The 57,671-nt window shown below is 30.0% G+C and carries 50 protein-coding genes and 1 riboswitch (2 of these 51 running past the window's edge); of the genes, 46 read left to right on the top strand and 4 right to left on the bottom strand.

Going from position 1 to position 57,671, the window contains the following annotated elements; translation table 4 throughout:
* Nucleotides 1-1,250 carry the 5' portion of an ABC-F family ATP-binding cassette domain-containing protein gene (locus tag AACL07_RS03800; protein ID WP_338983485.1) on the bottom strand. 283 nt of this gene lie to the left of the window's left edge, so the window shows 1,250 of its 1,533 coding nt (coding positions 1-1,250); the start codon lies at nucleotides 1,248-1,250; its stop codon lies off the left edge, out of view.
* A gap of 92 nt (nucleotides 1,251-1,342) precedes the next feature.
* Between AACL07_RS03800 and AACL07_RS03795 the strand changes: the two genes are divergently transcribed.
* From AACL07_RS03795 to mnmG, 8 genes are read left to right on the top strand one after another with little or no spacing between them, the layout of a single operon-like run.
* Entirely contained in the window at nucleotides 1,343-2,374 is a 1,032-nt protein-coding gene (locus tag AACL07_RS03795) for a ribose-phosphate diphosphokinase (protein WP_422397432.1), read from the top strand.
* A gap of 2 nt (nucleotides 2,375-2,376) precedes the next feature.
* Nucleotides 2,377-2,940 (top strand): aminoacyl-tRNA hydrolase, encoded by a 564-nt coding sequence (gene pth, locus AACL07_RS03790; protein WP_338983481.1) that lies wholly within the window; start codon nucleotides 2,377-2,379, stop codon nucleotides 2,938-2,940.
* 17 nt (nucleotides 2,941-2,957) lie between these two features.
* Nucleotides 2,958-3,479, top strand: coding sequence for a phosphoribosyltransferase (locus tag AACL07_RS03785; RefSeq protein WP_338983479.1), 522 nt, complete (start codon nucleotides 2,958-2,960; stop codon nucleotides 3,477-3,479).
* A complete protein-coding gene (metG, locus tag AACL07_RS03780; RefSeq protein WP_338983477.1) occupies nucleotides 3,479-4,999 on the top strand; it encodes a methionine--tRNA ligase in 1,521 nt (506 codons plus the stop codon). The genes AACL07_RS03785 and metG overlap by 1 nt, the downstream gene beginning before the upstream one ends.
* A gap of 42 nt (nucleotides 5,000-5,041) precedes the next feature.
* Nucleotides 5,042-5,518: a hypothetical protein gene (locus AACL07_RS03775; protein ID WP_338983475.1), complete on the top strand. Its 477-nt coding sequence runs from the start codon at nucleotides 5,042-5,044 to the stop codon at nucleotides 5,516-5,518.
* Nucleotides 5,519-5,570: 52 nt separating this feature from the next.
* Nucleotides 5,571-6,047 (top strand): hypothetical protein, encoded by a 477-nt coding sequence (locus AACL07_RS03770; protein WP_338983473.1) that lies wholly within the window; start codon nucleotides 5,571-5,573, stop codon nucleotides 6,045-6,047.
* Nucleotides 6,048-6,104: 57 nt separating this feature from the next.
* Nucleotides 6,105-6,590, top strand: coding sequence for a hypothetical protein (locus AACL07_RS03765; protein ID WP_338983471.1), 486 nt, complete (start codon nucleotides 6,105-6,107; stop codon nucleotides 6,588-6,590).
* A 43-nt stretch (nucleotides 6,591-6,633) separates the two neighbouring features.
* On the top strand, nucleotides 6,634-8,532 hold the full coding sequence (gene mnmG / locus AACL07_RS03760) for a tRNA uridine-5-carboxymethylaminomethyl(34) synthesis enzyme MnmG (RefSeq protein ID WP_338983469.1): 1,899 nt from the start codon (nucleotides 6,634-6,636) through the stop codon (nucleotides 8,530-8,532).
* Between the two features lie 7 nt (nucleotides 8,533-8,539).
* Here mnmG and AACL07_RS03755 read toward each other — a convergent pair whose 3' ends face one another.
* A complete protein-coding gene (locus tag AACL07_RS03755; RefSeq protein ID WP_338983467.1) occupies nucleotides 8,540-8,845 on the bottom strand; it encodes a helix-turn-helix domain-containing protein in 306 nt (101 codons plus the stop codon).
* 124 nt (nucleotides 8,846-8,969) lie between these two features.
* Between AACL07_RS03755 and AACL07_RS03750 the strand changes: the two genes are divergently transcribed.
* The 5 genes from AACL07_RS03750 to AACL07_RS03730 all read left to right on the top strand — a co-directional run bounded on the left by AACL07_RS03750 (nucleotide 8,970) and on the right by AACL07_RS03730 (nucleotide 15,451).
* Complete coding sequence (locus AACL07_RS03750) at nucleotides 8,970-9,578, top strand: FMN-dependent NADH-azoreductase (RefSeq protein ID WP_338983465.1); 609 nt, start codon at nucleotides 8,970-8,972, stop codon at nucleotides 9,576-9,578.
* Between the two features lie 170 nt (nucleotides 9,579-9,748).
* Complete coding sequence (locus tag AACL07_RS03745) at nucleotides 9,749-11,215, top strand: hypothetical protein (RefSeq protein WP_338983463.1); 1,467 nt, start codon at nucleotides 9,749-9,751, stop codon at nucleotides 11,213-11,215.
* The gene (locus AACL07_RS03740; RefSeq protein WP_338983461.1) at nucleotides 11,205-12,776 is read left to right on the top strand and encodes an ABC transporter ATP-binding protein; all 1,572 of its coding nucleotides are present in this window, start codon (nucleotides 11,205-11,207) and stop codon (nucleotides 12,774-12,776) included. The genes AACL07_RS03745 and AACL07_RS03740 overlap by 11 nt, the downstream gene beginning before the upstream one ends.
* Nucleotides 12,769-14,544: an ABC transporter permease subunit gene (locus tag AACL07_RS03735; protein ID WP_338983459.1), complete on the top strand. Its 1,776-nt coding sequence runs from the start codon at nucleotides 12,769-12,771 to the stop codon at nucleotides 14,542-14,544. Before AACL07_RS03740 ends, AACL07_RS03735 begins: the two co-directional genes overlap by 8 nt.
* Entirely contained in the window at nucleotides 14,537-15,451 is a 915-nt protein-coding gene (locus AACL07_RS03730; protein WP_338983457.1) for an ABC transporter permease, read from the top strand. The genes AACL07_RS03735 and AACL07_RS03730 overlap by 8 nt, the downstream gene beginning before the upstream one ends.
* Nucleotides 15,452-15,505: 54 nt before the next feature.
* Here AACL07_RS03730 and AACL07_RS03725 read toward each other — a convergent pair whose 3' ends face one another.
* On the bottom strand, nucleotides 15,506-16,054 hold the full coding sequence (locus AACL07_RS03725) for a flavoprotein (protein ID WP_338983455.1): 549 nt from the start codon (nucleotides 16,052-16,054) through the stop codon (nucleotides 15,506-15,508).
* A 68-nt stretch (nucleotides 16,055-16,122) separates the two neighbouring features.
* Here AACL07_RS03725 and rsmG point away from each other — a divergent pair, with 68 nt between their 5' ends.
* From rsmG to AACL07_RS03665, 12 genes are all read left to right on the top strand, one after another.
* Complete coding sequence (gene rsmG, locus AACL07_RS03720) at nucleotides 16,123-16,839, top strand: 16S rRNA (guanine(527)-N(7))-methyltransferase RsmG (protein WP_338983454.1); 717 nt, start codon at nucleotides 16,123-16,125, stop codon at nucleotides 16,837-16,839.
* 41 nt (nucleotides 16,840-16,880) lie between these two features.
* Nucleotides 16,881-17,651, top strand: a complete 771-nt coding sequence (locus AACL07_RS03715; protein WP_338983453.1) for an AAA family ATPase — start codon at nucleotides 16,881-16,883, stop codon at nucleotides 17,649-17,651.
* On the top strand, nucleotides 17,641-18,525 hold the full coding sequence (locus AACL07_RS03710; protein WP_338983451.1) for a ParB/RepB/Spo0J family partition protein: 885 nt from the start codon (nucleotides 17,641-17,643) through the stop codon (nucleotides 18,523-18,525). The genes AACL07_RS03715 and AACL07_RS03710 overlap by 11 nt, the downstream gene beginning before the upstream one ends.
* A 46-nt stretch (nucleotides 18,526-18,571) precedes the next feature.
* The gene (gene ychF / locus AACL07_RS03705) at nucleotides 18,572-19,669 is read left to right on the top strand and encodes a redox-regulated ATPase YchF (RefSeq protein WP_338983450.1); all 1,098 of its coding nucleotides are present in this window, start codon (nucleotides 18,572-18,574) and stop codon (nucleotides 19,667-19,669) included.
* A 102-nt stretch (nucleotides 19,670-19,771) separates the two neighbouring features.
* Nucleotides 19,772-21,202 carry a glutamate--tRNA ligase gene (gene gltX / locus AACL07_RS03700; protein WP_338983448.1) on the top strand — a complete coding sequence of 477 codons (1,431 nt, stop codon included), beginning with the start codon at nucleotides 19,772-19,774 and terminating at the stop codon, nucleotides 21,200-21,202.
* A 1-nt stretch (nucleotide 21,203) separates the two neighbouring features.
* Entirely contained in the window at nucleotides 21,204-22,400 is a 1,197-nt protein-coding gene (locus tag AACL07_RS03695; protein WP_338983446.1) for an HD domain-containing protein, read from the top strand.
* Nucleotides 22,401-22,427: 27 nt separating this feature from the next.
* Entirely contained in the window at nucleotides 22,428-22,802 is a 375-nt protein-coding gene (gene rpoE / locus AACL07_RS03690; protein WP_338983444.1) for a DNA-directed RNA polymerase subunit delta, read from the top strand.
* A gap of 188 nt (nucleotides 22,803-22,990) precedes the next feature.
* Nucleotides 22,991-24,397, top strand: a complete 1,407-nt coding sequence (locus AACL07_RS03685; RefSeq protein ID WP_338983442.1) for an NCS2 family permease — start codon at nucleotides 22,991-22,993, stop codon at nucleotides 24,395-24,397.
* A 141-nt stretch (nucleotides 24,398-24,538) separates the two neighbouring features.
* Nucleotides 24,539-25,429 (top strand): class II fructose-1,6-bisphosphate aldolase, encoded by an 891-nt coding sequence (gene fba / locus AACL07_RS03680; protein ID WP_338983440.1) that lies wholly within the window; start codon nucleotides 24,539-24,541, stop codon nucleotides 25,427-25,429.
* 19 nt (nucleotides 25,430-25,448) lie between these two features.
* Nucleotides 25,449-25,619, top strand: coding sequence for a hypothetical protein (locus tag AACL07_RS03675; protein WP_338983438.1), 171 nt, complete (start codon nucleotides 25,449-25,451; stop codon nucleotides 25,617-25,619).
* 86 nt (nucleotides 25,620-25,705) lie between these two features.
* On the top strand, nucleotides 25,706-26,398 hold the full coding sequence (locus AACL07_RS03670; RefSeq protein ID WP_338983436.1) for a hypothetical protein: 693 nt from the start codon (nucleotides 25,706-25,708) through the stop codon (nucleotides 26,396-26,398).
* 99 nt (nucleotides 26,399-26,497) lie between these two features.
* Nucleotides 26,498-30,706 (top strand): ABC transporter permease, encoded by a 4,209-nt coding sequence (locus tag AACL07_RS03665; RefSeq protein ID WP_338983434.1) that lies wholly within the window; start codon nucleotides 26,498-26,500, stop codon nucleotides 30,704-30,706.
* Between the two features lie 27 nt (nucleotides 30,707-30,733).
* Here AACL07_RS03665 and rpmE read toward each other — a convergent pair whose 3' ends face one another.
* Complete coding sequence (rpmE, locus tag AACL07_RS03890) at nucleotides 30,734-31,180, bottom strand: 50S ribosomal protein L31 (protein WP_422397418.1); 447 nt, start codon at nucleotides 31,178-31,180, stop codon at nucleotides 30,734-30,736.
* A 106-nt stretch (nucleotides 31,181-31,286) separates the two neighbouring features.
* Here rpmE and AACL07_RS03655 point away from each other — a divergent pair, with 106 nt between their 5' ends.
* From AACL07_RS03655 to AACL07_RS03555, 21 genes are all read left to right on the top strand, one after another.
* Entirely contained in the window at nucleotides 31,287-33,122 is a 1,836-nt protein-coding gene (locus AACL07_RS03655; RefSeq protein ID WP_338983432.1) for a hypothetical protein, read from the top strand.
* A gap of 10 nt (nucleotides 33,123-33,132) precedes the next feature.
* Nucleotides 33,133-34,071: a bifunctional oligoribonuclease/PAP phosphatase NrnA gene (locus AACL07_RS03650; protein ID WP_338983430.1), complete on the top strand. Its 939-nt coding sequence runs from the start codon at nucleotides 33,133-33,135 to the stop codon at nucleotides 34,069-34,071.
* Nucleotides 34,072-34,075: 4 nt separating this feature from the next.
* Nucleotides 34,076-34,711 carry a thymidine kinase gene (locus AACL07_RS03645; RefSeq protein ID WP_338983428.1) on the top strand — a complete coding sequence of 212 codons (636 nt, stop codon included), beginning with the start codon at nucleotides 34,076-34,078 and terminating at the stop codon, nucleotides 34,709-34,711.
* Nucleotides 34,712-34,723: 12 nt separating this feature from the next.
* Nucleotides 34,724-35,803 carry a peptide chain release factor 1 gene (gene prfA / locus AACL07_RS03640; protein WP_422397417.1) on the top strand — a complete coding sequence of 360 codons (1,080 nt, stop codon included), beginning with the start codon at nucleotides 34,724-34,726 and terminating at the stop codon, nucleotides 35,801-35,803.
* Complete coding sequence (locus AACL07_RS03635; RefSeq protein WP_338983426.1) at nucleotides 35,803-36,558, top strand: HemK/PrmC family methyltransferase; 756 nt, start codon at nucleotides 35,803-35,805, stop codon at nucleotides 36,556-36,558. Before prfA ends, AACL07_RS03635 begins: the two co-directional genes overlap by 1 nt.
* A gap of 30 nt (nucleotides 36,559-36,588) precedes the next feature.
* Nucleotides 36,589-38,034: a hypothetical protein gene (locus tag AACL07_RS03630; RefSeq protein WP_338983424.1), complete on the top strand. Its 1,446-nt coding sequence runs from the start codon at nucleotides 36,589-36,591 to the stop codon at nucleotides 38,032-38,034.
* Nucleotides 38,034-38,528, top strand: a complete 495-nt coding sequence (locus AACL07_RS03625) for an L-threonylcarbamoyladenylate synthase (protein ID WP_338983422.1) — start codon at nucleotides 38,034-38,036, stop codon at nucleotides 38,526-38,528. The genes AACL07_RS03630 and AACL07_RS03625 overlap by 1 nt, the downstream gene beginning before the upstream one ends.
* Nucleotides 38,529-38,562: 34 nt before the next feature.
* Nucleotides 38,563-40,032: a hypothetical protein gene (locus tag AACL07_RS03620; protein WP_338983420.1), complete on the top strand. Its 1,470-nt coding sequence runs from the start codon at nucleotides 38,563-38,565 to the stop codon at nucleotides 40,030-40,032.
* A 10-nt stretch (nucleotides 40,033-40,042) separates the two neighbouring features.
* Nucleotides 40,043-40,234, top strand: a complete 192-nt coding sequence (locus AACL07_RS03615) for a hypothetical protein (protein WP_338983418.1) — start codon at nucleotides 40,043-40,045, stop codon at nucleotides 40,232-40,234.
* Nucleotides 40,235-40,310: 76 nt separating this feature from the next.
* The gene (locus tag AACL07_RS03610; RefSeq protein ID WP_338983416.1) at nucleotides 40,311-41,123 is read left to right on the top strand and encodes an HAD family hydrolase; all 813 of its coding nucleotides are present in this window, start codon (nucleotides 40,311-40,313) and stop codon (nucleotides 41,121-41,123) included.
* 85 nt (nucleotides 41,124-41,208) lie between these two features.
* Nucleotides 41,209-42,774, top strand: coding sequence for a Vmc-like lipoprotein signal peptide domain-containing protein (locus AACL07_RS03605; RefSeq protein ID WP_338983414.1), 1,566 nt, complete (start codon nucleotides 41,209-41,211; stop codon nucleotides 42,772-42,774).
* A gap of 8 nt (nucleotides 42,775-42,782) precedes the next feature.
* Entirely contained in the window at nucleotides 42,783-43,565 is a 783-nt protein-coding gene (gene phnC, locus AACL07_RS03600; protein ID WP_338983412.1) for a phosphonate ABC transporter ATP-binding protein, read from the top strand.
* The gene (locus AACL07_RS03595; protein ID WP_338983410.1) at nucleotides 43,565-45,994 is read left to right on the top strand and encodes a PhnE/PtxC family ABC transporter permease; all 2,430 of its coding nucleotides are present in this window, start codon (nucleotides 43,565-43,567) and stop codon (nucleotides 45,992-45,994) included. The genes phnC and AACL07_RS03595 overlap by 1 nt, the downstream gene beginning before the upstream one ends.
* An 86-nt stretch (nucleotides 45,995-46,080) precedes the next feature.
* Nucleotides 46,081-46,785, top strand: coding sequence for a lipoprotein (locus AACL07_RS03590; RefSeq protein ID WP_338983408.1), 705 nt, complete (start codon nucleotides 46,081-46,083; stop codon nucleotides 46,783-46,785).
* Nucleotides 46,786-46,867: 82 nt separating this feature from the next.
* Complete coding sequence (locus AACL07_RS03585; RefSeq protein ID WP_338983406.1) at nucleotides 46,868-47,803, top strand: hypothetical protein; 936 nt, start codon at nucleotides 46,868-46,870, stop codon at nucleotides 47,801-47,803.
* A 56-nt stretch (nucleotides 47,804-47,859) separates the two neighbouring features.
* Entirely contained in the window at nucleotides 47,860-49,161 is a 1,302-nt protein-coding gene (gene trmFO, locus AACL07_RS03580) for a methylenetetrahydrofolate--tRNA-(uracil(54)-C(5))-methyltransferase (FADH(2)-oxidizing) TrmFO (RefSeq protein WP_422397431.1), read from the top strand.
* A gap of 48 nt (nucleotides 49,162-49,209) precedes the next feature.
* Nucleotides 49,210-49,307: riboswitch (purine riboswitch) on the top strand.
* Nucleotides 49,308-49,392: 85 nt separating this feature from the next.
* On the top strand, nucleotides 49,393-50,817 hold the full coding sequence (locus AACL07_RS03575) for an NCS2 family permease (RefSeq protein ID WP_338983403.1): 1,425 nt from the start codon (nucleotides 49,393-49,395) through the stop codon (nucleotides 50,815-50,817).
* Nucleotides 50,818-51,011: 194 nt separating this feature from the next.
* The gene (locus tag AACL07_RS03570) at nucleotides 51,012-51,389 is read left to right on the top strand and encodes a hypothetical protein (RefSeq protein WP_338983401.1); all 378 of its coding nucleotides are present in this window, start codon (nucleotides 51,012-51,014) and stop codon (nucleotides 51,387-51,389) included.
* Nucleotides 51,390-51,639: 250 nt separating this feature from the next.
* Entirely contained in the window at nucleotides 51,640-54,816 is a 3,177-nt protein-coding gene (locus tag AACL07_RS03565; RefSeq protein ID WP_338983399.1) for an ATP-binding cassette domain-containing protein, read from the top strand.
* Nucleotides 54,817-54,833: 17 nt separating this feature from the next.
* Nucleotides 54,834-56,081: a lipoprotein gene (locus AACL07_RS03560; protein ID WP_338983397.1), complete on the top strand. Its 1,248-nt coding sequence runs from the start codon at nucleotides 54,834-54,836 to the stop codon at nucleotides 56,079-56,081.
* A gap of 95 nt (nucleotides 56,082-56,176) precedes the next feature.
* Nucleotides 56,177-57,671, top strand: the 5' portion of a protein-coding gene (locus AACL07_RS03555) for a hypothetical protein (RefSeq protein WP_338983396.1). 1,268 nt of this gene lie beyond the right edge of the window; only the first 1,495 of its 2,763 coding nucleotides appear in the window; the start codon lies at nucleotides 56,177-56,179; its stop codon lies off the right edge, out of view.

Raw genomic sequence — 57,671 nt, 5'->3', positions numbered from 1 at the left:
CTAGCTTCTTGTTCTGTAATGTTTGGAAACTTTCTTAATAAGTATTGAATAGGAGTAACATCATCAAACTTTTCAATTTGTTTAAAGTATTGGAAAGTTAAATGTGGTGCGTATTTTACTTCACCATCAAATGGTTTGATCTCACCAGATATTGTATTTAGTAAAGTTGTTTTACCAACACCGTTTTTACCTGAAACAATATGTTTTTCACCTTCGCGAATAACAAAGTTCAAGTCTTTAATTAATGCACGATCATAACCTAATGCTAAGTTTTTAAAGTCTAAGATAATACTTGAACCAGGTTTTTTATATGCAAACTTAAAGTTTGGTTTAACCAAATCTTGACGTTTTCCCATAACATCCATTTTCTCTAATTGCTTAACACGTGATTGTGCTGACTTAGCAGTTGAGGCACGAGCGGCATTTTTAGCTACATATGTTTTTAATTTATCAATTTGTTTTTGTTGTGAAGAGAAGGCGTTATCATATTGAACACGTCTCATTTCTGATTCTTCCATATATTTATCATAGTTACCAACGTATCTATTAACTTGTAGGTTTTCAATTGCATAAATAATTCCACATGTTTTGTTGATGAAATCAACGTCGTGAGAAATTAATACAAATGGTTTTTCAAACGCTGCAAGATATTTAGCCAATCATTCAACTTGAGTAATATCTAAGAAGTTAGTAGGTTCATCTAACATAAAGAAATCAAAGTCACTTACAAGTAATTTTGCTAGCATTATTTTAGCCTTTTGACCACCAGACATTGATTCTAGTTTTAAAGGTAATTTATCAATACCGATACCAAGTCCATTTATCAAGTTACCAATTTTTTTCTCAACCTGATCAAAACCTTTAATATCCAATTCGTTTTGAATGTCTAACGCTTTAACTAAATCGTCTTCTTTATATTCAATTGCCATACCTTCATAAATTTTGTTCATTTTATCTTCTAAAAAATATAGTTCTTTGAAGGCTTCTTTTAGATATGAATCAACTGTTATGTTTGGTTCAACTTCTAAATGTTGATCTAGATATCCAATCTTTACACGTGGATGTAATTCAACACCACCTTTATCTGGTGTAATTTTTCCAATAATAATATTGAACAAAGTTGTCTTACCAGAACCGTTTGCTCCAATAAGTGCAATGTGTTCTTTTCTATTAAATCTAAATGTTACATTATCGTATAACTTCTTACCACCATTGGCATGAGTCATATCCTTTACATAAATTAATCCCATTGTGCACTCCCTTCGTCATTTAATATTAAGTATATAATAATTACCAATTTTTAGATAATATAATTATATATAGGAATACAATTATGGCAAAAATAAATAAAGACGAAATAATGATTTTTGGGTTAACCTCAAATCAACCACTAACAGAAAGGATATGTAAAATTATTGGCGTTAGACAATCAATAATTACTACAACAAAATTCTTGGATGGAGAAATGCTATTACAATCACTTGACAGTGTTAGAAATAAAGAAGTTTATTTAATTCAATCAACGTCACAACCAGTTAATGAAAATTTAATGGAATTGTTAATCGCAATGGACGCCCTAAAAAGAGCAAGTGTAAGAAAAATAAATGTTGTAATACCTTACTTTGGTTACGCAAGACAAGATAGAAAAGCAAAAGGTAGACAACCAATTTCTGCAAAACTTGTTTCAACTTTAATCGAAACAGCAGGAGCACACAGAGTTATTGCTGTAGATCTTCACTCATCACAAACAATGGGGTTCTTTGATATTCCAGTAGATAATTTTTCAACAGCTCAAACATTAGCAAACGAAATTATTGACACAATTATTAAAGAAAAATTAGATCCAGAAAAATGTATTCTTGTTTCACCAGATCATGGTGGATTAAAAAGAGTACATGATATTGAGAAATACACTATTGGTATGACAAAAGGGATTGCTGTTGTTGCAAAAAGAAGACCTGAACCAAACAAAGCAGAAGTTGAATTTGTTCTTGGTGATATAAAAGAAAAAGTTTGTTTTATTGTTGATGACATGATTGATACTGGTGGAACTATTTTAAATGCTGCAAAAGCATTAAAAGAGTTTGGGGCGACAAGAGTTTATATTCTTGCATGTCATGGTTTATTCAATGGGACAGCCTCAAAAAAAATGGCAGACTTTATTAAAGAGAAAATAATCGAAGGTGTTATTGTTACAGACACAATCAAAATCGAAGAAGAAAGAAAATTTGATGGTTTAAGAATAATATCAGTTGATCAATTAATTGCAGATATGATTATGGCCTCATATAATAGCGAATCACTATCTGGTGTATACGAAACAAAACAAGAACAGATAGCTAAAAAAATCCAAGACTACTTGAAAAAAGGCTAATCATGGATAAGTTAATTGTAGGGCTTGGTAATCCCGGAAAGGATTACCAAAACACTAGACACAACTTTGGATGAATGTTTATTGATTTTTTATTAGAGAAATATGGATTTGATAAAAAACAAGAAAAACTAAAATCAGAATTGTATTTTACAAAAATAAATGGAAAAAAAGTTATATTACAAAAACCGCTAACTTACATGAACTTAAGTGGTGAAGCAATTGTTTCAGTTATGAACTTTTACAAAATAGAAAAGAAAGACATATTAATTGTTCACGATGACAAAGATTTAGATTTTGGTATACCTAGATTTAAAACTAATGGAAGTGCCGGTGGACAGAATGGTGTTAAAAATATAATCCAACAACTAGGTACGCAAGACTTCAATAGACTGCGTGTTGGTATTGGTAAAGTTGATCCAAATTACAAAATCATTGACTGAGTTATGAAAGACATAACTCAGTCTCAAAAAGATGAACTAAAAAAAGAATTTATAAAATTTTGCGAAGGAATTGAAATGTTCATAAATGATCAAGAGATGATCAAAATAATGAACAAATTTAATTAATAGCTTTAAGGAGATTTATGGCAGAAAATAAATTATTAACAGTTATTACATGACAAGAAATTAAAGCGGCTATTGTTAAAAAGGCTGATGAATATACAAAAATTTATGACGGAGTTCAACTAACAATAGTGGCTGAACTTGAGTCAACATTTATGTTTGTTTCTGACTTTATACGTGAGTTACCAATTGATGTACAAATTAGATTTGTTTCTTATCCAACAGATTCAAGAAAAGACTTTGATATTGAATTAGGTAAATATGAAGCGTTGACAGGAAGGCACGTTTTGATCATGAATGACATGCTTTACAAAGGTAAAGGACTGAAGAAAATTTATGACAAAATTAAATCTGAGGACCCAGCTGATATTCGTGTTCTAACATTATTAGAAAAACCTACAACAAAAAGAGTAACTAAATTTAATGTTGAATCATTATTCCAAGTACACAACGAACATGTGCTGGGTTATGGATTAACATACAACGGAAGTTACCGTGGTTTAAAATCAATTTATAAAGTAGTTGAAGAGACAAGCAAATAATGAGTAACAAAAATTTTTATGTAACAACACCAATTTATTATCCTAGTGGACAATTGCACATTGGTCATGCGTACACAACAGTTCTAGCAGATATAATTTCAAGATACAAAATAGAAAATGGTTACAACGTTTTCTTTTTGACGGGTTCTGACGAACATGGTCAAAAGATTGAAACAAAAGCGAAAGAAGCTGGAGTCGACCCTAAAACTTATGTTGATAAAATTGTTGTTGGTTTTAAAGAATTATGAAAAGAGCTTGATGTTGAATTTGGTAGATTTATTCGCACAACAGATGAAGACCATGTAGAAGCAGTTAAAAAAATATTTACAAAACTATTAAAACAAGATGATATTTATTTAAGTGAATACAAAGGTAAGTATTGTGTAAGTTGTGAAGAGTTTTTAACAAGAGAACAAATGGATGAATCATTTATTCATGTTGTCTGTAAAAACAAAGCAATAGACTTTTCTGAAGAATCATACATGTTGCGTGTTTCGAAATATCAAAAATTTTTAGTAGATTTATTTAAGACAAACTTTTTGGTTCCAGAAAATAGAAAGACAGAAATGTTAAATAACTTCATTAACAATAACCTTGAAGACCTGTCAGTTACACGAGTGACTTTTGATTGAGGAATTAAAATTAATGAAAGTGACAAACATATAATTTATGTTTGATTGGACGCCCTTTCAAACTACATTACAGCACTTGGGTGAGGTAGTGATGAAAAACTATTAAAACAATTTTGATCAAAAGATAGTGAAGTTTTACAAATAGTTGGTAAAGAAATCACGAGATTCCATTCAATTTATTGACCAGTAATGCTAAAAGCTCTTGGTTTAAAAACTCCCGATAAACTTTTATCACACGGGTGAATTATGGCCAAAAACGAAAAAATGTCAAAATCACTAGGTAACGTTGTTGACCCTAGGGAAATGATAAAAACCTATGGCTCAGATGCCGTCAGATTTTATATTGCACTAAACTTGCCAACTGACAATGACGGATCATATTCAGATGAATTGATGGTTGAATCATTTAATACAAACCTTGCAAATAATATAGGAAACTTAATTTCAAGAGTTTCAAATATGATTATAAAATACTCAAACGGTAAACTAAAACCGGTTGATATTAGTAAATCAAAATTGTTTAGGAGCGCACAAGACACAATTGTTGCATATGACAAATTCATGAATGAGTATAAATATTCAAAGGCTATAGAGGCCGTGCTTGAGTTGGGTAATTTATCTAATAAATTAATTGAAGATTCAAAACCATGAGATTTAGACAAACAAAACAAAGTAGAAGAATTAAACTTATTACTATCAGAATTACAATATTCAATTACAACTATAAACTACCTACTGAAACCAATTTTAGTGAAGACATATGAAATTATGATGAACCAAATGGGTGTAAACATTAAGGAAATCAATAAAGAAACAGTTGTTAAAAACAAAATTATTTATAACCAAGTTAGTGAAAAATTAGTGATCTTCAAAAGAATAACTATATAATATTATAAATATATAATTTAATGATTTATATTTGGAGTAAAAATGAAAAACAAAATAACATACAGAAAGGTAGAAGAGCAAGATAAAAAGGATTTATTTAATATTTTCCACGAAGACAACTCAGACATTGTTAGGTTTTCATATTCAATGTTGGGTTTAGACAAACTAACTGACATTGAATTGTTAGAAAGAATGATAAAAGTTGATGCGGAAATTATATTAAGAGAAGGTAAGTTCTTAGGAGTTATTGAAACTACTCCATACGACTCTGATTCAATTGAAATCAGACTGGCAATGGAAAAATTTGATCATGTAGATCAAAGAGAATCAGAAGCAGCTACAGAAAAGTTTATATTGAAACAACTAGAAAAACATGGTGTTTCAAGAATAATTATTGAAGTGCATAAACAATTCGACCTAGCAATTAAGCATTTATTATCAGCAGGTTACAAAGTTGTTTCAACAATAAATGACGCGGTAACATTTGAATTCGATTTCAAAAAATTAAACAAAAAATAAAAATAAAAGATAACAATATCTAAGTCAACACTTAGATATTTTGGAGTAAGTTATGGGAACACATAAAATCACATTTAGAAAATTAGTAGAAAGCGATAAAAAAAACTTATCAGGACTATTTGGAAAATCATCAAAAGCAGATACATCAGCTTATGCAATATTTGAACTTGACCAATTGAGCGAAGATGATTTATTTAAAAGAATGGCAAATCTAAACGTCGAAGTAATAACTAGGGATGATAGTTTATTTTTGGGAATTATTGAAATGGTTCCATATGAAAATAATGGATTAGAACTTAGAACGGTCGTTATTCAAGACGACAACATTGATCCAAAAGAATCAGAAATTGCAACCGAAAAATACATTATTAAAGCACTAAAAAAACATGGTGCAACAAGAATTATTATTTCAATTGAAAAAACACAAGACGCAACAATTAACCACCTATTGTCATCGGGATATAAAGTTGTTTCAACAATTAATAACATAATTACATTTGAATTTGACTTTGGTAAATTCAATAAATAAAACTAAATAATTAATCATTAACAAACACAATTTAAAAATTAGTGTTTATGAGGGGACATGCCAAAACAAGCTATTAACTTTAGGGACATAGAAGAAAAAGATAAAGAAGAAATTTTCTACTTGTTCAAAGATGAGAATGATCACAAGATCGAAAATACATCATATTCAATGTTGGGTCTTAATAAGTTAAATGAAGATAAACTTTACACCAGAATGATAAATGCGGGTGCTCAAGTTATAGTAGCGAGCGGAAAAGTTGTTGGTATTATTGAAGTAGTTCCATATGACGAAGACGCACTAGAACTAAGAATCGCAATCATTATTGGTTTGAGAGAAACAATAGAAGAAGATGAATGAAGTGATGTTGTCGACAGATACATCATTGCAATACTAAAAAAATATGGTGTAAAAAGAATTATTATGGAAGTTTCAAAAAAAGGAGACAAGACAATTACATATTTACTGGATTCAGGATTCAGAGTAATTTCTACTATAAATGATTCAATATCATTAGAATTTGACTATACAAAATTCAATCAATAAAACAACGAGAGATATCTCGTTTTTTTATTGGTATTATCTAATTATGTTAAAAGAAAATTCAAAAATGAAAGTTGACATTGTTGTTATTGGTGCAGGACACGCAGGTGTCGAAGCAGCTTTAGCTAGTGCAAGAATGGGATGTAAAACCGTTCTTTTAAATCTATATAAGGATAGAATTGCAGCTATGCCATGTAATCCATCAATTGGTGGACCAGCTAAAGGTATTGTTGTTAGAGAGATTGATGCACTAGGTGGCGAAATGGCCAAAGCAGCAGATGCAACTGCGCTACAAATGAAACTCCTAAACTCATCAAGGGGACCAGGGGTTTGAGCATTGCGTGCACAATCAGATAAAGTCAAATATTCAAAATATATGCAAAATAAAGTATCTAACCAAGAAAACCTTCAATTAATTGAAGGTGTGGCTAAGGACTTAATTTTAAAGGACTCAAAAGTAACTGGGGTCCTTTTAGAGGATGGAAGAATTATTGAATGTGATTCAGCAATATTAACTACAGGTACTTATTTGTCATCAATTCTACATAGAGGAAGTGAAACAGAAAATACAGGACCAGATGGTGAAATTACTACTTCATATTTAAGTGATACATTACGTGAAAATAAAATCAAAATTTTGAGATTTAAAACAGGTACTCCACCTCGTGTTAAAACAAACTCAATTGATTTTAGTAAAGCTCAATTAGAACCGGGGTCTGATGCAAAATTGGCATTTTCATTCTCTACAAAAGAATACAGAGATGTTAAAGATCAAGTTCCATGTCATTTAATTTATACAACAAAAGAAACTAAAACAATTATAGAAAATAACCTAACAAAGTCAGCAATGTATGGGGGAACCATAGATGGTGTTGGGCCAAGGTATTGCCCATCATTTGAAGACAAGGTTGTAAGGTTTAATTCAAAAGAACAACATCAATTATTCTTAGAACCAGAATCGCTGTCACTAGACACAATATATGTTCAAGGTTTTTCAACTTCAATGCCAATTGATATACAAGAACAAATGTTAAAAAGTTTACCTGGATTTGAAAATTGTATTGTGGATAAATGAGCATATGCAATCGAATATGATTGTATTGATCCAACACAACTTGAATTATCTTTGGAGTTAAAAGGAATAAAGAACTTATTTTTGGCTGGCCAAATAAATGGAACAAGTGGATATGAAGAAGCAGCTGGTCAAGGATTAATCGCAGGTATTAATGCTGTTCGAAAAATTCAAAATAAAGAACCACTAATTTTAAAAAGAAGTGAAGCTTATATTGGAGTTATGATTGATGACTTAGTAAATAAAGGTGTGGTTGAACCATACAGGCTTTTAACTTCTAGATCAGAATATAGACTTACATTGAGAAATGATAATGCCGAAGTTAGATTAAAAAAACACGGTAGAGATATTGGTTTAATCAAAGACACAGAATGAAATGAATATCAAAAATTTGAAAAAGAAATTAATGATGCAATTGCACTATTAAAACAAACAAGATACACACCTAAATCTGAAATTGCAATTGAACTATTGAAATTAAAACAAGCAAATATAAGTCAGGGGATTAGTGCTTACCAATTGCTGAAACAACCAACAGTTGATTCAAACATTGTATTCAAATACATACCTGAACTAAAACACTTAACTCACAACCAAGTTCAATACATTGTAATAAGTATTAGATTTGAGGGTTATATTAAAAATGAAAATGAAACTATTCAAAGATTTGAAAATTCAGAATCTAAGTTAATTCCAACAGATATAACATATTCAAATGTTGATAACTTAGCGACTGAAGCTAGACAACTATTAGAAAAAATAAGACCTAACTCAGTTGGACAAGCATCAAGAATTACGGGTATAACACCGGCTGATATTCAAATGTTGTTGTTCTACTTGAGAAAAAAATATGCACAAAAAATAATTACTTAAATAGTAATTATTTTTTTTGTGACAGTTCACCCCATTTTTTCATTTCTTCTAAAAGAGGGCTTAATGATAAACCTAGTTCAGTTAATTCATATTCAACCATTGGTGGAACAATAGGATAGACAATTCTTGTTAATATTTTCTTTTCTTCTAAGAACCTTAGATTTGCAGTTAACATCTTTTGCGAAACACCAGGTATACATCTTCGTAGTTCACTAAATCTTTTTTTACCTTCGGTTAGATCTCTTAATATTAAAAAGACCCATTTTGACTTTATGATTGATATTGTATATTCAATTGCGCAACTTCTTTCCATATGGTCCTTTGTGGTATCTTAAAGTATACTATAGCACATTTTTGTATGTACTTACTTTTTGTGCCATAATTTAATAGAATATATGGGAGTAAAAAAAGACTCAAATTTTAAGGAGAAAAATTACATGGCAAGAGTACTAGTAATTAATGCGAACGTTACACCTAACGAAATGTCACGTTCACGTGCAATAAGTGATCTATTTATTGCGAGATATAAAAAATTAAATCCAGCTGATTCATATACATATTTAGATTTAAACAAAGTAGATATGGCTAAAGAGGCATTGTGACAAGGAAATATGGATAAATTTTGAACACCAATTTCTTCACAATTTTACATTGATCAATTAAAAGAAGTTGATAAATTAGTTATCGTTACACCAATGATTAACTGAAATATATCACCACTATTAAAAAACTATATTGACCACATTGCATTAGCAAACCAAGTTTTCTCATATGCAAAAAGTATTCACCCAGAAGGAATACCTGCAGGATTATTAGATAACTTGAAAGTTCAAATTATCACAACTAAAGGTTCACCAACTCACTGATATTCAGACTTCATAAAAATTGGAGATTACTTATCAGGACTATTTACACTATGAGGTTCAAAAGTTGAAAAACCTCTTGTATTAGGTGGTATGGATATGCCTCCATTAGCTGGCCAAAAACCAATGGATGTAGCATATGTATTCGAAAAAGAAATAGATGCAGCAGCAAAAAAATTCTAATTTAATAATTTAAAATCAAGGGTAAAACTTTGATTTTTATTTTGAATTTTCCATTGATTTTTCCAAAGTAAAGAATAAGATTAAATATATAAATCGATAACTAAAAAGGAGACAACACCTCAAATCTAAATTAGATTTTTGGTGTGTTTTTTTTGCAAAAAGGAGGTATAGTGAAAAAATTAATAAGTATATTAGGTATTTCAACTCTTGTTATCACGTCAACAATGACACTTGTGTCATGTGGGTTTGGTGGACAAAGATTTGGTGAAATATATGTAATAACTGATGCTGGTAAGGTATCTGATAAATCATTTAATCAATCTGGATATATGGGTGGGAATCGTTTCATCCACAATGCATTAAGCAAACCGGATAAAGATGAAATATCTTATGCGCAACCAGCAACAATGACTGATGCACCATGAATGTATGATCGTGCATTTAATAGTGGTGCCAAAGCATTAATATTGCCCGGATTCAAACACGCCAACTTCTTGGAAACCGCAAATAATGGTGCCGAGGGAGCTGGAGGTGTGGCAATCTTAATCGATGGTTCTGCAACAAGACCAAACGGTGATATGTATGAAAATACGATTGGTCTTTCTTATAGATCTGATATGTCAGGATTTTGAGCAGGAACTGCATCAATAATGCATATGCTAAAAACAAATCCTGGAGTTACACCGACTTTAGGAACGTTTGGTGGAATGCAAAATGCAACCGCTGTTGATCCGTTTATGGCCGGATTTTTGGCATCAGTTCTTGCATATAATGATGCATTCGATGGTGACAGTGAAGTGGTCAAGGAAAAGTATAAAAAAATAGGAATATCTTTTGAACTTGATGCTAATTTTGATTATAAAAATTCAAAAGCAGCAATTTCTGCAAATCAAGAAAAAGGATATTTTAAAAATGAGCACAGTCAATGATTCACTGACTCATTTGATCCAGGTAAAGGATCGGATATATCTGAAACATTGATAAATGATAAAAATAAATCAAATGTTGTTATGCCTGTTGCGGGCCCACAAACAGCAGATACACTTAAAGTTTTGAAAGAAGAGGGTAAAAAAGGTAAGGCATTCGTAGTTGGTGTAGATACTGACCAAGTTGAAATGTATAGCTCTGACGCTGATTTGTTTATAACGTCAGCCGAGAAGGATATTGTTGGTTCAACTGCACTTGCACTTGCACACTCAGGCGTTTTTAATGATGAGTTGAAAGAAGCTTCAAACGATGACCCAGAATTTAATGAAAAATTAAGTGAAATGGGTAATAACTTGAGCGTTACAACTAAAGATGAAGAAACAGGAGAAATAGGTTCTGATCCATTACCGTTAGGTTTGGATTTTGAGAAACTCGACGAGAGCGATTGAAAAGGAATGGACTTATGATTAGGTGGTTCAATTTCAACATCTGATTTAAACAAAGTGGAAGAAGAAAATTTTAAAATCATGAAAGAAGAATTAGGTGACTCTATGCTAACTGCATCACTAGAATATTTCAAGTTTGTGGGAGAAGGCAATAACACGCCTGACAAAACTTTATCAATTGAAACAATACAAAAATATGCAACAACTGTATTAGATGGAATGTCTGAAACTAATTATGGAGGATTTCTAAGTTATGGAAAATAATGTAAAAAACTTAAATAATGAGTACGCTGTTGAAATGGAAAATGTAACAATGATTTTCAATGGAACAATTGTCGCAAATGAAGACATCAATCTTAAAGTTAAGAAAGGTGAAATTCATGCATTGGTTGGAGAAAACGGTGCTGGTAAGTCAACACTAATGTCGGTATTGTTTGGATTGTATGAACCAACTAGAGGTTCTATAAAAATTAATGGAAAAACAGAATATATCTCAAGTCCAATTAAAGCAAACAAACTTGGATTAGGTATGGTTCATCAACACTTTAAATTGGTGGATATATTTAAACTTTGAGAAAATATTGCACTAGGTGATGAAAAACTTAAATTCAAAGAGTTTATTGATAAAAAATCAATCATAGAAAAAATAACAACAATTATGGAAAAATATAAACTCGATATTGAATTAAACGATACGGTTTCAAACTCAACAGTTGGTGTTCAACAAAGAACTGAGATATTAAAAATCTTGTATAGAGATGCTGATATTTTAATATTTGATGAACCGACTGCTGTTCTGACACCACAAGAAATTGATGGATTATTAGATGTTATGAAGGTTCTACAGGCGGACGGAAAAACTATAATATTCATTACACATAAAATGGCTGAAATTCAAAAAGTAGCAGATTCTGCAACTGTTATCCGTAGGGGTAAAATGATTGGAACATACGATATGAAGAAAACTACTGTTGATGAATTATCGGAAGCTATGGTTGGTAGAAAACTAGTTGAAGTAAAAAACAACTATTTACCCCCAAAGGAAAAAGTTGTTTTAAGAATCGAAAATGTTTCAATGAACAAAGCAAGTAATAAAAAAGTACTTGGGCTAAAAGATTTTTCACTTGAAATAAGAGAAGGTGAAATTGTGGCTATTGCTGGAGTTGAAGGAAATGGACAACAAGAAATAGCAAATGCAATCACCGGACTTGAAAGGGTTGACAGTGGAAAGGTTTATTTAAATGATATTGATATTACAAACGCATCAATAGACGACAGATATAAGAAACACAAGATAAGCCACATACCAGAAGACAGGCACAAACACGGGCTGGTTTTGGATATGAATGTAATTGACAATACTGTTTTACAGGATGTTTCAAACCACAAATTTTCTAAATTTGGAATTGTTAATAGAAATGCAATTCAAACTTATGGTCAAACAATAATTTACAAATATGACGTAAGGGGAGCAAACAACGGTTTTGCAATAGCAAGACAATTATCTGGTGGTAATCAACAAAAAATAATTGTTGGTAGAGAGCTATCAAGAAAGCATAACTTAATTGTTATATTTCAACCAACACGTGGATTAGATGTTGGTTCGATTGAATATATACATTCAGAAATTTTAAAAGCAAAAGAAATGGGATCAGCAATATTGTTAATCTCGTATGAACTAAATGAAGTAATGGCTTTAGCTGACAAAATAGTTGTTGTTAACTCAGGGAATGCAATTGATACAATACCTGGGAAAGGTGCTGTTAGAGAAGAGATTGGAAAAATGATGTTAGGTCAAAAAAGTGCGGAGGTAGCAAATGAATAAAACATTTAATATCGATAAATGAATGAAACAAAAAAAATTCATTGCACAAGCAACCGGTGATGACACTAAGACAAAATTAAAATTTGTAAAGGCTTCAGTTCTAGCAATTATATTTGGTTCAATTGTTGGAATAATAATTGTTAGCTTAAATGGTTACAACGGATTTGGTTACTTCTTCAATATGTTAGCAACGGGATTTAGTAGTGACAGCATTGCTGCTAGCCCACTGATAAACATGACAATGATCTACTTTGCTTCATATGCATTAATGGGTCTTGGGCTGGCTTTGGGATTTAAGGTTGGTCTATTTAACATGGGTGGATCTGGTCAAGCAGTTCTTGGTATGGGATTAAGTTACCTATGTCTTAACAGCTTACGTGGAGTTGATGACAGTGGTCAATTAATGGGATTTGATTCAATACCGCGTGCAGCAATAATATTAGTAATATTAATGTTTATATTATCGGGTGTAATCATTTCTACACTTGCGGGGGTATTAAAAACTAAACTAAACATTCATGAAGTTGTAACAACAATTATGTTGAACTGAATTGCATGATATTTAGTTAAGTGATTTGTTGGTAACAATGTGTTGGCAGCAAACAATGGTAACTCACCAAGTGTTGGATATGATTGGTTATCGATAAGCGGTAACAACTGAATATTGGGTGTATTAACTGCGTTGTTTTGTATTGTTATTGTTTGAGTTGTTCTAACGTTTACAACTGTGGGATTTAAATTTAACATGGTTGGTAAACAATCAACGGCCGCAAAATATGCAGGTGTTAAAAACCAAACATACTTTATATTAACTACATCAGTCCAGGGTCTATTTATAGGTCTTGGTGGAATGTTCTTCTACATGCAACGCGAAGGTGGCGCAATTATTATGACAAACGACACAATCCCTACATTGGGGTTTGATGTTATTGCTGTGGCGCTTGTTTCGTTTAATAATGTACTTGGAATTATCCCAATAGCGTTGTTATGGGCATCATTAAAAGTTGGTTCAACATTTGGTTCATTTGGAGAATATGTTGGTGTTTCAAAAGAAACTGCATCAATGGTATTTGGTGCAATAGTTTATGGAGCCGCTGTTTATTCGTTATTCTACAAATTTGAAATTACTACAAAAATAAAAAGATTTATTCATCGACAAAAAGATGTCTTACTCAACATTGAGATCATTGAACAAAAGTCGTATATCAAAAATCTTAAATTAAAATTGAAAGAAACAACCGATGGCGAAGAAAAAGATTTAATCAAAGGTCAAATACGTGCGATTAAAAATTCAATTCTACTTTCAAAAGATGATTCATATTCTAAATTTTCAAACAATGGTATTAGAGGATTTAAAAAGAGATATGTTTCAAATAAAATGTCTAGATCATATTCAATTCTAGATGAATTGATGAATGTAACAAATTCTCGTGATACTAAAATTGCTAAATTAACTTATGATGCAAAAGAAGAAATCAAGTTGAATCTAGACAATAAGCAACAAATAATGTCTGAGTTAAAACAACAGATTATTCAATTAAAAGAGATAACAAGTGAAGCTGCGTTTATGACGGTTGATAGTTATAACAAAATTAAATCAGATGACAAAGAAAAATATAATTTACAACTATCTGAAATAAAAACCAAACTATCTGTATTAAAAAATGAATATAAATCAAAAATTAAATCTGTAACAGACAAAGATAATAAATTAGAAATTAAAAAGGATTATTTCATAAAAGAAATGGAGGTAGTAACTAATGCTTAATAGTTTATTTGGAAACATATCAATATTCTTTGCAATATTCTTGCTAGCTTCATTGGCTGGAATGATTGCCGAAAGAGCAGGAATGGTGAATATTGCCATTGAAGGATACATGATAATCGGAGCACTTGTTTTCTCGGTGTTTGGTTTTTACGCAAATAAAAATGGTAACAACAATGGATTACAAATAATTGGTATGTTACTTGCAATGGTGGCTGCTGCAGTGTTCTCGCTGTTACATTCATTTGCGTCCATTAAGATGAGGTCCAACCACATTGTCTCAGGAACGGCAATTAATATATTGGCTGCGGGATTAGGGTTATTCTTTATTACTGTAATTGATGGATCAGACTTTGTTGCATCAAACTTTACAAGAATGTGAATTTCAGATGCAAAATTCTTTAATGTTTATTTATTATTAGCTGTATTAATTATGGTTATTGTGGGTGTGTATTTCGCATTTACAAAAACAGGAATGAGACACGCTGCTTGTGGAGAGAATCCTCACTCAGTTTCAGCAGCTGGTATCAATGTTATTAAATATAGATTCATAGCGATGACGGTATCTGCTGCTATAGCTGGATTAGCTGGAGCAATGTTTGTTGTTGGTAGAACCGCCGGAATATTCCGTGGTGATACTGGTGGATGAGGGTTCCTGGCACTTGGTATCATGATTGTTGGTCAATGAAGAACTAAATTCATATTGATATCATCATTTGTATTTGCTACTCTATTTGGAATAGGTGAAGCTGTTGGTACAACTTTCTTGATCGGAACATGATTTGCAGATAACAAAATGTTAATCCAAGCACTTCCATACATTATCTCTCTGGTAGTTATGGTTGCGATGGCTAAGTGGTGTAAACCGCCGAAAGTCGCTGGTGAAGCGTTTGATAAATCCAAACGATAACTTTATAAACAAAAAAAGCGAAGTGATTCGCTTTTTTCATTTTAATAAATAATGTTATTTTTTATCAATTATTTTTTCCATAAAAGTAATTGTCTTTTCAATAGATGGTACTGAATAATAGTTTTCATTTACAACACCAACATTCTCTACCAAAGGGTCAAGTATGTGTCAATTTGGTGCAGACTTACTTTTAACAAAGTCAATGTTTCTTTGAGTTGCGTAATTTGTAAAGACACGCTCAAAAGAAGAGGGGGCAAATATTACTGGTGTTGTTGTGTGTGACACAAGTGTTGAACAATAATCATCTGGTGATCCATTTGAAACTCTGTTTATAAAAGATGCAGTTGCAGGATATACAATTGTTAAATCAGCTTCATCTGCAACTGTGAAGTGTGCAGGATAATGATATTGTTGATATCCAGTTCTATCGTGAATGTTTTTACTTTTACCAGCATCCAAGTCACCTAAGTCAACAAATTTCCTTGATGCTTCAGTTGCATAAATTACAACACTGTATCCTTTCTTGATAAGTTCATTGTATAAACCAAGTGACATGTCTGCCTTTGATGATCCGGTAACAATTAAATTAATATGTTTACCCATATAAAATTTCTCCAATTTAAAATCATTATATCAAATAGTTAAATATAATTATATGTGTAGGGGACAAAATGGAAAATATTTTTTTTAAAAAATTAGTTGATAGTGAATTAAATATTCAATTATCTGATAAACAATTAGGCGATCTTGAAATATATTTCAATTTTTTAATTGAAGAAAATGAAAAATATAACCTTACAACAATCATTGAAAGAGACGAAGTTTATATAAAACATTTTTTTGATTCAATGATCATGGCTAAAGAATTTGATTTAGATAATAAAAAAATATTTGATATTGGATCAGGTGCTGGATTTCCAGGAGTTGTATTGGCAATAATATATCCAAATTCGAAATTTGTTTTAATAGATTCAAATAATAAAAAAACAACATTCCTGTCATTTCTAATTAGTAAGCTTGAACTTGAAAATGTACAAGCATTAAATGCAAGAGTTGAAGATTTATCTAAAATACACAGACATGAGGCAGACATCGTTATTGCAAGAGCGGTTGCGCGATTAACGATTCTTCTAGAAATATCATCTCAAATAATAAAAGTTGGTGGTTCATTCATTGCGCTCAAGGCTCGCACAGTCGAAGAGGAAGTTAATGAATTAAAATCAAAACCTCATAAATTAGGTTTTGTTCAATCTAAAGTTCAAGTATATGAGAATGAAATCATTGGAATAAGAAACAATATAGAATATAAAAAAATAAGCGAAACACCAGTAAGCTATCCAAGACATTATTCAAAGATCAAAAAGGATGTTGTTAGTAATAAAAAATAACATTATCAATATGTAATGTAAAATTAATAAGTGAGGAATTTATGGGAAAAATTATTGCTATTACTAACCAGAAAGGTGGGGTTGGTAAAACTACAACTTCAATAAACTTAGCGTGCGGACTTGCACTTGAGGGCAAGAAAGTATTGTTAATGGATGTAGATTCACAATACAACGCTTCATCTGGAGTTGGTTATAAAATCTCAAATGCAACTAAATCTGTCTATCATATGTTTATTGAAAATTTAAAATATGAAGACGTTATTAAAGTTGATGTCAAAAAAAATCTTGATTTAATTCCTAGTACTTCAAATCTTTCAACACTTGATTTTGTGTTGGGTGAAAAAAAAGAACAATATAAAAATGTACTTAAAGAAGATATAACAAAATTGAAATCAGACTATGATTTTGTAATTATAGATTGTCCACCAAGTTTGGGTATTATTAATATTTGTGTTCTTGAAATTGCTGATTCAGTAATAATTCCAATTCAAGCAGAACACTATGCATTACATGGTGTGGTACAACTGTTGAAAACAATTAAATCAATCAAGAGTACTAGAAATACAAAGCTTCAAATTGAAGGTGTGTTAGTTACCATGTATGACAACAGAACAAAACTATGTCGTGATGTTTATGAAGAAATAAAAAGAACATTTGGCAATAAAACATACGAAGCATTAATACCAAGAAGTATTAAAATTGCTGAAGCACCAATGGTTGGTGAATCAATTTATGAATATGATAAATCAAACAAAGCAGCCAAAGCATATGCAGAGTTTACAAGAGAGGTGTTAAAACAAAATGGCAAGTAAAAAATATAGTTTCCAAAGCTTATTAGATATCGATACAGATGATGTGAATGATGTTGTTGATATCTTAGGTGAAAACAAAGAAGAAATATTAAAAGACGCTGAAAGCAATGTAGTTAAATTAAGTTCATTAGTTACAAACCCTTTTCAGCCAAGAAAGAAATTTGATGAAGAAGAATTAAACAACTTAGCTGATTCAATTAAAGAGCACGGCTTAATTCAACCAGTTGTAGTTACTAAAATTGATAACAGTAATTATCAAATAGTTGCCGGTGAAAGAAGATATAGAGCATCTAAAATTGCTGGACTAATTGAAATTCCAGTTGTTGTTTTAAAACTTAACTCATCACAGATAGAAGAGTTGGCAATTATAGAAAACATTCAACGTGTCGATTTGACAGATATTGAAGAAGCGATTGCGTACAGTCAAATGTCAAAAAAATTGAATCTAACTCAAGATCAAATTGCGGTTAAGATTAAAAAATCAAGACCATATGTTGCAAACATTATGAGACTATTAAAATTCCCATCAAACATTCAAAATGCACTTTTAGAAGGTAGAGTAACAACAGGGCAAGTAAGACCATTACTTGTGTTAGTTGATAAACCAGAATTATTAAATTCACTATTTAAAAAAGTTATTGAAAAAAATATGACTGCTAGAGAAGTTGAAATGTTAGTTAAATTCCAATCAATGGGTGGAGCACCAACAAGATCAGAAAAACCAAAATCAGTTGAAATCAAACACCTTGAAGATTCTATCCAAAGAAAACTTGGGACACGTGTGATGATCGAGAAGAAAAAAATGATTATTAACTATTCAAATAACAAAGATTTGAATAGAATATTAGAGATATTAGATTTATTAGAAGACTAAAAAATCAATTACAACAGTAGTTGATTTTTATTAAGGAGAAACATTAATGGCACTAAAAGTAGGAATTGTTGGATTACCAAATGTTGGTAAATCTACATTGTTTAATGCAATAACAAATTCAAAAGTGGAAGCTGCAAATTACCCATTTGCAACAATAAGTCCAAACGTAGGGGTAGTAGAAGTGCCAGATGTTAGATTAGATAATCTTGCGAAAGTATTTAACTCAAAAAAAATTATATCAACAACAATTGAATTTGTTGATATTGCTGGGTTGATTGCTGGAGCTTCAAAAGGTGAAGGTTTGGGAAATGCGTTCCTTGCAAACATCAGAGAAACAGACGCTATATGTCAAGTTGTTAGATGTTTTGAATCAAAGGACATAACTCATGTTGATGGTAGTGTAAACCCTATTAGGGATATTGAAACAATACAACTAGAATTGATTTATGCTGATGAAGGATCTGTTGATAAAAGAATTTCTCGTATAGCACCCAAAGCGAGAGGTGGTAAAGATAAAGAAGCCATAGTTGAACACGACTTACTACTTAAATTAAAACAAGGGTTATCTGATGCATTAATGATTAGTCAAATGAAATTAACAGATGACGAATTTGAAATGGCTAAATCATTCCAGTTACTAACTTCTAAAAAAATAATTTATGTTGGAAATGTGAATGATGATGAACTTGCTGAAGATTCAGAAAACTATAAAAAATTAAGTGATTATGCTAAAGCTAATGGAAATGAATGTGTAAAAATTTGTGCACGCTTAGAAGAAGAATTGACTGAATTAGAACATGAAGAAAAAATGGTTTTCCTAAGTGAGCTTGGAGTTGAAGAAACTGGATTGGAAATGTTAATTAAAACAGCTTACAAATTATTAGACCTAAAGACTTACTTTACTTGTGGGCCACAAGAAGCAAGAGGTTGACAATTTAAAACTGGATCAACAGCTCCAGTTTGTGCTGGGATAATTCACACCGATTTCGAAAAGGGATTTATTAAAGCAGAAGTTTATTCTTATGATGACATGATGGTTTTTAAAAATGAAGCTGATTTAAAGGCTGGTGGAAAAATGAGACTTGAAGGAAAAACCTACATTGTCCAAGATGGTGATGTTTGTCACTTTAAATTTAATAGATAAAAAACAATTTAAAAATTGTTTTTTATTTTCTAGAAGAACACTTTAAAAATATAAACCAATGAAAAGTATTAATTTGTTAAAATAACATCAATGAGGTTACAAATGAAAAAAGTTAGATTACGTTATGCTCCGTCTCCAACAGGGTATTTACACATAGGAAACACAAGGACAGCACTAATGAATTTTCTTTTTGCAAAACACCACAAAGGTGATTTTATTGTAAGAATAGAAGATACAGATTTTGAAAGAAATGTTGAGGATGCAATTGAATCACAATTTGATAACTTAGATTGATTATCAATTACACCAGATGAATCTTTTTTAAAACCAGTTAAAAAATACGGAATGTATAAACAAACAGAAAAATTAGAAGTTTATAAAGATTATGCAAATAAGTTAATAGAAAAAGGATTTGCATATAAATGTTTTTGTTCTTCTGAAAAACTAGAAGAAGAAAGAGAAAAACAAAAACAAAGAGGTGTAATTGCAACAAGATACGCAGGTACATGTAGAGAGCTTTCAAAAGAAGAAATATCAAAAAATGAATCTAAAGAATTTAACATTAGATTCAAAGTTGAAGGTAACAAAGAATATTCAATCAACGATATGGTTAGAGGTGAAATAAAATTCGAATCTAATGAAATTGGTGATTGAGTAATGATCAAATCAAACGGAGTTGCAACATATAACTTTGCAGTTGTAATTGATGATTTCGACATGGAAATTTCACATGTTGTTAGAGGTGAAGAACATATATCAAATACACCAAAACAATTAATGGTTTTTGAAGCATTCAAATGAACAGCACCAACTTATGGTCACATGACTTTAATTGTAGATGACAATAGAAAAAAACTATCAAAGAGAAGTGGGAATCAAGACTTCTTCATATCACAATATAAATCATTAGGATATTTACCTGAAGCAATTTTTAACTACATCTCTTTACTTGGTTGATCACCTGGGGGTGAAGAAGAAATTTTCACAAAAGAAGAACTAATTAAAATCTTTGATGAAAAGAGATTTTCAAAATCACCATCAACATTTGATGTTAAAAAATTGCAATGATTAAACTCAGTGTGAATGAAAAAAATCGAAGACAAAGAATATTTAACTTTTGTAAAAGAATTTGTAGATTCAAAATATGACCTATCAAAATTTAGTGAAGACGAGTTTAATCAGCTTCTATTATTATTCAAAAAAGAAATTGAATTTGGAATTCAAATAAATGATCACTTAGATTTATTTTTCATTGATAGAAAAGTATCAAGTGAAGATTTAAAAACATTAAAAGCATTTGAATACAAAAATTTAAACAAAGCTTTAATTGACGAAATGTCAAAAATCAATTTTGATGAACAGTCAATTAAAGACGCAATAAAAAAAGTTGGACAAGAGTTAAACATAAAAGGTAAAGATCTTTTCATGCCCACAAGAATAATGATTACAACTCAGTCACACGGACCAGAACTTGCAAAAATAATTATGTTATTAGGTAAAGAAAAAGTTATCAATAACTTAAAGGGAATTTAAGATGTTAAAAATAATTAGAGATAATATTCACAAATCAATAATGATTGATGAACAAGTTTATGTTGACTTAATTAATACAAAAGAGTTTCAAAGACTAAGAAGAATCAAACAACTTGGCTCAACTGAATTTGTTTTCCCGACAGCTACACACACAAGGTTTAATCATTGTGTTGGTACGTTTTTTGTTGTAAATAGATTTGTAACTTCAGAGGGTTTAAAAAACGAAATAACTGATGATGAAAAGATATCTTTAAAAATAGCTGGATTGTTACATGACATCGGTCATGGACCTTTTTCGCACAACTTTGAAGTTGTATCCTCACAACCACACGAGAGTTACACCATTGACATCATTAGGGGTAATACTGAGATAAATGATGTGCTTAAAAAACATAATATGGATATTGAAGCAATCTGTTCTATTATAGAGGGCAAACATAAGAACAATGTATTAAATACAATCATCTCATCACAGATTGATGCTGATAGATTTGACTACATGATGAGAGATGCTTTCAACGTTGGTGTACCTTATTCGAGTTTTGATATTGATTATATTCTTTCAAATATGTCTGTTAAAGAAAACAGAATTGTGTTTTCAAAAAAAGTAATACATGCAATTGAAGATTACTTTGTTGGAAGATATCACATGTATGAACAAGTGTATCGTCACAAAACATCGCTTGGTTTCAAATACACATTAATGTTTTGAGTTGAAAGAGTTCGTGATTTAGTAAAAGAAGGATATGAATTTAAAAATAAAGAATCATTAGAATACATTAAAGAAATCATTGAAAACAAAGTGATACCAGTAGATAAGTTTTACCTACTTGATGACTACAGAATGACTAACATTATTTCAGATATGATTTCTGAAGATGACAAAACTTTATCTGATTTAAGCGATAGATTAATAAATAGAAGATGCCACAAGGTTTCATTTACTTTATCTAAAGCTGAATTTGAAAAATTAAAATCAGAATCAAATCTGAACAACAAATATTACTTTAGAGTAATCAAATATAATGAAGTTGCGATCTATTCTGACCTACCAAAAAATGATCCAAAAAGTGTTTGTTTTATTGAAAACAATAAGCTAATAACTTTAAGTGAAGCAAGTAGAATTATCAATTCAAAAATTAATAGAAACAAATCAATCAAAGAGTTGTATATATATGTGCAACATTTGGTAGAATAACATTAAACACAAATACAAAGGAGTATTATGAGCCACTCAATAATCGAACAAGTATTCAATATACTTGATAAATCAAAAGAAGACACTGTTTCATTTGAAAAAATTTGAACGGAAATTTCTAAAGATATGAAACTATCAAAAACACAAAAAAACGACCTATTAGCAGATTTATATTCTGATCTAGTTTTAGATAACAGGTTTGCACTAACAGCAGATGGAAACTGAGCATTAAGAAAAAACTTAAAACTTGATGAAATCAAAAAACAATATGACTACTTAGACAATTTTGAAACAACAGAATTCTTTGATGAAGCTGACTTTGCAGGCGAAACACTTGAATTTGACGAAGACAACAAAGATGGGGAAAACTCATCTGAAATTGATAGCGACGACGAATATTAATAAAAAATAAAAAAATTGGATTTATTTCAATTTTTTTATTTTCCTATGCTAATATCTTTTAGGAAACAAATACACCTTGTGAGTCTGCAAAATCTCATAATTTTTTTAAAAGGTAATCACTTTAAAAAAACGAACTAAGTTCGTTCTTTTATTTTGTAAGAAACAAAAAGTGTTTAAAAGGAGAAAAAATGTTAATCAAAAAAATAGATAGTTATTTCAGATTAAACGATATGAAGACCACTATTCGTCAAGAATTTATTGGTGGTCTAGTTTCGTTTGTGTCGATCTTATACATACTAAGCGTTAATCCGACAATGCTTGGAACTGCGCCATCAATTAATGGAGATGAGATTTTAATGTCATCGGGTGGTGTGTTTATTGCAACTGCAATAACAATAATTGTATCAACATTAATATTGGGTCTATTTGCGAATGTTCCAATTGTGGCAGCTCCGGGTATGGGGTTGAATGCGATGTTTGCATTTTCTCTTGCTAGATCTGGAATTGGATACGAAGGGGCATTGGTTGCTTGCATGATCGGTTCAATATTATTCTTTGCTCTATCAATCACTCCAGCTAGGTTAGCGATAATATATGCAATGCCAGAACAACTGCATATGGCTATTTCTGTTGCGGTAGGTTTCTTTATTGCTTATGTTGGACTGACTTCTATGCACGTGTTTGAGGCACCAACTGGAATACCGGTGGCTGAGCTATCAAACTTTGGAGATATGTGATTGACGTTGTTGTTGTCATTTTCAACATTGTTCTTAATTCTATTTTTTCACATCAAAAATATAAAAGGTGGGATTATATTTGCACTTCTAATTATGATGGTACCAACACTGATACTTGCAAATATTCCTGGACTACAAGAAAACAATATAATTGTAGAAGGTGGGTTGGACGCCGCTAAATGAAAAGGGTGAAGTTATGATGATTTTAGTGGTTTTTCTATGAACATTGAAAACACTTGAAAACAAATTTCAAATACCGAAATTTGAACAAGCCCAACGTTTTATCTATCAATTTTGACAATGTTATTTTTATCATTCTTTGACTCAACAGGAACGCAATTAGTTGCTGTTTCGAAATTGTCCGAAGAATTAGAAACGGAAATTAAAATTTCAAAAAAACAAGTTATATCAGATTCACTAGGTTCAGTTATTGGATCTGCCACAGGAACATCTCCAACAACGGCGTTCCTCGAATCAACAATAGGAATTTCATCGGGTGCGAGAACTGGATTATCAGCAGTGTTTACTGCAGGAATGTTTGCGCTAGCGATTCCATTATTTCCAATATTCCAAATGATACCAACAGCATTAACGGGTGCTGCGTCAGTTTATGTTGGGACATTAATGATCAGTAATATTGGAAAGATTAATTGAAAAAACTATGCAATTTCAACAATGACATTTATCATGATTTTATTAATGGTAACAACATTCTCAATTACAAACGGAATTGGATTTGGAGTTATATTTTATGTAATACTTGAAGTTATGTATAAACGTGCAAAAGAAATAAAACCAATGCTCTGAGTACTGGCTATAGCATTTGCAATTTATTTCATTGCACTCATCTGGAATTAGAAAACATATAAGTTACAACGCCTCATTGAGGTGTTTTTTTATTTGCAATTATTATAAAAAATAAATTATTTTATTTATTTATCAACATATATGAAAGTTTAAAAGGTAAAATATATCCATACATATTATGGAGGACAAAAAATGTCAAAAGTTTATCACAAAAAATTAGTAAGTGCTAAGGCTATGTTGGACGCTGCGCACAAAGGAAAATACGCAGTTGGACACTTCAACATCAACAACTTAGAATGAACTAAAGCAATTCTTGAAGCTGCACAAACTTCAAAAACACCAGTTATCTTAGGAACATCAGAGGGTGCCGTAAAATACATGGGTGGAGTTAAAGTAGTAGTAGGAATGGTTAATGGATTACTTGATGAATTAAACATCACAGTACCAGTAGCTCTACACTTAGATCACGGTCAAACAGTAGAAATGGCTAAAAAATGTATCGAAGCCGGATACTCATCAGTAATGTTCGATGGATCACATTTACCATACGAAGAAAACATTGCAAAAACAAAAGAATTAATTGCTTTTGCTAAAAAATACGAAGTATCAATTGAAGCAGAAATTGGTTCAATTGGTGGTGAAGAAGACGGAGTTGTTGGACAAGGTGAACTTGGAGATCCTAAACAAGCATCAGAAATGACTTCATTAGGAATTACAATGTTAGCAGCCGGAATTGGAAACATTCATGGTCAATACCCAGAATGATGAAAATCACTATCTTTTGAAACATTAGAAACATTACAAGAAGCATCAAAAATACCAATGGTATTACACGGTGGTTCAGGAATCCCAACTGATCAAGTTAAAAAAGCTATATCATTAGGAATTTCAAAAATAAACGTAAACACAGAACTACAATTATCATTTAGAGATGCAACACGTGCATACATAGAATCAAGGAAAGATCTTGATGATGAAGCGAAAGGTTTTGACCCTCGTAAATTATTAGCTCCAGGATTCAAAGCAATACAAAACACATTTAATGAATTAACAGAAATCTTTGGATGTAAAGGGAAAGCTTAATAGCTAAACCGAATTTTTCTTGGTCAATTGAAAAGACAAAGAAACAATAGTCAAAGATTTTAAAAAGTCTGGAGCAACAATTGAAAATTTTGCTCCAACACGAAATATTAGTGGGTCTTCACTTAGAAAGTGAATTAAAGCATATGACCTTAATGGACCAGATGGTCTAAAGGCTAATAAAGAAAAATAGTCATCGAGACTATTTTTTTATTTATTTTTCAAAATTATTCCAACTCCATTTTAAAGGACTATAATTATCAAAATTGGAGAAAACTAATGTTAATTAAGTTGAAGAATAAGTTAGAAAATATTTTTATTTTATTTGTAATTGTTTTAATTATATTTTTTGCTATTGATAAGATTGATTTGATTTCAAGAAAAATTAATTATAATTCAATGATTGTTGCATTTATGGTTCTCTCAGTTCTTGTGTTGTCATTTATAAATGCAACAATATTTTGTTTGGCAGAAACTAGAAACATCAAAAACATCAAAAACATTAATAAAATAAACAAAAATAAAAAAGTAATCTTCGCTTTGTGAATTGCAGTAATCTTCGCAGCGTTAGTTACAGTTAAATTTTTTATGATATTTATGGAAACATATAATCTAATATCATTAGAATTCATTTTAAGAACCGTAGCGATGAAATATTTATTTCTAGTCACATTATTATTCGGCATAGTTGCTTTTGTTTTGTTTGTTGTTTATACAATAATAAATGTAATTTTGAAAATGAAAATTAAAAGAATGAGATCTTTTGATCATGAACAGCTAATTATCATTTCCAAAAATTTTGCCCATGATGAAAACGAAGATAAAATTGTAAAATTGTTTTTATATTTTAAGTTGTTTACATTTTTTAAAAATGTTCTATTTTCTAATTTTGAAGAAGAACTAGAAGTAACAATATTATTTAGTCAAAAATTAAAGGAAATCAAAAAAGCACAAACTCCTCCTTTGGTGTAATTTTTTATATATCAAAAAATTACAGGAGAGAATAAAATGAGTTTACGTTCAATTAAACTCTTGCTTCGTAATGGTTTTAGAAACGCCAAACGCACGAAAATGCAGATATTGGGCCTTTCGCTTTTGATTATGTTAATTGCATTGTTAGCATCAATTTCAGCCATAACAAAAGAAACTATTATAGGTGGGAGTGACAGACTAAAAATAGAATCAAAACAAAATGATTTCATTTTTAGCATCAATCCAGACAACAGGTTAAAGCAACCAGTGGATGAAGAATTACCAGAAAATCAAACGTTAATACAACAATACTATGTCAATCAGTTATCACAAAAAGAAAAGTATGACTTTTCTTGATCAAGAACAGAAGGTAGAGTTTTTAGCAACGTAACAAATGATGGTGAAAAAATAAAAATAAAAGCATTAGCAAAAACAAACATAAGTAGTGAAGACGTTGATTTCACAAATGAAATCAACGTTGATAGTTTAGTAATATCAAAAGGTAAAAATTTTTCTACTGATGTTATTGAAGCAAAAAAAGAAATAATCATCAATGAAAATTTTGCAAAAGAAAATAGCTTAAAAATTGGAGACATTGTCCGCGTTCAATTGGACAAGCAAGGAGATACTCTAAACGTTAGAGATAATCCTGAAGTAAAGAAAGACCTAGAAGGTGTTGTTAATATAAACACCGATTTACCAGAACAGTATAAAAAATATTATTGAATGCAAATTGTTGGTTTTGGTACATCTGCGGATTTCACATCCCCAATAATTGATGAAACATCAGTGATACCAAATGCAAAAACAAATATGGTTGCATATGTGCACCCATCACATTTTGGTATGGTCGTTGATGGTGATAGTCCATTTTATTTACAAAGTGTAACAGAATCATCACTAATGCCAACATCAAGTTATGGTAGTGAGGTTTATTATTCTGCAAAATTTAACTCAATAAAATACGATTTAAAAACTATAGATAATGAGTTTAAAAAAGTAACAGGTAACAATGCGGGTAACCAAAAAGTTGTTTATGGTTACAATGATGGAGATTATATTTTCTCACAAAGAACCATGTTACTAGACCAAGTTGTAATTGCGTATAAAGTTGTAATAATTACACTATTGGTTGTTGTGGCAGGAATTTCATTGTTCGCGTTAATAATCATGCTTAGAAAGCAAGTTGAAATATTTAGAACTCAACTTGGTATATTGAAGGCACTGGGGGTTAAGAAGTTAGAAATTGTTAATAATTTTGTAGCTGTTCCGATGATATCGGGGGCAATTGGTGTGACAATAGGATACGTTGTTTCAATATTGATATCACCATTAATAATGGATGTTTTCTCTAGCTTCTTTTCGGTTTCGTTTGTGATGTCAAGTTTCAATGTCATATCATTGGTTAACTCAATATTTACAACTTGATTTGCATTATTGGCAATTACATTCTTGTGTGCTTATTTAACAATAAAAGAGACACCATCAAGATTGCTGACAAAAATGAATTCCAATTCAATCGGGTTTATACAAATGAAAATCAAAAGCATTGGTTCAAGAAGAAAAAAATTCGAACCAAGATTAAGAGTGGCAGTTCTTTCAACTTCATGACAAAAATATCTAGGAACATTATTAACAATAATTGTTTCAACATTTATTTTATCGATAACAGTGATTACTCCAAAAATTTTGGATTCTAATAAAGATAAGGCATTTGATGGTCTTAACTATCAAAATAAAGTTGAATACAATGACCCAATCTCGTCTAACCCGTTATCTTTTTATAAGACATACAACCCAGATAAAAATAATAAAATGGAAGGTTGGGGATTTCCGATACCAAATAATGCTGATGCAAAGTTATTAGATATATCAATGGGAGGTGTCTCTACAGAGAAAAATGGAGTTTCGCCAAAAACACAAGCTTATACTTCTAACGCCGTGACAACAGACGAACTTGGAAAAGTGATTTTTGATACTAATAAAATTTATGAACAATTTATAACAGGCGATATTAGTAACTTTTATTACAATCACGATATCCCACTAGAAAGTACAACAGCCTGGGCTAGATTAGGATTTTCAGATTGAACGACTTTTTCAACCGGTTTCTTCAAAGCGTTAGATAGTTTGCCAAACATCAAAACACCTTCTGGTATTATCGGTGGAATTGCAATGCAAGCATTGCTTACGCAATGAACTGATTACACAAACTTAAAGAGAAATTTATCTAATGTAATAAAGGATACAGAATTAACAAAAAAACCAACAAGGGAACAATATATTTTGTTTAATAAGTATATGTTAGAGTTTTATCAAACATATATTGTCGGTCCGCCCTTGACTGTAAATCAAGAATTTTTAATAAATGAAAATAATTTTGTTGATGTAAAAAAAGTTGATGAAAAAATAAATAGAAGTCACTTTTTATCTAAGGGTAAAAATATATTATTTAGTGAACCAAAGTCTGTTGATGATTTAAAAATAGTCAAAAAAGATAACGGTCACGACTTGGAATTAGTTATCAATGATGAAATCATTGATTTAATTGACTTGTCAAACTCAGAATTACAAGATGAAAAAAAGTGAACAGTTGATAAAATAATGGATCTAAATAGACATTTGGTCACATGATTTATTTCAATGGTTGATAACAGAATTGGTGTTGCTATTCTAGAAACGGGTTATTCAAGAGCCCCGTATTTTGTTCAAGAATATATGAAGGATGCGATTAATAACAATAAGGATTATGGACTTGGTTTTAATATTGTGCCATTCAATCCTAATACAGATACTCGAGGAACCATGTTCGATGCTTTTTATCAAAATTCTTTGATAAAAGTTAATGGTATTGATAAAAACAATTCACTGGTAGAGTTTGATAAAAACAAAGATGAACTATTTAAGGTAGAACCAAAAGATGAATATATACCAATAATAATTAATGAAAGTGTTTCAAAGAAATTTAATATAAATAAAAATTCACTAATTGAATTAGATATAAAAAATGATACTTTGGAATCAAAAAATAATGAAGATGAAGATTTTGAAACACTAAAACCAGGTGATGTAAAAGTTGGGGCCATGAACAGAGGTGGAGCCCCAATGTATGAATCCGAGTTTAGATCAAACTCCGCAAAATCAGTGCAATCAACAGATGGTAAGAACTTTGCTGATGCTTCAATTTTATCGTTGTCACCTGTTAAAATTGGCGGTAGTGAAATTACATCAAGAACTTCAAGAACATCAACTGAACAAACTGCAATTCATAAAAAATTTTCTGATGGTAATTTGAAAATTGGATTTGAAAATGTCACTAAAAAATTCGAAGTAGTTGGAATACAAAAAAGTTATGGTCAGTTGCAAGCTTGAATAAGTAATGACAACGCCAATAAAGCAATAGGATATGACAAGACCCAATCACAAATGTTCGGAAGTTGATTTGTTCCAGAAACAGCGAAAAACAAAGATTACAAAAAATGATTAGTTTCTAAGGGTTATAGCGAAAATGATGTAGATGATGTTTTAAATAGTTTGATAAAAATAATTGAAACAAAAGAGTATGAAAATAATTTAACTCAGTATCAAGTTTTTAAATCTCAAATGAACGGTTCAAATAATGAAACAAAAGAGATTTATGAAATAATTGATGCATCATTTAACAACTCATTTCCAATATTTAACTATAAATATTCTTCTGACTCTGAAGTCAAAGACATGACAAGGGGGTTATCAACATCACAACGCTTTTCAGATTTTAGTGCCCAAGGTATGAATGGAAACTATGTCATCAACCCGATAACTGGAGAACCTGATTTTGATAAATTTGTTGAAGGATATGGTGTATCTACATTCAAGACAATGGCCCCAATATATGAGTCAAAACAAATACTTGCACAGATAACAGATATTGTAAACATAATAGTTATTGGATTGATCACGCTCGCAGTTTTGGTTTCGATGATAATTATATTGCTTGTAACTATATTGGTTATAAATGACAACAAAGAATTCTTAGCAACTATGAAATTACTTGGATACAGTAATTACTACGTACTAAGACAAATACTGACTCCTTATATCATTGGTGTGGTAATTGTATTTATTGTGGGATTTAGTGCATCGTGATTTTTCTTCGTTTGAGGGGTAGGGCTTGTGGCAACAAATACTAGATTTGTTCTACCTATAGGTTTTGAATTTTGAATGCCTTTAATGGTATTTGCAATTTTATTCTTAATTTATTCTTCAACAATGATTGTTACATATAATCAAATTAGAAAAATAAAACCAAGTGCTCTTCTTAGTTAGTAATAAAAAAATAGTCCTTTAATGGGACTATTTTTTTGCTGCTGGTTTAGCTTCAACTTTTGTTTCTGCTTTTTTTGTTGCTGGTTTAGCTTCAACTTTTGTTTCTGCTTTTTTTGCTGCTGGTTTAGCTTCAACTTTAGCTTCAGTTGCCATTGCTTTGTTGAATTCTTTTAAATCACTCAAGTCTGTAACAACAGTTTGCTTTTGAACTTTTTTATTGTCAGTTTTTGACACTGTTGTTTTTGGAGCGGTTGCCATTGCATCTTTTTTAGCAAATTTTTCTTTGAATTTTTCAACACGTCCTTCTGCATTCGCAAATGTTTGTTTACCTGTGTAGAATGGGTGACATTTTGAACAAGTATCAACTCTTACCTCTGCAGATAAAGTTGTTCCCATATCGAATTTTGAACTACATGTTACACAAACGAATGTAGCTTCATTAAAGTACTTTGGGTGTATATTTTGTTTTGGCATGATAAATCTCCTTTTACAATAAAATTATTATATGCTAATTTGTTTTACATTGCATATATTTTTTATTTAAATACTTAATGTATAACTAATATATTAAAATGTATATATGAGTTTCAAAATTGTCGATTTAAAGTATAGTAACAAAAAATTTAGCCCTCAAAAGCTAAATTTTAATGTTGATACAAACGAAGTTAAATACTTGATTTCAACTAACCACAAAGAATCAAAACACATCTTAAATGCTTTAAGTGGGAAATATGATATTGCACAGGGTACATTTGAAATTGATGATGAAGAAAGGTTAAATAGATCTTGAACCAAGCGTCGTGTGGTAAGTGCTAAAGCAGACGGTTTTTGAACACGATTTGTTCCAAAGGAATTAATATATTATTTTTCAGTTAAAGCAAACTTAAACGCGTATAAACTATTGAAATCTAGATACTATGAAAACAAATACACTTTCTTAAGTTATAAAAAATCAAATAAAAATATTAACGAAACTTTATTGAAAGATAAAATCGATAAGAGCATTACTAATTGAATCAAAACATCAATTGAGGTTGAAACAAGTGACTTGGAAAGATTTACTAATTCAATAAATAAAAGAAATTTATCAATGATAAAAAACGAAGACAGTATTAACTCGAATACAATTTTGTCAAACTGATTAAAAGAATATTGAAGAACATATGAAAGAATCAAGCAAAACCGATTGTCAATTATTTTTTTTCAAAGTCTTTGAGATAAGATTCACTCAATTAACGATATGAGATTTTCATGTTCGTGTGAATATCAAGCTAAGCAAGATAAAAATATAAAATCATTAAGTAAGTTTTTTCAATACAAAGAAACTAACTGAATTGTTATTAGAGAGTTAAAAAAAATAGACCTAGAAGTTTCTTATTTGAAAAATAAAATTGCATCTGAAATAAAAGTATTGAATGTACTAACGTCAAAAATCCTTCAACAATTTTCAAAGAAAAAGAGAAGTCCAATTAAAAAAGTTTCAGATCTTTGTCCATGAATTGTAATCAACGAAAAAGAAAGAAAAGATTTTGTTCAAAAACAAGAAAAAGTAATTTTCGAAAATCTAACAGAAGATGTACTTGGTTTAAAAATTAAAATTCAAGAATGAATTCATAGTTATCATTTCAAAGTAAAAAATAATGAGATAACATTTGGTACACAGGAAAACTTTGATAACTACAAAAACATATTGATGAATAAAATATCAAGTGTATTCAACCAGGTTCAAAAACAAGTAAGTGCAATTTCTATTAAACTAGAAATAGACACCAGAAAGATAATGATTAACTCGAGTCTATATTCGATTTATATAAAAATTGTTTCAATGTTTTTGTTGGGTGCAAACAACATAGTTATATACAACATGGTTTCACACTTAAATGAAACTGATAGAAAAGCTCTAAATGTTGTATTTAAAAATATGATTAATAGAGAAACTGATAAATCAATAATAGTTATAGATGATTATTTTACAATTGATGAATTTGTTCCAAATTCATTATTTGAAAATTCACGTAATGAATTAAAAGAAATTACATTACGTGAGCACTTGATAAATAAATACAAGACGGTTGAAAATTCACTAGGTGAGTACAACAAAATACCGTATACAAAAGAAGATAAAAATATTACAATGCTTGAATCAAGTTTTGTAGACACGCTTGGAAACAAATATAAAAATTTCGGATTTGTTTATATTGATCCACATTCAATTAGTTTGGAAAAGAAAAAAACCAACAGTGAATTATTACGAGTTAAATTAAATGTAGTTCAAGTTCCTAAAGAAGGGAATTTATATTACAAATGTGAAACCGATGATGGAGTAAAATTAATAGTACCAAGTACAAATAAATACGAAGTTGGTGAAATTATAAAGGTATATATTTCACTATCAGGAATTATAAAAGTAATCTAAGAGGTAAGGCATGAGTGTTCAATTTAAAAATGAATATCAAAATTTAATAAACAAAATTAACGAATTTGAATTAATCATTATTGCAAAACACGTAATGCCAGATTGGGATGCGCAAGGTAGTGCTGAAGGTCTTAAGTTAATTATTGAAGAGAATTTCAAAAACAAAAAAGTATTCATAGTTGGATCTAAAATTGAAAGTGAACCTTACGACTTTAAACTAACAGAAGATGAAATAAAAAAATCAATATTGCTAACAGTTGATGTTGCAAACAAAGCAAGAATTGATTTTGATAAATTAGATTTAGTAAAAGAAATATTTAAGATTGATCACCATAAATATGATGTTCATGATTTTGGTGATAACTTTTTAGTTGACCCACAATCAATTGCGTGTACTCAGGTTGTTACAATTTGAGCAGATGAGATGAACTTAAGAATAACAAAAGAGGCGGCTGAATTTCTTTATAGAGGTCTATTAACTGATTCAGGTAGATTCTTATTTAAGAACACAAGTGCAGAAACATTTGAAGCTGCAAAAATTTTATTATCTACAGGAATTGATATTACAAAAATAAGTGATGATCTATATTTGACAGATCTAAATTTAAAAAAATGATTACAAAAAATAAGTGAAAACGTTATTTACAATGAAAAGAAAGAATATGCTTATTTGTGTGTGAAAAAAAATGACTATTATGGAATAATCAATATTGAAGCAGCGAAGAGTGCATTGAGTATAATGTCTGGAACTAAAGAAATTTCAACATGATTTCTTGCTTACGAAAATGAAAATGGAATTGTAAAAGTTTCATTCAGAAGTAGAAAAAAAGATGTGTCACTAATTGCAAAAAAATATGGTGGCGGTGGTCACACATTGGCTGCAGCATGTGAAATCGGAACTTGAGATAACTTCAACAAAGAACTAAATAATATTTTAAAAGGAGTTTAACAACATGGGATCTGGACCAGAAAGAATGAATAAAATGGGATGAATTGAACTAATCGTTGGATGTATGTTTGCAGGTAAAACTGAAGAATTCATTAGAAGATTAATAAGATACAAATTTGGTAAGAAAGCTATTATTGTTTTTAAACCAGAGATTGATAAAAGATATAGTGATGATAGTGTTCAAACACATCACGGTATTTCACACTCAGCTCACCCAGTTAAGGATTCGAAAGCATTATACAAAATACTAAAAGAAAAAGAAAAAGAGTTTGATGCTAACAAAAGATTCGATGTAATTGGAATCGATGAACTTCAATTTTTTGATAAAGGAATTGTTGACTTGGTAGAAAAACTTGCAAATGATGGATACATCATTGTGGCAAACGGACTAGACAAAGATTACAAATCTGACCCATTCAAAAATGTATTTGAATTATTACCATTAGCTGAATACGTTGAGAAATTATCTGCACTATGTTCACAATGTGGTGGACACGCAAATAGAACACAACGTTTAGTAAATGGGGCTCCTGTGAGGGACACAGAGGGACCACTGGTGTTAATATCTGGTCAAGATAGTTATGAAGCAAGATGCAGACATTGCTATGTAAAGCCAGACACTAAAAAGAAGAAAAAATAATTAAGGAAGATTATGGACAAAAGAACAATTGAAGTATTAGAACTAATGCTTCAAAAATTAAATAAAATTGATGGGGATTTAGGAAATCCTCAAATTTTAGCTAATGTCGAAAACATAAAGAGACTTAACAAAGAACGTGGAGCAATCATTGATACATGTGAAAAATATATTGAATACAAACATGTAAAGGAAACGCTGGCTGATGCTAGGATTTTATTAAAGTCAGAAAAAGATGGTGAGTTAAAAGAAATGGCTCAAATGGAAATTGATGAATGTTTAGAAAGAATTGAAACATTAGTAATTGAAATTAATGCCTCACTTTTACCAAAAGATCCAAATGATGAAAAAAATGTAATCATTGAAATTCGTGGAGCAGCTGGTGGCGATGAAGCGAACATTTTTGCAGGTGATCTTTATAGAATGTATTCAAGATATGGTGAAAAATTAGGATGAAAATTTACAGTACTTGATCAGTATGAATCGGCCGCTGGTGGGTTTACCCAAATTTCTGCAATGATAAAAGGTAAGAAAGTGTATTCAAAATTAAAATTTGAATCTGGTTCACACCGTGTACAACGTATTCCAAAAACAGAATCAAAAGGTAGAGTGCAAACTTCAACAGCGACAGTTGCTGTATTGCCAGAAATGTCAGAAGTTGAAATTGATATCAAAACAAGTGATCTAAGAGTTGATACATATAGATCAGGTGGAGCTGGTGGACAACATGTTAATACAACTGATTCAGCCGTTAGGGTGACTCACTTACCAACTGGAATCGTTGCAGCATCACAAGATGGGCGCAGTCAACATGATAACAAAGATATTGCCATGACAATGCTTAGAGCACGTGTGTATGAAGCCGTGCAATTAAAAGCTCAAGGTGAAGCGGATGCATTGAGAAAAAATGCTGTCGGTACTGGTGATAGAAGTGAAAAAATCAGAACATATAACTATGGTCAAAACAGAGTAACTGACCACCGTATTAATTTAACACTCCAAAAATTAGATCAAGTAATGGAAGGTAACATTGAAGAAGTTATTGAAGCTTTAACTAAAGATGAACAAAAAAGACTTATCGAGCTTAACAAGTAATGACAAAGCAAATATTGAAAAGTAAATTAAGTGTCAATATAAAAGAAAACGATTTAAATACATTGTTTTCTTTTTTGTTAGACAATCCCGACAAAGAGGGAATTATTGAAAGAGTTAATCAAGAATATGGAACTAAACCATTTAGTTATATTATTGAAAATAGATTTTTTTATAAAAATTGATTCACTGTTAATAAAGACGTTTTGATACCGAGATTTGAAACAGAACTAATTGTAGATTATGTTTGCAAACTCAAATTAGAAAATAAAATTATCGCAGACGTATGCACGGGTAGTGGTTGTATCGGAATATCTATTTCAAATGAAACTGGTAACAAAGTATTTTGTTCTGATGTTTCAATTGATGTGCTAAGCGTGGCAAAGACAAACAGTCAAAAAATCAAATCAAACATTGAACTAATAGAATCAAACTATTTGGATTGAATAATTGAAAGGAATCTAATTATTGATGTGTTAATCATCAATCCACCGTACATTGATATCAGAGATAAAAATATTGAAAAAAGCGTCAAGGACAATGAACCTCACATTGCTTTATTTGCAGAAGATGAGGGCATATTCTTTTACAAACAACTGAAAGATAAAATAGAAACAATAACAAAGAACGGCTCAATAATTATTTGTGAATTTGGTTTTGAACAAAAAGAGAAACTTCAAAAATTATTCGTTGATTATGACATTGAATTCAAAAAGGATTACTCAAACCACTATAGATATTTTGTTATTAAGATATAAAAATATATAATAGTTTAAAGACAAAAGAAAATGAAATACAACTTCCAAAAAAATTCAATCGATAAAGAAACTAAGAAAGTTTTTAGCAAAACTATTTTTTATAGTGCAGGAATTATATTGGCAATATTTGTAACTAACTTAATTTTTATTGGAATAGTTTATTCAAGCCCAACACTCGATATATATTTAAAAAACTATGAAGCTTTCGATAAGGGTTTTGGAGAAAACTTAACAATAACTCCTAACGAAATACAACTATCTGTTTGATTGGGTTTTGGTTTATTTATCACTGGTTTAACGGTGTTTTTGGCATCACCATTCATGCTAACAAAATCAAAAAAGCAATTTAAATTTACATTTCCAATTTTGATGATCACATTATTTTTTATTGTATGTGCACTAATTTCAATGACAGCGTCTGAAGTATCGTATGACAAACTAACAAAATTAGTAAACTACATAACTACCGAGGGAGTAGTGGATGAAATTGAGAAAGGATCAAATGATGAGAACCTTACAAATGCAGTTAAAGAATTATTTAACCAAAATGAATCATCAAAACACTTTGCATGAAGTACAAAATCTTTAGGATGGATTATATCATTGCTTAAAGTTGTCGTTATTACTGCAGTGTATTCAAAAACCTTCTTTGATCATGCGGCACTAACTACTGAAAATGCAATTGTATCAGAACAAATTGATATAAAAACAAAAAAAGGATACATTGGTAAAAACAAGTTACACAACTTATTTACTAAAATTACAATATTAAACCAAAGAAACATTTGCTTGTGGGTATTCATATTGGTATTTATAATAGTGCTTCCACAAGTTATCTATATTGGATCTGTACTAAACCGCAGTTCATCACTTGGTTCAATGTTTTCATGAAACTTATATTTAAGTGACTTATTAACTTGGGTTAAAAATGATGATGTTAAAACTATTATTGGTCATATTTCAGATGATGAAATAAATAACCTGAATGTTATTACGGTTCAAACAGCCATGATAATGGGTGTTATTTCAATGTTATTTGTTATGCCAATTTACTTTGTTAGAAACTGAAACGTAGAAGACAAAGTTGTAGGAACTCAATCATTTGCGTTGATTACACTTTCTTCAATCTTGGTTACAGTTAACTTCTATTCAATGTTTCTGCTTTCAAGAGCAAGCACAACATGAAATAATAATATAGGTGATATAAACAAATTGATTTTTGAAACACCGGCAAAATGAAATTTAACAAACAGCATTGATCATATAAAAGAACTGTGTGGAATAGGGAGCATTAACCCTGATGGTAGTTTCAACTTTGGTTGACCCATTGGTGTTGAATTGATTGCCTTATTAATCGTAAGTTTACTTGCACTACTAATAATCACAATTGTATTAATACGTGTCTTTAGAGCGCACACGACACTTATTAGAACAAATACATCAACACACTACTTTGAAGACGAGGAATGATACTAATGAACATTGAAAAGATAATTGAACAATTAAGAAAAAATGAAGTATTAATTTTACCAACAGATACAATTTACGGTTTGACCTCAACTGTTACTGATGAAAATAAAGCAAAAATTAACACAATTAAAAAAAGAGATGTGAACCAAGAATTAATAATATTGGTATCTAGTATAAAAATGGCTAGAAGGTGAATACACACCGACGAAGAGAGTAGTGAAGTATTGGAATCTTATACACCGACAACTGTTATTGGTGTTGCACAAAAAGGTGAACCATTTCAAGCGGTTAGAATTGTTAGAGAAAAGAATCTAGCAAATATAATTGAAAAAGTAGGACCACTTTATTCGACAAGCGCAAATTTACACAATGAAGCTTATAAAGATGACTTAGATTTGTTTAAAACAATCTTAGATGAAGATAAAATCTATTATACAAAGAGGCTGTCTGACAAACCGTCTAGAATATTTAATTCATTATTGGGTACATTTTTAAGGTAATATATATTATATATAAATATATTGGAGAAAATTTATGCGTAAAATATTAATCATTCCGTTTATATTGTTATTGGTAGTGACTACATTTTTTGGATTAATTATCTTTTTACCAGATTTAATTAATGCTGGATGATACTTAGAACTAATGACATGGACATTAAAAGGTTGATCATCAAACTCACCAATCAAACTAATTTCAAGTGAGTTATTAAAAAATTGGAATTATGTTTGTTTTGCAGCTATGGTGCTTGCAACTCTTATGACATTCATACACTTGATTGGGTCATTTAAGAAAAAGAAAAAAACAAACAGACATGGTAAGATACCGAAAGTCGGAGCTGTATCAATTGCAATATATATTCTTACAATTGTGGTAACGGCACTAACATTAACATACTTTATGATTGCTGTTGCATTAATTGTTTTAGTAACTTTAATTATGGTTTCATCAATACCAAACAAAGGTTCAATTGCACTAATATCTGAAGGTATTGAAGAAGAAGTTGGTGAGCCAATATTTGACGCTTTACAGTCAGCTGAAGAACCAACACACGTAGCAGAGATTGTAAGTGAATTAAGCGAAATCGAAGATATGGATAACCACGTTTTTGTGCAACCAACACCAATAGAAGAAGTGGTTTCACCAATTAGCTTTTCTAATGAAGTTAGTTTTGAAGATATGGTCAACGAACAAAACCCAATAGTTGAAGAATCGGCTGTACCAAACTTCGATCCAATATTAGAAGTTGAAGAACCAGCAGCAGTAGAAGAAGAAAAAGCTGTTAAATTTGACGATATGTTAAGTAATGCAAAATCACACTACGAACCATACCAACCAATCCCAGAACCAGAATTTGAACCAAAAGTTAATTTTGTTGATATGTTAAGTAATGCAAAATCACACTACGAACCATACCGACCAATCCCAGAACCAATTCAACCCGAACCAATATATATTCCACAACCCGAACCGGTTGATATGATGGAAGTTATAAATAACGCAAAATCACACTACGAACCATACCAACCAATCCCAGAACCAATTCAACCACAACCCGTGCCACAACCACAAACAATTTTTATACCAACACCTGAACCAGTTTATGTGCCACAACCACAACCTGTTTTCATACCAAAAACTGAATTAGTTTTTGTACCAGTTCAACCCGAACCTATATACATTAACGAACCACAACCACAACAAATTTCAAGATCTAGAGAAGAAAGGATTGAAATGTTGAGACAGCTTACACATGCACCTCAATATTCAGAAGAAGAACTATACTTCCATCCAAAATCTAAACCAGCACCGGTTTATAAACAACCGTTTGCAAAAAAAGTTCCTCAATCAAACTTTGAACAACCAAAATCACCTGAACCAATTGTTCAATTAGCAAAAGCTCCAAATGCGGCAACGCCTGCTAAAAATAACACAAACGCACAAGCTGCAGCAGATGCATATAGAGATGAATTAAGAAAAAAAATTCTTTCTAGAATTAAATAGGAGTACACACATGTTAGATAAAGACTTATTTCTTGACGAAAAGCACATAATCAAAGAAAACAAAATTAATAAACAAAATGAAATTAGTTCTACTATTGAAGAGTTAAAACAATTAAAACTTGTTTTAAAACAAAAGAAAAACGAATTGAAAATTATTGACACTGAAATGAAATTATTAAAAAGAAAATATAAATCAAAGTAAAAAAACAAAAACACCGTAAGGTGTTTTTTTAATCTATATAATCAATAATGTAAAAAATAATAGGAGTTTATGAACTATGAAAAGAATTTATTTCTCAGATTTAGATGGAACATTACTAAAAGATGATTATGTTTTTTCTGAAAAAACGAAAGAAGTTGTAAAAAACATATATGCACAAGGTGACATGTTAATACCAATAACAGCGCGTGGTATGAATAACTTGTTAGATCTTGCAAAAGAATTAGAGCTAGATAAACTTGGTGGAATTGTTTGTGGAAACAACGGCGCTACAGTTTATTCATTTAAAGAAAAAAAGTACTTAATAAAAAAAGAGTTATCAAAAGAATTAATGAAACAAGTATGAGATAGATATCACAACAACAAACCGTTAAAAGTAACTTTTAACGGAGCTGGAACAATATATGGTTTTGGCCCATCTAAGAGTCCAGAATTCTGAGCTAAAGTAATGGGAAACAAATATGTTGTTGCAAAATCAGTTAATGACATTAAAGAATCAATAACTCATTTAGTTGTAGTTATTAAAAAAGAAAATGCTCATAAAATTGAAGATGAATTTAATGAACTTCAAGCCTTATTTGGCGATGTTACAAATATTGTTATTTATGATGGTAGAGCAATTGAGATTGCTGTTAAAGATGTTGACAAAGGTCAAACAGTAAAAGAATTAATTAAAATCTTAGATCCAGAAAATAAATGTGAAACATTCGGATTCGGTGATGGCCCAAATGACTTCTCGTTATTGGGTGCTGTTGATATTCCTGTTGCAATGAAACAAGGGAATGAAGAACTTAAAAAAATTGCAAAATTCGTAGCTGAAGAGAATTTCAATGACGGAGTTGCAAACTTTATTTTGAATTATAAAATGTAATAGCTTAGTGCTATTTTTTTATAATTCAAATGATTTTCGTACATATAAATTCATATATAATAATCACGAGAAGAGGAAAATACAAATGAGAAAACTTTTCGCAGCACTTGCAATAGTGTTAATGACAGGGACAACAGCTACAACAATTGTGGCATGTAGAAAACCGGTCTACGATATAGAAATATTATTAGTACCGTCTAAAAGCCCCTTAGAGATTGAATCTGAATTATTTAATTTAAGTAAATTATTTCAAGAAGAATTCGAAGAAGTATCAAAATCAAATATGAAAGTTGGATTTAAAGTTTCTCCTGACTATAACATTGCATCATATGTTCTAAGATCAGGTCAAGCAGCAATGGGGATGATCCCTGTAACAACTTATTATCAAAAAGATATTAAAGACAAAGAAGAAAACGATAGAAAAATGGGGACACTATTTGTGTCAACTAGAACCGCCGTTAAAACTGAGTTGCGTTCATATGGTGAGTTGGGTGACACTGAACCGGCGACACTTGAGCAATTAAATAGTTTTCAGTCCGAGATGAATGATGGTGGAGCAAATCAAAATTTAGACGAAGACATTGTCAATCAATTTAAAATTGCACAAGAATCAAATAAAAAATATGCACAAGATACGAGCAACATTTATTACAGTGATGCAGATAAAAAAGAAGCCGCAGAGTCAGAAACTGATGAAAAAGAAATTGCGAGCGCAAAACACTATAGATCTGTAATATTTGCAAATAGAGAATTTGTCACAAAAAGAAAACAGACAGTAAAACAAAACGGTGAAAGCGGTAATTATGTTTCAAGGTTTGTCGGTCACTTAAAAGGGTGAACAAACAAAACGGTATATGACGCTTATGAAACACTTGATGATAATTTGAACTTTGTTGGAACAGATGTTGGTGCGCAACAAAAAGCGCATTCAGTTATTTTATTGGACCTATTTTGTCAATCGATGGAAAGCGCTAATACTGGTGGAGCAAAAGTGGGTCTAGCTTCTTCTGCGACTTCTGGAGCTGGAATGGTTAAGCCTGTGGAAACATTAATGAACAACTTCATGAACCAACAAGGTCTACCTTCAAGCAACCCAAGTGATGTAGCGAAAGCAAAAGAGTTTGCGAATGCAGTTTTAACTGGATATTCAAAATCTCCAGGTTATGCAACTGACTTACCAAGACAAGTTAGAGATGGTTTATTGAATATAGGGGTAGCATTTAATGACGCTAGAGCCGAAAGTCAAATTAAAGAAGAGGCGTTAGGAAATACTAATTCAGGCTATCTGTCAAAAACATGAATGCTAACAACATCTTCAGGAATTATGAATGATGGAATGTTATATTCAAAAACGTTTTTCAAGCGTAATAATATTAGTACAGAAATACCGGTTTTAGAAATTGGTGGCAAAGAATACAATTCTACAGGTAACAACTTGTTAGATGCGCTTAGAACATCTTTTATTAACTTAATGAAAGATGAAGATGGTTTAAAAGTAATGAGAGATATTTATTCACATGAAGGATATCTACCAGAAGATATAAACAACTATTTAGATGGGTCTGTTAACTACGATAAGTCAGTGGTTGACGCACAAACTTCAACACTAAATGCTGCAGCATCAGATGTTGCATTAGAAATAAACCAATAGGAGAAATTATGATTATATTTAAAGAAGTAAATAAAATATGACCAAATGGAAACATTGCTCTCCAAGATGTCAATGTCGAAATTAAAGATGGTGAATTTGTTGGAATCATTGGTTTGTCTGGAGCTGGTAAAACAACACTGATCAAAACAGTAAATAAAATGCATCCAATTTCAAGTGGTGACCTAGTGGTTACTATGAAAGAAAATGATGAAGTAGTTGAATATAATGTTGCAAACTTAAGTGGAAAAAAATTAAGACATTTTAAATCAAAGATTGGGTTAATAACTCAAGAATATAACAATGTACAAGGTGAAACAGTATTGAGTAACGTTCTTGCATCAAGGCTTACAAAGATGCCATGATACAGAAAAATATTTACAATATATTCAAAAGAAGATAAAAGAATTGCTCTTGATGCTTTACACAAACTTGGTATCTTAGATAAGGCATATACTCGTGCTGGGTCACTTTCTGGCGGACAACAACAAAGAGTCGCTCTCGCTCGTGCAATATCACAAGAAGCACCTATAATCATTGCTGACGAACCAGTGTCAGCTTTAGATCCAATATTTGCAAACCAAGTAATGGCTGACTTTGAAAAAATAAATAAAGAACAAAATATCACAATCTTAATTAATATTCACCACGTTGAACTTGCACTTAAATATACAACAAGAATTATTGGTGTAAGAGAAGGCAAGGTTGTATATGATGGCCCGACTAATAAGGTTGATAAAAGTGTCTTAATTCAAATTTATGGTGAAAACTATAGTGAGGAAGACGTTGCATAATGTTTACAAGAATAAGAGGTAATTCCTACAAATTAGACAGGGTTGGTAATCAAGTAATATATAAACCAAGAAAAATCTTTTGATGAAGTTTATTTATTATAGTTTCGATATTGCTGATATTTTCATTTGTGGTAATTCCAATAAATAAAGCAACTAACTTATTTATATGAGATGACGAAACAGTTGATATAATATCGTCTTTATTTAAATGAAATGAAATTGACTGAGCTGGTGGATTTCTTGGCGAGGTAATGCTATCAATATGAGAAACATTCTCACTTGCGCTCGCAGGTACTGTTATAGGGGTTTTAATAACTATTCCATTAGCGGTATTGGCGTCAAGTAATGTTATTAAGAATAAAGTAGTTAATGCAATCGTAAAAGGTGTGTTCATTGTTTTTAGAACAATGCCATTGTTCTTCTTTGCAACTATAATAATGTGCTTCATGACTACAGGTAGTTATGGATCTAAAGTGGCTATTACAGTTATTGCTACAACTTGCTTTACAGTTTCGATTGCATCAAAAATGTTTATTGACAGAATTGAACAAGCGAAAATGAACACATTCAATTTATTGGTAAGTATGGGTGTTGGTAAAACTACTGCATTCAAAAAAACAATAATGCCAGAGATCGGACACTTTACAGTATCTGCAATCTTATATTCACTAGAAACAAATATTAGATATCTATCTATTATTGCTATGGGATTAGGAATAGGATTAGGTCACATTATTCAATTCAATATGATTGAATTGAATAAAACTCCTGAAGCAGGATTTTGTATTTTTGTACTAATAACATTAGTACTTATAATTGAAGCTGTTTCATTTATTATAAAAAATTATATTATTGTAAAAAAAGATAGACCGATTCATTTTGATAACATAGCTGAAAATGAAAAAGTTAACTATGTATTAGAAAAACCACAACTTGGTTTTTTAAAAATGTTATCACTTGCATTAATTGTATTTGGAATTGTTATTTATGTTTTAATACAATTTAATGTTGTATGACAAGATGATAAAAACATCGCCCAAGGATGAAAAGATGTTGGTGATTTATTTAGACCAGAATGGGGATTGATATTTGGTAACCTTGACCAAAATGGAAATGTACTAGTTTATTCATCATTTGATTTAATAACTGAAGCAGTGATGATTGCTGCAATGGGTACTTTATTTGGAATGATTATTGCAATCATTTTAGGTGCACTAAGTAGTAAAACGGTTACTGGAAAAATATGATCAAAACCATTTTGATTTATTGCCACAATCATTAGACCAACACCAGGATATATAATTGCTATATTCTTGGTTACATTAATTGGACTAAGTCCGTTTACTGGGGTTGTTGCAATCGCAATTGCAACTTCAGCTATGTTAGCTAAATATATTAGAGAAACATTTGATCAAATAGATATGAAGATTGTAGATAATCTACGTGCCATGGGATTAAATAGATGAGATGTATTTAAGTATGGAATCCTTACACAAGTAAGATCTGAAATAGTATCTTGAACTCTATATAGATTTGATATTAATATTCGTGAAGTATCTTCGTTTGCAACGGTGGGTGCTGGTCAATTGGGTATCGCTATGAGTTCATTTATAAATGAACATACATATAGAAACCTGTCAGCAGTTTTAATAACGCTGATGATTACATGTATTCTTATGGAATACATTGTAACTGCGTTAAGAAGAAAAATACTACTAGATCAAAACCACTGACTGTATGACAAGTTAGCTAGTTGATATCGTACTCGTGTAGTTAATAAGTTTATTGCAAACTACGTTGTTAAAAACAATGGTAACGCATATGACAAATCGTGATATATCTTAAAATCAGAATTCCTACTAGATAAAAAAGTAATTTGTGATTACATGATTGAAAACAAAGTTAACGAAAACGAAAAATTAATACAAGTTGATTTTGAAAAATTAAATGAACAAGTTATTGAAATGACAAAAAAATTTGAAAACACAACAAACACAACTTTAAGAAAAATTAATATTGAATTCAACACAGTTGTTGAACCTTGATTATATGAAGAAAAATTTATAACAGATAAAAAACTGGTTGAATTAAAAGGTGTTGGTTTCAGATTCGGAATCATTAAACATGATGAAGAAATTACCTCAGAAAAATTAATGGAAATTTTATTACTTGTTAAAAAAATTCATTTAGAAAGAACACAAATAGAAACTGAATTAAAATTCAAACAAAAACAAAGATTAATAAATAGAAAAGAATCAATTGTAAGAATTAAACAAGTTTATAAAGATGCAAAAATTTCTAACAATGAAAAACACAAAAACAAAGAAATTAATTTCTTTGAATGCTTATCAAAAAACATATTAGCTCATAAAGAAAAAAATGATGCTATTAGAAAACTGGGTAGAAAAAGACAAAAAAATAGATATTAGAAAAACAAGACATCTGTCTTTTTTTTTTTTTTAATTAGAATACACGTGTAATATAAAAAATTAACTAATCAATAGGAGAATTAATTATGAAAAAATTATTAGCAATGCTTGGGGCTGTGGGGTTAATTATCTCTGGCGGTGCATCAATTGTGTCTTGTGATAATCCAGATAAAACCAATGAAGAAGTTGGAGAAAGCGAGATAACTATCGACCTTAAGGGAGATAAGGTTGATTTATTAATTGGTGACATGAGCAAAACTATAAAAATTATAAATTTTGACAAATTACAAGAACCAGCTGTATTGTCAAAAAATGAAGATATTGCCAGTATTCAAAACAAGAATGGTGTATCAAATAAAAATTTCAGCATAATTGCCAATGGGGTTGGTTCTACTGAGGTTGTTATTTCTGCAACTGGACTTGACCTGATTACTATTAAAGTGAATGTTACAAAGCCAGAACCGCTATTCTTGAATGATGTATTTGGTAATGACCCAATTTCGATTGTAGCCAAATATGAAGAGGGCCAAAATAATAGTGATTTAAGATTGGATTTTTTTAAAGCATTTGGAGAGTGATATGAAGAAAATATCAAAGGAGTTGACAATTCTGTAAGAACTGCAATTGTATCTGATATGTCGTATTTCATAGTAGGAGATATCACATGAGATATTGAAAACAATAACGAATTTATATTGACAGTAATTGATGACGAAAATTCTAAAATGAAAGATTATTTTTCTCCCGATGGTGAGGTGATATTCAATGTTGAATTTGAATTGAGTGAATAATTTAATTGCAATTTAAACTACTTAAAAACAAGACAAAGGTCTTGTTTTTGTTTATATATAATTAAAGAAAAAGGAGTTAAATATGAATCCTAATAAATGAATAAAAGAAAACATTAATAAAAACGATTTAAAAAACCTTAGACGCCAAGAATACACATGAGATAAAATTGCACTATTGCTTATCTCTTTTGGCTTACTTATATTTTCAGCTCTATCATTTGCGTTGAAATTATTAGATAAAAAAATAGCAATAATTCTGACAATTGTTTCTTTTGTAATAATAATAATTGTTATGATTTATATTTTTATAGTATGTAAATTAAGAAGGTATGAAAAGGTATCGTTATTCACAACAGGAATTAGATATTACAAAAAAAGATCTGATTTTATTGAAAAATATTTTGTTAAATATTTAAAAGATAAACAAACTGAAATAAAAAATATATCAGTTGTACAAGGGGAATTAAATCACACAAAAATATTAAATATTGATTATGGAAATTTTACATTTACTTATGAGGCCATGGAAACAACCGGCACTATAAACGGTAAGTGAACAGACAATAATGAATTTCATTTAAAAAATAGATCCCTATTATCAAATAACTTTAACTTTGGGCGTGGATTTGAAATTGTTAAATCAAAAGATGCAAGTAGTGCGTTTGAAAAAACATTTAATTCAGAATCAATTAAATTTAATGAAAAAATAACAATCAAATTTAATGATGAGTTAAACACTTATAAAATACTATCGCCAGTCAATCAGGAAAAGTTATTAAACAATATTGATAAAATTATTGACTACCCAATCCAATACAAAAATAACGAAATAGTAATTAACTCAAAAAGTTTAACAACTGGATTGAAAATTTCAAAAACAATAAACATATTTCACTATGATAAAATACCGCCATTAAGTTATCAAAAATCAATTGATTGACTTGAAGAAATATTTAAATCAAAAGAAGGTTTATTAATAAAAGAACTAAATAATTTAATCGCAATTTCAATTACTTAAAAACAAGACAACTGTCTTGTTTTTGTTTATATATAATTAAAGAAAAAGAGAACGAGATTATGAAAGTTATTAAAATTATTGGTGCTGGATTAGCCGGATGTGAAGCTGCATGACAACTGTCAAAAGCAGGATACAAAGTTAAGCTATATGAATCAAAAACAATTGAAAAAAATGAAATTCAAAAATTAGAAACAATTGCAGAATTGGTTTGTTCAAACACATTGCGTAGTAAGTCAATAAAGAATGCAGTTGGTATTTTAAAAAAAGAAATGGAGTTATTTGATTCATTAATAATTGAAGCAGCAATCAAAACACAAATTCCATCAGATGATGCACTTGCAGTTGATAGAATTAACTTTTCAAACTATATTCAAGACAAGATTAAAAAAGATAAAAACATTGAATTAATCAATGAAGTAATTGAAACAATTGATGATGAAAACGAAATAACAATTATAGCAACAGGGCCATTAACTTCAGATAGATTCAACAATGAAATTCAAAGAATAATTGGAAATCAAAAATTTTATTTCATGGATGCTTCTGCTCCAATAGTTAAGAAGTCTTCAATTAATTTTGAAAAATTATATTATGCAACAAGACACAAAGGTGAAGGTAACTATATTTGTGTTCCATTAAATGAAGAGCAATTTGATAACTTCAGAAATGAGTTAATCAACGGTGAAGTTGTGAAAACAAAAGAATTTGAAAATGAAGTATTTTTTAAAGGTTGCCAACCAATTGAACACATGGCAAAAACAGGTAGAAATGTTTTATTAAATGGTTCTTTGTCTCCTAATAATTTAGAAGATAAAGATGGCAAAATTCCATATGCAGTTGTTCAATTAAGACAAGATGACGCAATTGATAGTTTATATAATTTTGTGGGATTTCAAACAAATCTTAAATGACCAGAACAATTAAGAATATTAAAAACATTACCAGGAATGGAAAATATAAACATTGTTCGTTATGGTGTTATGCACAAAAATAAATACATAAATTCTCCAAAAATTTTAAACCATAAATTGCAAGTAAAAAGAAAACGTAACGTTTTCTTTGCTGGACAAATAACTGGAGTTGAAGGTTATGTTGAATCTGCAATGTGTGGAATAGTTGCTGCAATGGGTGTTGTAAGTTTAGTTGAAAATAAAAAAATGGATCCACTACCACAAGATACTTTGATGGGTGCTTTGATTAAGTATGTGACAAATGAAAATCTAAAAAAATTTAATCCAATGAAAGCTAATATGGGAATATTACAACACGTTGGAATTAAAAAATCAGAAATGCCTGATGATTGAACATACACAAATTCAATGAGCAAAATGAAAAACTATATCAGTAACAAAAAGTAATTTAAACCAATTTCAATTGACTACTGTTGGTCAATTGATTATTATTAAGTTAGGTAATTAATCAATTCCTGTATAAGCTCCAAATATGGTGGGGCGTCTCTACTGTCAACCTTAAATTGACTACTATGGGTTCATGTTCAATCTTTTGAAATATACATGGACTTCTATATCGTTTTAAAAAACGATAATGCAGGTCCATTTTTTATTTACTCAAAAGAGAGGAATAACAATATGAAAGAAAATAAGTTCTTCAAAATGAAGAATAAATTTAGAGCATTTTTTAAAATGGATGATCTAAAAACAACAACAAAAAAAGAACTAATAGGAGGGTTGACTACGTTTTTAGCTGGTGTATATTTGCTAAGTGTTGAACCTAATATGTTAAGTTCTTCACCTTCTATTAATGGCATGGATGATCCAACTTTAAATATGGCTAAAGGTGGTATATTTTTATCAACAATTATTGTTATGTTTATTGGGACCTTCATTATGTGTCTAATATCAAATATGCCAGCAGTTATATCTCCTGGAATGGGGATCAATGCGGTATTTACATTCAGTGTTGCGCGCAGTGTTGGATATGAGGGTGCATTAATTTCTGTGATGATTTCTTCGATATTGTTGTGTGCAATATCGTGTACTGGTTTAAGGATGTTAATAATTAATTCAATTCCAGATTCTATCAAATATGCCATAGGAGCTGGTATTGGTTTGTTTGTGGCATACCTTGGATTAAAAGGTATTAAATTTGTAGAAGAAAGCAATGGGGTTCCGGTAGCTGCATTATCGGATTTCTCACAGTATTATCCATCTATAATTTTAGGATTTTCTATATTGGCAATTATATTGTTCTTTCATTTTAGAAAAATTCCTGGAGCAATTGCAATTGCAATCTTTATAGGACTTGCAATTGCAATAGTGTTTGCAAATACATTGCCTAATTCAGAAATAGTAAATAAAAACTTTGGTTCAGCAAAATGAAAGGGTTGAAAATATGACGACTTTAATGGGTTTGCAATAAATCTAAAAAGTACATATCAGGCATTTGTCAATCCAGAAATTTGAACTAATACAACATTTTACATATCAATATTCATTTTTATATTTGTTTGTTTCTTTGATGCGACTGGTGCAATTTATTCGCTATCACAACAAATAAGCGAACAAACAGAAGGTGGTTATAAAGTTAATAATAGAGCATTGCTTGGAGACGCTATTGCTGGAGTTCCGGCAGGTTTTCTTGGATTAAGTGCAACAACTACATTGGTTGAATCAAGTGCTGGAATTAGTCAAGGAGCTAGAACTGGGTTGTCCGGTATGTTTGCTTCAACACTGTTTTTATCAGCTATTGCCCTTTATCCATTGTTTGAAATGATACCCGTATCAGTAAGTAGTGCATCACTTATATTTGTTGGATCATTGATGATAGTCCAAATTAAAGAAATTGAATGAGTAAAGCCAGAAATTGCATTTGCATCATTTCTAACAATGTTATGCATGGTCATTACATTTTCAATAACTAATGGTATTGCTGTTGGTTTTATAATGTATTCATTGGTGAGTTTGGTTTCTAAAAAGGGTAAAGAAGTTCACTGAATGATTTATGTATTATCAATCTTATTTATATTTTATTTTGCGCTCCAATCTTTTATATAAAATAGTAATTTAAATTACTATCAAAAAATATTGATTTAAAAGTTTATTAAGTTATTATTTTTTTATATCAAGTTGTTTGTAAAAATTATATTAACTTTAGAAAAGCTTACATACGTACAAGTGTAAAAAGTGGTGAGTCATTTTTTTATAATTGTCATCTTAAATTGGTTGGTTGGTTGGAAAGGTTAAAAACTATGAAGTTATTATTGAGTTTAACTGCAATTACCGTTGTTACGACACCAGTAATCGGTAGTTTTGTAAATCAGAATATTGAAAATAAATCAGAAATATTAGCTGAAAACTTTGAAAAAGATTTTCAAGAATACGAAATTACATTTTCGCCAAGTGAATTAATATTGAGTAAAGATAAACCGTTTGGCGATGTTAGGTTTTCAGCAAAAAGCAGCAAGGTGGTATTGAACTATAACCCAGATGGATTATATGTTTTAAGGAACGAAGATCCATATGTGTTATCTATATTGACAACTCGAAAAGGAACATTTTATGTTCAGGTTTATGAAGGAACAGGAAACAACTCGGGTTCAGGACTATTAAAGGTTATTAGAAATTAAAAACTACATTTGTAGTTTTTTTGTTTTCCATAGTTACTTGGTATTATTGGGTGATTATCGCTTACGATTGTTGACATTTAATGGTTATAAATAAAAATAATAGAAAATAGAAACGTATGTGTATATGCATTAACATAATTATTTAAATTAAAATTTTAAAGTACATAATAATTTGACAATTTTAGAGTAATTGATATATGTATATAATTTCACATAAATGATATGTATTATTTTAATGGAGACTAAACAAATGAAAAAAAATAGAAACGCTAAATTTGAATTAGGTGAACAAAATAACAAGAATAAAACACCAGGTGACGATACGTATTTATTTGTTGATAGACTTTCAAAAGAATTCAAGAATGGATCTGGAGTTAAAGAAATTAGCTTCACTATAAACAAGGGTGAAATAATAGGTTTTATTGGAGATAACGGAGCGGGTAAAACAACCACAATTAAATTAATATTTGGTGAATTTTTAAAAAACGAAGGTGATGTAACATTAGAAAATGGTAGCCTGCTATCCAAGAAAAACTTAAGAAAAATAGCGTTTTTCCCTGACCAAAATAATTATCCAAAGAGTTTTAACATTGTTAGTTTTGCAGAATATTCTGCAAAACTAAAAGGGTACAGTCATGAAGAGATTTATGAACTTATGGACACATATCTTGAAGCCTTGAATCTAACTGACTATAAAAAAAATAAGTTTACAGAATTGTCTGCCGGTATGCAAAAAAGAGCCCTTTTGTTGTCTGTGTTAATAACAAATCCAGAAATAATAATTTTAGATGAACCAACTGCCAATCTGGATGTTAAGTCTAGATTGGAATTTATGAACATTCTTAGACATCTATCTGATGAATATAATAAAACAATTGTAATAACATCACACAACATTGATGAGTTGAATAACTTAATTAACAGAGTTATTTTAGTCAAAAAGATTAATAACAAAGGTGAAGTTATATATGATGCTCCATTTGATAAAGAAAAAGAAAATCTTCGTGATGTATACATGTCTGTAATTGGATCTGACGGAAAAAACATAAATTTTGAAAAAATTAAAGATCTAGAAAAAAATAGAGCGAGTCAAAAAAATAGTGACATACCACCAGTAGTTGCAGAACAACAACAAATTCTTGATATCAAAGAAGAAAACCATTTTAATAACTTCAAAAATTCAAGCATTAACTTTTATAAAGGTAGTGTCTCATTTATTAAGGGGATGTCAATCTTTCAAAGATCAGTTAAAAAAATTATTGTAAGCAAATCATTTATTATTACAACATCTATATTTGCGTTTGTTTATCTGTTGGCAACATCTATATTTGCGTTTGCATCTTCTTCGGGATCTTATGGTGATATTTGAAACACATTTGCAACATGAGTTCCATTTTCGATATTAGTAATATATGTTTCATTCTTTGAAGTTTATTCAATCTCTGGATTATTTAACAATGAAATAAAAGATGGAGTAATACAACTAGAAATTAGAAGCGGTATAAGTAAGCCTAGAATTTTTCTTGAAAGAGTATTGGCAAATAAGGTTATAGTTTTTTCTTATTTAAGTGTTGCAACAATTTTTTATGTAATTATTTCCGCTATAACACCAAACACGTACACATCGGCTTCAATGATGAATGTATCTGTAGGGATGATGTTTATATTTATTATTGATATTTTATTATCTGGAATATTATTACTGTTTGCAAACACATCGTCATCGGCATTAAGTGGATCTTTGGGTTCAATTTTTGGAATGCTTATTTCTATTAGTTTTCTTGTGAATTTACTAACATTTTCAACAATGAATATAAACATGATTAGACCAAATGACAACGATCAAAGTTCAAGAGATTATGATTTAAATGAGTACAACTTTAAATATGAACTGATGAATAGGATGTACAAAGTTGAAAACAAATATGGTGAGAACTCTATAATAAAAGAAAACATAAATGACCTACAAGATTTACAATTTTTATTCAGCGATACACCTAACATGGAAAGTGGTTTATTCAACCAATACGATTTCATAAACAATAACAAAGACAAAAAAAGTACTACAGATGGTTATGTATATGCATTGTTGTCTAATGGTCTTTTAACAGAAGCTAAAGATTTAAGTGTATACACTGTAAAAAATAATGAGTTTAGTGAAATTGAACTTGAAATAAATAATGATGTCTATGAAAATAATTCAATTCTTAAGCTTATGAATACAATAAAATCATATCAAAAGATATCATTTAAGTTTTCGGATACCGTAATGAATAATTCAATATTTAAGATGTACTATGATTTTGGTTCCAATAAGAGCGAGGGAACCTTTAAAAAATCAAATGGATTATATGCAATGGTTGATGTAATCAAAGAAAGCACAAACCAAAAAGAATTAAGAGAAATTGCAGATATTGTTAAAGATGCAGCAATGTATTTGTTTGATAAATATTTTTATCAGGAACGCGCATCAATAATTGAAAATTCATTTATAGATGAAATTGAATCAAGTGCATTTGACGAAACATCAGTATGACACTATAGAGAAGGTTTGGGTGAATTAAATCAAGAACTTGTAAAAGACGTAAAAATAAACGATGGAATTAGAACATTTAACAAAATATATGTAGATTTATTGGTAAGCTATATAAATTTAAAAAATACTAGATACGGACATGACCCATCAATGTCTGCAAAAGAGTACAACACAAAAGCTAGTGTTCAATCATATTTAAATCCATTTGCAGCAATTCCAAGAATTTTTTATGAATCTGGAAGAGACAATAATGTTATTTCAATGACAAATAATACATTTTGACTGACCAACACATATGAAGTAGAGAGTTTAGACAAACAAAATTTTAGAGACAACTTTATACAAGATCCAGAATTTGTAAATGAAAATGTTCTTGGTACACCAATTTACATTAAAACAAATAAACAATATTTCAACAATCCAATTGCTGAAGATGAATCCCTTGATGAATCAGATTTAAGAGATGAAATTGTTGATCAAATGAAAACAAAAATAAACCCTGTCGATATAGAAGTAATGGATTCAAACAAAATTGAAATATTAAATACTGGTAAAGGAAATTATATTAAAAAAGAACTAATCATTAAAGACATAAACGCCGACCGATTTGACAGTGTTGTAAAAATTGCTGTTTTATTTGATGAAAAAAAAGGTGAAACATCAAATGAATTTGAGTTAAGAAAAAAAGAAATTGAAAATAGTTTTAATATAAAAAAATACAAAAAGTACTCACAATATTTTAATCAATTTGAAAACGGGAGAGAGTTTGTATCAATGAAAAAACTAAGTTTAAATTTCTCGCCGATATTAGATTCTTTCTTGTTCTTGCTTTCATCAATTGGAATTTGTGCAATAGGTTTTTACATATTTAACAAAAAAATTGTAAAATAATAATATGGAGAAAAGATATGAAAAAACTTTTAACAATACTAGGTTCAATGATATTAGTCACATCAACTACTGCAACATTAGTTGCATGTGGTGGAGGAAATGGTGGAGAAAATTCATATAACCCAAGTGATTATAAATATGACGTAAAAGAAGTGTTGCCAGCCAAAGAAGGTGGTGGTGTTGTTCCAATTGAATTTAACAACAATCTATATGCATATTCAGAGAATGAAATCTATAAACTAGATACTGAAAATGATACATATGAAAAACTACTTGATGTTGAAGGAAACAATATAATTGAACATATCATTACTGATGCTTTAGTCTTTTCAAACAAGCTTTATATTATTGATGCGGAAAGTAATTTTTTCTATGTCGATATGGGTGGAGATTCATTAAACAAAATCACAGTTGAATTACCTGAAAACAATACAATTGACAACGAGCACACATTAATTACGGATAAATATGTATTATTTTCTGCAAAGTATCAAAAAGAAAAAATATGATTTGTTATGGATGATGTAGGTTCATTTTCAGAGGTTGGGTTTAAACTTAATGATGGAACAACTATTGAGTCAACGTCCGAAATAATTATTGATAATGGAAAAGTGTTTTTTTGAGACAAAAAAAATGATGTTGAGTCAATTAATTATTTTTTAATAAGTGATTTGGGTAAGCAAGAGGTTGAAGTAATTAATTTATTTTCAGCCCCACCGACAACAACAGGGAATTTAAATGACATAGTTGGATTTTTTGTTCTTGATAAAAAATTATTTTTCACCCACAGATCATATGGTCTCGGTATAGATACCACTTACAACACTTATTTTTTAGACTTGGATAAATTTAGCGGAGAAGTACACAAGGCCGGGTTTGACATTCCAATTGAACCAGATGGCACAAGGTATCAATTTCAAAAAAATGATTTTATTTTATTGCAAACAAATGAAGGACTAATGAAATATTTTTCAAATGGGGATCATGAATTGATCAAAAAAGCAAAATCAAATAAATATTATTTTGGTTTAAATAATGAAGACATTTATTTATTTCAGAAGACTAAACTAGATGATGGAGAGGTAAAATTAGAGATTTCAATACTCCCAGAAGAGGGAAATTTCAATAATCCATTACTTATAACTACTTTGCACGGCGGTTCAAGTTATGGTGTGAATATGGCTTTTAAAAATAAACTTTACTTTGAAGTTTTTATAAATGGAGCTGGATTCCTATATTCAATTGAAGAAACAAAAATCAATTAATAAAAAAATCAATCTACTCGTGGTTGATTTTTTTATTTTAAAACAGTTGACAATTTTAAGAATTAAATAGAAAATATAACAAAATGGAGATAAAAGTGAAAAAATTTTTTAAAAAGAAACAAATACAAATATTAGGAATTGTGGGAATAATAATTATTCCCACTACAATTGTTACCACCACTATAGTAGTCAGTAGAACATCGCAAAAATATTTTTTGTTCGATAATTTTGCTTTCAAAAACAGTAATGATCTGGAACAATATGTTTTGGACAAAACAAAAACAAGAGGTATTAACGCAAAAGCTATAAAGTATGTTTTTGACAACAATACATTTAACACAACAGAACAGTTGGATGTGTATTTGGAAAGCAAGTTCCCAATATCGAAAAGAATAACAAATAAAATACCAAGTGATTATACAGTTAATTCTTCGGGTGAATTATCACCAAAAGTTTTAATGCAAGATGATGAAAGAGCAACCTCAATATATAGAGGTAACAATGATTTGTCATATATGAATAGGTTGGATGCTTTAAACACTTATAAAAACTTTAAGAAAGTTTATAAAAGTCACGGTTTTGTATTCAACTCAGAAGATGAGATTAAGAGTTTTTATGTTGATAACTTGTTATCTCAAATGGAAGATGATTCAAAGAAAGTTGATTTATATAAAAATGGAATTTCATATCAGACTGAATATGAACTAAAAAAATGAATTGAAGAAAACATTAAAAATGGTTTTGAATACCAAGGTAAAGAGTATTCAGATTATAACTATAATGAATACGATGAGTTCTATCAATTAAATAAAGATGATTTATTTAATGAAAATGTAAAACTAGTTGAAAATGCTGATAAGAATACATATTGATTTGATCATCTTCCAGATAATAGTTCAAACGGATTTTTTATGGGACCTAAATATGTTGAGTCATCGGAGAACTTTTTGAATGGTGTAGATGGGTTTAAAAAAATAGATTCATACACACCTAGTTTAGTTGCTGGAATATCATCATTATTTGTTTTTGGTGAAGCGGCCAGTGAAAATTACCTATCTTATAATATTATTCAATATTCAGAAGACATAGAGTTCTTGGGTTATTTAGGTGAATTAAGGGAAAAAGGAATTGTTAATAATGATCTTTTACAAAAATTTAATGATTTTTTTGATGACAATGAACGACATAACGAATTATTAAGCGAAGCAAACAAAGGACTTGATATTGAAGATCCTGAGTTTAATGATTTTTATAAAATTCTAGTAATATGCAAAAGAATAATGACAAAAGCTAAACTTTATATTTATGATGAAAATGAAATAAATGAAGTTGAAGAAATGCTTAAAGAATTAATAGTTCAAATACTAAATAGTAATGAGTCAATGATGAATCAATTGTTAAATGGAGATTCAAATTATAGAGGCGAGAATTCTGGAGCAAACATTTTACGCAAATTAAAATTAACTACAATATGTGATTTATTTTTAAACCCTCAAGCATTTTATGTTGATAATAACGATAAAAAAGAAGTTCTAGATTCGATAAAAAATATTGATGCCACAGTTAATAAAGCGATGGACACAATAATGT

Source organism: Spiroplasma endosymbiont of Othius punctulatus, assembly GCF_964019505.1.
In the GTDB taxonomy this organism is placed as follows: domain Bacteria; phylum Bacillota_I; class Bacilli_A; order Mycoplasmatales; family Mycoplasmataceae; genus TIUS-1.
This window is presented reverse-complemented; position numbering and strand designations above follow the sequence as displayed.